This is a genomic window from Nitrospiraceae bacterium (assembly GCA_020632595.1).
Taxonomy (GTDB): domain Bacteria; phylum Nitrospirota; class Nitrospiria; order Nitrospirales; family UBA8639; genus Nitrospira_E.
Map to the genome: position 1 here is coordinate 115,344 of JACKFF010000011.1, position 42,854 is coordinate 158,197.

Genomic DNA, 42,854 nt, shown 5'->3' on the forward strand with positions numbered 1-42,854 from the left:
GCAAGTGACCGAAGGTCCCCTGCCCCGATATTTTCAACTTGGGCTGGACCTCTGCGATCGGTTCCTCGATCGATTCGGGAGGCAAATTGAAGGCACTCCCTCACATCAACACGTGGTCGCCATCCGGGAATCGTTTCAGGGCGGATTAGGCATCGAGGAAGAAGAGGATCTCATGCCGGAACATGACGAGGATGCGTTCCTGGGCGGTGATTGACCTTGAGACAACCCCTGTGCACTCACCGGTGTCTCCGGGAATGATCAAGCCTCATGGCGATTTGTCCGTTCGAGTGAATGAGCTTCGCCGGAACACACGTGGCGTCTCGCCTTTCCCCTCATCTCTCATTCATCCTTGCCTCACCAACTTCTCATTTTGTACAGTTCCCTGAAATCCATCACCCTAAAAATATACCAACGTATCGCTTCTTGCTCCACGCTTCGAATGCCCTCAACTAATCGAGCTTCGGCCCGCAAACCCAGATGGCCCGTTCCGATGGAAGTCAAACCCAGTGGCATTGAGGGCCGCGGCCTATTCACCAAAGTGCCATTGCGCCCCAGACAAAAAATCGGAGAGTATGAAGGGGAACGCATTACGCAACGGGAAGGACGCAGGCGCGCCAAAAACCAAAAGCGGATTGCCATCGTCGAAGTGAATAATGGGAAGTCGATCGATGGGGCAGCAGAGACCACAGGATTCCGGTTCATCAACCATTCCTGCACACCCAATACCTTTATGCGCATCATAGGGGAACGGGCAGAGTTTTATGCCTTGCACCCGATCAGGGCCGGCACCGAACTCACGCTCGACTATGGCGACTCGCACCATAACGGAAAACTGCCCTGTAGCTGTGGAAGTCTAACATGTCGAAGATTTCTTTAGAAAACCTCATACGCTTTCATTGCACATACCTCCCGGCTCGCTTCCTTCGACCAATGCCGTTCAACCCAAGATCTTTTCAATTCGACTTTTCGTGTTTTATCAGCCACCATCCATCCTTTTGTATCCCCATCCAGGACCACTTGCACATGTTACCTGTGCTAGAATCCAAATCCCTGGCTGGTCTTATTGCCCACTGAACGCTCATCAACCACACCGAAAACCATGGTCACTGACAATTCTTTTACGCGAGGCCTCAGTGGCCTTCTTTTTTTCACTTTCGAATGCATACTTGTCGGACTGTTGCTGTTCATGGGGATTCAGGGGAGTTGGGCGGAATCTGGTCCCCTCAAAACCGATCCTTTGCAATCCCCTTTGACCCGACTTCAAAAAATCCTGGCCGAGGGCAGTCAGAATTCTTCAGACCCGGCCATGCTCTTAACATTAGCCGGCCTGTATCTCGAAATTGGACAGGAAATCTATCAGGACGAGGGCCTGAAACGTCAGGCATTTGATGAAGGGGCCCGTCTGGCCCGACGGGCCCTTGATAGAGAGGAAGACAATGCGGAAGCGCATTATTTATACGCAGCGAACCTGGGAAGCTCCGCACAAATCGAAGGTGTCATGGCCTCGGCGTTGACAGTCAACACATTAAAGACTCATGTGCGAAGAGCCTTAGAACTCAACCCCCATCACGCACCGGCACTTCACATGATGGGGATGATGCTGGAGGAACTGCCATGGTTTCTCGGCGGTGACCCGGACATGGCCGTCACCTACCTGATTCAGGCCACGGAGGTGAAACCCGATTACACGCGAGCGAGACTGGATTTGGCTAAAATTTATATCAAACGGCAGAACTATCGTGCTGCACGGGAAGAATTGCGTCATATCATGGATGAACCTGCTCGATCGCCTGTATCGGAATCCGGACAACACCATTATCAGCAGGAAGCCAAAATCCTTCTTGACGCTCTTCCCAGCCTCCATTAAATCGAAGGTGGCTCCATGACGACCCTCCGCGGCACAATCGGGGAAGATTCTTGAGGAACGTTTATGGTTTTTTCGACAAACCTATACAGAGAACCCCCATTTTCTGATCTCCCGAGAACGTGCTCATGTTCAATATGAAAAATTTTAGTGCCTTCGATGTTTTGAAAATCACCACCCTGACTCTCCTGGCTGGATTGCTCGTCTCCCTCGGCAGCGCGAAAGGCTCAACCTCCCTATTTGCCTATGTTGCCTTATCGACGATTGTAATGCTGCAAATTATCGAAGTCTTGGCTCCACCTTTTTCGGTCTACCGACCGAACCAAAGACCCCGAATACTATTTCTCCGGTCAAGCATTGCTCTGCAGCTCCTGCTGGCGGCCCTCCTCGTCGCCGTCACGGACGGGAGCGGCAGTATCTACGAACTGGTTTTCCTGTTACCCATTATTTCGGCAGCCGCGAAATTACGAGGCAAAGATGTGATCATAGTCGTAGGATGCGCCGTCTTGTCAATGACGGGGTTTATCATCGCAGACATGAACGACCCTCCATCGCCGATCGAGACAAGGGAACTCCAGGACGCGTTAGCCGCCATTGTATATTTTACCATTGCCGGGCTGTTGACCTACTATTTTGCGAAAGGAGAACGAGATCAACGAAATCGACAGGAAATTCTGGCTAACACCCTTGAGAAAACAAATCAAGAGCTGCAAGAAACGCAACGGCAACTGATTGACCGTTTAACGGAAGTCGCCCAAATGGAAGAACGCCTCCAACGGATTACCCAGATGGCCACCCTCGGTGAAGTGGCCGGCCAAATGGCGCACGAAATTCGGAATCCCCTCGGAATCATTAAAGGCGCAGCCACGATGCTGGCGAAAAAGACCATTGATCCGTCTATCCGTCAACATGTTTCCGTTCTTCTGGAGGAGGTCACTCATTTGAACGCGGCTGTGGAGGGGGTGCTGCGACTGGGCACTCCACTTCGCATCCAATTTACAAAGATAGACTTAGGGAGACTTCTCGAAAAAGTCTGCCAGGTCTCAACGGCTTGGGCCGTTCCCTCTCAATCCGTCATCCATTTCTCTCTGCCCCCCGAACCATGCTATGTCCATGGCGACTATGACCTGTTGCACCAGGCCTTTACGAACCTGGTACGTAATGGCCTGCAAGCCATGACGAATGGCAAAGGGGGAGCCATGACGATACACATCGAAGCGTCTTCGAGCCAAAAAGAAATCATCACCACCATTACCGATAGCGGCGTCGGGCTTTCGGCACCGGACGCCAGTCGGTTGGGTGAGCCGTTCTTTACGAAGCGGCCCGGAGGCATCGGCCTGGGGTTTTCTCTTGCCAAGCGTATCATCAAAGAGCATGGGGGATCGATTGCTCTGGAAAGCGAACCAGGACAAGGCACCAGCGTATTTGTGCACCTCCCGGCTTATGGTGCTGATCCATCACAATCGGAGTCGGGGGAGACTCCGCTCTAAACACATAAAGGCCAAGAACCATGTCCACCATTTTAGTTGTTGATGATGAGAAGAATTATTTATGGATGCTCGATGAAGTCCTCCGCGAAGAGGGATATGACGTGCTCACCAGCGACAGTGCCGCCAAAGCCGTGCTCATGCTGAAAGAGGAATCGATCGACGTCCTACTCACCGATCTCCGCATGACCGGCATGGACGGTATGGCGCTCCTGTCTCAAGCCCGCGAAGTGTCCCCGACGACCAGCGCGATTCTGATGACCGCCTATGGCACCATTGAACGAGCTGTCGAGGCCATGCGCGAAGGGGCCTATGACTTTATCGTGAAACCATTTGACAACGCAGCCCTTCTTCGAACCATTCAAAAAGCCAATGAGCGAAGCACATTACTGCGGGAAAATCTTCGACTTTCTCAAGCCTTGACCGGACGATATCATTTCGATGCGGTGCCTGGAACCGGTCCCGCCATGAAGGCCGTCTACGACATCATCGCCCGCGTCACCGACTCCAAAGCCACCGTCCTCATTAGTGGTGAGAGTGGAAGCGGCAAAGAAGTGGTGGCACGGACGATTCATTTCAATGGTCCACGATGCGGGCGACCGTTTCTGGCTATCAACTGCGGTGCGCTCACCGAGACTCTCGCTGAAAGCGAACTGTTCGGACATGAACGTGGCGCGTTCACCGGAGCCAACACCAAACATGCCGGGCTGTTTGAACAAGCCAATGGAGGGACCCTTTTTTTGGACGAGATTGGCGAGTTGCCTCTCTCGCTTCAGGCCAAACTCCTGAGAGTGCTGGATTCACAGGAAATCCGTCGTGTGGGTGGAGAAAAATCGATACAGATAGACGCTCGAATTTTGGCAGCCACCAATCGTGATTTGCAAAGCGAGGTTCAACACGGACGCTTTCGTGAAGATTTGTTGTATCGACTGAGTGTCATCCGGATCGAAGTGCCCCCCTTGCGGGAACGCAGGGAAGACATCCCCTTATTGGCCAAAACCTATCTGGAGCAACTCAGACAAGAGGGAAGCACTCGGGGAAAACGGCTTTCCCCAAAGGCGCTTGACCATCTTCTTCACCATCAGTGGCGGGGGAATGTCCGCGAATTACAGAATGCCATCGCCTATGCGGCGTTAATGGCCAAGGAGGAGGACATTCAACCCGAAGACTTCCCCGTCGAACTGTCCGGGACCGGCGATTGGATCAGCACGCTGGGTCGCCTCCTCCCTCCCGATGCACCACTCGATGCCACCCTCAAAGCCATTGAGGGCTACATGATCAACCGGGCGATGACTATGGGCCATGGGGTTCAGGCCAAAGCGGCGGATGTCTTGCAGATTAGCCGCAGTCTTCTGCAGTACAAAATCAAACAACAACCTCCAGTGAGCACCGAGGATTAACCTCACTCCCCCCGTTCAATTTTTTTGATTCCCATCAAAATCCTTTTCTTGCCCGTCACCCTTTCAATCGGCTTTCAGGTCCTTTCTTTATCCTAACCATTTGAAATGATGGGCATTCTTGGGGGCAAATCCCCACTGGCACAATTCATGCTGAATTCAAGGAATAAAACGGGAGCGGAGGATACCGAAGTGTGTATCAACCATTCGGCGGTTCCTGGTTACATTGGCAAATCCCAAAGTCCCGCTTCCTATGGGATTGGCGATTTGAGTTTCATGGATGGGGAAGGCTTCCTGCACATCATCTGTCGTAAGAAAAATGTGTTGAGTACCTCTTTAAGGCGGAATATATCCCCTGAATGCCCTGAGAGCGAACCACTTCCACAGTCTGAGCGAGCACAATGTCTCGTTGTGGAGGATGGAGCTGCCTTTCCGGAAGCGTTGCTTATCCGCATCGCAAAGCAACGGAATGCCGTCACGTTGCCATAGGCGGCAGAGCGGGCTCATACGCTTGACCAGTTTATACACAGCTACGAAAGGGACCAAGGCCAGGCCTTATATCGCAATGTGGTCTTAAAGATACGAGAGGCCGGAAGCGCGAAATCATTAGCAATCCTATCATCCGCTGATTCAAATCTTGTTCAAAAAGGAATTCTATGCCAACTTTTTTTGAAAGACTGACAGATGAGACTGAATCAGAACGTCAGGAACTGAGCCGGATACCGCAAATCACCGATGCCCTGCGGGGCGCCATATCTCAAGAAACCTATCTGGCCTTTCTCGAACAGGCTTATCACCATGTCAAGTATACGGTGCCGTTGATGATGGCCGCCGGATCCAGGCTTTCGTACCAAAAAGAATACATATGCGAGGCGCTTGTGGAATATGTGAAGGAAGAAGCCGGGCACCAAGAGCGGATCCTCAATGACATTACCCAAGCAGGTGGTGATGCAGAGGCCGTCCGTCATGGTCAGCCGAATTTCGAAACGGAAATGATGGTGGCGTATGCATTTGATTATATATGCCGCATCAACCCGGTGGGCTTTTTCGGCATGGTCTTTGTTCTTGAAGGGACGAGCACGGTCCTGGCCACCAAGGCCGCCGATGCCATGCGGCAATCACTTCATCTTTCCAAGAACTGCTTTAGCTATCTCTATTCACATGGCATTTTGGATATTGAACATATGCAGTTCTTTGAACGGTTGGTCAACCGAATTCCTGAGGAAGTTGACCAGCAAGCCATTATTCATATGGGCAAACGCATGTTTAGGCTCTATGGCAATGTCTTTCGTTCGATCCCGCATAACGGCAATCAGGTGCAACATGTCGCTTAACGGTCAGCGCATGGTCGTGACCGGTGGCGCTGGAGGAATTGGTTCCCTGTTATGCCGGGAATTGCTAAAGCAGGGCGCCAAAGTCACCGTGGTTGATTGCACGGAGCCTGTATCGGTTGATGCGGCGTTCCTCCGTGGTGATCTCTCGACATTGGAAGGAATGGCAGATATTGCCGACCGGCTCAAATCGCAACGCGTGGATATTCTCGTCAACCTTGCCGGCATCCAGTATTTCGGGCCATGCGAAGAACAATCACCCCAACAGACTGCGTTGCTGTATGCCGTAAACGTACTTGCGCCCGTCATACTCACCCAGGCATTACTCCCTCAAATGAAAACACGAGGTCATGGGCAGATTGTAAATGTGGGCTCCACCTTTGGTTCAATCAACTTCGCCCATTTTGCGACCTATTCCAGTTCCAAGGCCGGCCTACGCGGCTTTTCCGAGGCATTGCGTCGAGAAGTGAGAGCGGATGGCATAACCATCACCTATATTGCCCCACGTGCAGTGAAGACCGCGCTGAATACGGAGAAAATTCTTGCATTCGGGCGTATGACCAAGATGAAGTTGGATGAGCCGGCATGGGTAGCCAAGCAGATTGCCAGGGCCATCGCCGAACGGAGGAAGGATGTGTTCCTTGGCTTCCCGGAGAAGCTCTTTGTTCGCATCAATGCCATGGCGCCACGGGTGGTAGATCAGTTGTTACTGGAAAACGACCTGAAGGCCAAAACGTTATTTCATCTACCAACGGTAATCAATCAACCACGGAGTTCATCATGAAAAGAATGTTTCTTGTATCGCTCTCGGTTGTGCTTGTTCTATCCATTGCATCGTTCATGGCCCAGGCAGAACCCACATTACAGTCGGGGACATCGGTCTCATTGGTACAGGCATCTGATGATGCCACAGCGATGACCAAGGACATTCAGTTTCTGATGAAAGCCTGGGCACATATCAAATACGAAATCCGCGATAAGGACGAACAGGAAAAACAAATGGGGGGGTTGATGTCCAAAGCGGCAACCGTTACGAAAATGTACCATGAACATGCAGAGCCCTATATCTGGCAGGCCATTATCACGAGCACACAGGCTGGCATTTCAGGTGGATTGGGAGCTTTAGGACTTGCGGAAGAAGCCAAGAAATTGTTGGAACACGCTGAAGCGATTAACCCTCAGGCCCTGGATGGCGCCATTTATACCTCTCTGGGTGCTCTCTACTATCAAGTCCCGGGTTGGCCGATAGGCTTTGGTGATGATGAAAAGGCGCGTACGTATCTAGAACGGGCACGAACCATGGATCCAAACGCTATTGACTCCAACTATTTTTATGGTGAATTCCTGATTGACCAAGGTGAGTATGCCAAAGCCATCATGGTCTTGGAGCATGCACTTGCCGCACCGGATCGTCCGAATCGTCAAACAGCTGATGCGGGACGGCGTGCGGAGATCAGGCAATCCATCGCTACGGCCAAGAAAAAACTGGGGGCGTAATCAGCACCCGTGGTCAAGATTTTCCCACTTTCAACGTGCTCTCAATCCCCTTGTCACTTCAAGGAGCGGGTCAGGGTGAGAAGGGCAAGAGCCGTTGAAAGTTCAGATCCTGGCGGTGGCAAAATATGTCTACATCCCAGCCCTTACAGGGTATGATGGTGTTTGGTGGAGAGTTGGTTTCTTCTTGGGGTGCTTTTCGGGTGTCTTCGCTTCTCCCGCTGCTTTCCCCAGGCTACGGCGTGACTGGAAGCAACGGATGTCCATCAATTGCCCCTATGGTCAATGCGTCAAGCGTAACTCCATTTTTTCAGGAATAAATTGGCTCAGGCGCCTTGTCCAGAGCACATTTCAAGCATTCCACCGAAGTGTTGCACCCACGTGTTTTGGTGAAGACGTATTTTCTTAAGCTGAATATTCGGATCTATTCAGATTGTTTATCCTAATTTCCTGGATGGATTGAAAAATTCACATGAATCATGAAGGAAGGTCAGGCATGAGTAAAAAAATGTGGTTACTCCCAACCCTAGGTGCAATGCTCTTGTCACTATTCAGCTGTGCAAGTGATCGAAACAGCAAGAAGGCCGCGCTTGAACTGGTCACGCAATGCGACAGTTGTCATCGTATTGACTCAAAAATTTCTTCCATTGCCCCTTCCTTGGATGGCATGCCGGAAAGTTATCTTGTGGAGCAGTTAGAAAACTTCAGACAATCCAGGCGCGGAACTGATCCGACTGATGCGGTGACCCGTGAAATGAGCCAGCAGGCCAAGGCTTTAAATGATGAACAAGTATCCCTGATTGGCGATTATTATTCCGGGCGTCCACGTCAACACTCAAATGAGCCGGTAACCGGGGATTTGGAAAACGGAAAACAATTATACAAGGAACAATGTGAAGGCTGCCACTCCAGCATGTTGGGCCGTTACTTCACCAAAAGTCCACGGATCACGCATCTGAGAGGACCCTATCTCCTCGCCCAGCTCAATCAGTTTTCCAAGGGGAGTAGACTGGTGATGGCCGACAGCAAGCATAAAGAAAAAATGGTGGCTGTGGCTAAAAAATTAAGCGATAGAGAACAGTCGAATATCGTCGCGTTCATGAAAGAACATTACACAGATTAAATGCCATTTTCCATGAACTATTTCCGAACCTATCAGGTCTGGTCATCGTGAGCATGCGCAGCGTATTTCATGCAGGACTATTCTGTGCCAACCGTCAGGATTTTCTGCCTTTCTTAAATCTGCACACCGGCGGGATAATAAATTCGAAGCCTTTCATCAGATGCAATTGATCCACAGGGGTGAATTTTGATTCTTCTTTCATGACCCGCTCCGGGTTTCTTCTGTAGGCTAATGGCCTATGGCATGAGATAGATGGTTTTTCTCATTCCTGTTTTGCCTTGACGTATTTTTCTTTGGGGTTGGCCGGATTTTATTGACGTGCGTATGCCGCATTTCTTGGTAAACGGGTATATGGAGTTGTTTTTTAAGATTGTCTTGTTCGGGTATTTCGTTCTTTTTTTGTTTATGGCTTTACTTTGGCGCAGCTATGTCATTTTCGCACAAACAGGGATCAATGCCCTGACGCAATCCAACCAGCATTCCTTTCTCAAGTTTCTGGCAATCGTGTTTAAGATCCATTTACTCATGGTATTGGGTTTAGTGATAGATTATGTATTCGAATTTAATGTGCTAACCGGGAACCGGTTTAGCTTTTTCCTTCCTATCCGTTTCACAGCCTCGATAGGTAGTCTTTTTCTCATTACGGGTTTCATGATAATCGTGACAGCACAGAATCAAATGAAAACGTCTTGGCGCATTGAAATAGATACGAGAAATCCAACTCCTTTAATCGAAACAGGATTATTTCACTATTCGCGTAACCCCATATTCCTTGCTCTGAGACTCAACTATTTTGCGATGTTCCTCATTGTTCCATGTCCGTATTCCCTCTTAACGTTTTTGATTGGCGACTGTGCTTTTCAAGCACAGGTTAGACAGGAAGAACAACACCTCAGCAAAACCCATGGAGCGGTGTATAGGAAATATTGCTCCCGGGTTCCGCGATGGTTGTAAAAAGAAAAGAGAAAAATTAAGAGGAGACCACAGGGGAACAGATCAACTGACGCAGTTTCCTGCAGTGCACAATCAAACAACAACCTCCAGTGAGCACGGTGGAAGAACCTCACCCTCTCCGTTCAAATTATTTGATTCCCATCAAAATCCTTTTCCTGCCCGTCGTCCTTTCAATCGGCTATCAAATCCCTCCCCGGCCTTAACTCTTTGAAATGGCGGGCCTTCTTGGGGTGAATCCCCCCTGGCACAGTTCATGCTGAATTCATGAAATGAAACGAAACGGGTTTTCTGAACCTGCTCCATCAAAAACCAGGCCGGTGTCGTGATACAGATCCTGCAATCGCTTATCAACAAGGGAAATGAGGGAGAACCTATGAACCGGTATGACCAAACCACAGGACGTTGGGCCGAATCCTGCACCGCCCTGTTCCCCTTAAACGACCCCTGTTCAAAAAGGACCAGCCTGCATCTCTATTTTCGGACTTCTCAAGGGAGACAGTCGGTGGAAAACCTTATTGCCTCCGGGTATCACAAAAAATTCGGGGCACGAATTGCCGATTTCATGCCAATTCTCTTAAGCCTCCAAACTCTGGATCGTATAGCAGCCGTTGTGGGCATCCGGTCGGCGGCCGAGTCCGCCCTGTTTCTTGAAGCATACTTGGACGGCCCATTACTCCAAACACTCACCCGTTGCGGATTCCCCGACGTTTCCCGGACAGAGGTTGTCGAAATTGGCAATTTGGTCTCTACCCGCAGTGGCAGTAGCTTCCTGCTGTTTCTGGTGTTAACAAAAATGCTATTCATCTCCGATTATAAAATCGCGGTCTTTACCGCAACCAGCGAAGTGGCCAACCTGCTGACCAAACTCCAATTGCCCATCTCGCCCATATGCAAAGCCGAACACAGCCGCCTCACTCCTTCCCTCACGAACAAACCCCAAGCGGACTGGGGAAATTACTACGCCGCCAATCCCTGGGTATTTGCCATCGATGGTCGTCTCGCGATTAACAGCCTCACCTCCCGGTCCATGCTGGCTCAGTGGGTAGCCACCTACGACACGGAAATCACGAACATGCGCTGTTATTTATGAAAGAGCCTTCATCACCACGGTCCTTTGCCGATGAGCTGCGGGAAATTGCCCAACAGGAGGAGGCACGCCCCGCCGTCATCACCCCATCGACCCCCCTCAACTACGGTCAACTGTGGCATCGGATTGACCAGGTTGGTAATTTTCTCCAGCAACAGTCCATCGGCTCTCTGGCCTTGCTGGCGGATAACTGTCTGGATTGGATCATCGTCGACCTGGCTTGCCTTGCAAAAGGGATAGTCTGCATTCCCCTGCCCCGGTTCTTTTCCTTTGATCAGATTCACCACGCCTTACACCTGAGCGAGGTGGATGCGGTGGCGCATGACCCTGCGGATCTCAACAAGCTTCGGGGAAAGGACAACAGACCTTCATGGGCACTCCCTTCCACGACTCTGACGCTGACCTTCCGCGAGCGGACACATCCGGCGTATCCACCGAACACGGCCAAAATCACTTTTACCTCAGGATCCACAGGCACTCCCAAAGGAGTGTGTTTAAGCGAAGAGAATATCCAAACAGTGGTCAAGAGTCTGAACCAAGCGATCTTTGACCTCAACCTCCACACTCATCTGAGCCTCTTACCTTATGCGACGCTATTGGAAAATCTTGCGGGTATCTATCTGCCGTTCCTAAGGGGAGGCTCCATTTATGTAGCAAAATCCGATCTCCTCGGGTTAAGAGGGAGCCGGATGGAAACCATTGGTCCATTTTTACAAATAGTGGATGACACGAAGGCCCAGAGCATAATTATCGTCCCTCAGATTTTGAAAATGCTATTGGACGCACTGGACTCCGGGTGGCGTGTCCCGGCCACTTTAAAATTTGTAGCTGTAGGTGGCGGGAAAACGCCCTCTGCCTGGATCCAACAGGCCCAACAGCACGACTTGCCTGTTTATGAGGGATACGGGCTATCGGAATGTGCCTCGGTCGTCGCGCTAAATACCCCGAGGTCTCACAAACCAGGGTCCGTTGGTCGGATCCTTTCACACTGCCGAGTGAGAATCGAGGACGGGGAAATCATTGTCAGTGGAAATCATTTTCTCGGCTACCTCAATCCAGGCTCGGTACCCTCCCCTCCCTCCATCCCCCATCATCCCTTGGGTCCCGAAACTGCAACAGGGGATCTCGGATTTGTGGATGAAGAAGGATACCTCCACATTATCGGACGCAAAAACAATATATTGGTCTCGACCTATGGTCGCAACATTTCTCCGGAATGGCCTGAAACCGAACTACTGGCAACAGGGCTCTTTCGTCAATGTCTCGTCGTAGGGGAGGCTCGGCCCTACTGCATCGCACTCTTAATCCCGGCAGCGACCCCCCTGACTGTTCCAACCATCCAAAAGGCGATCGGGAACATAAACGGCCGCCTGCCCGATTACGCACAGATTCGTCAGTGGGCTCTTCTAAAAAAGCCGTTTTCGATAGAGGATGGATTACTCACCACGAATGGGCGAGTCAAACGCAAAGCGATTGAGAATACATACGCGGGTCTCATTGCTCAACTGTATAAAGATGCATTGGCAAAAGAGGAACGCCATGGGGTTTTATCAGGAACGGTAAAAAAACCCGAACCCGGGCAGAATGTCTTGCAAAAAGAGCTCTCACACATGAGAGAGGCCATACCACCTTGAGCGACGGTTTTTTGAATACCGTCCTGACAACTTCCCTTTCACCAGACAGCGGGACAATCAGCCGAGAACCAAGTCAACAAGCCCCACAGACGATACACGTCCCCGTCTCCCGTCCTTCTCCTGGAACCGCTCCTCGCGCTTCGGACAGAATGGGCCCGGATCAAACACCGGATCATTGATGAAGATCCACAATTTGCTGAGATTCGTCCACTCGCTGAACGATCCCAAAAATTAATGTCAGCTTTCCGGTTCAAGCCGACGACCATTGAAAAAAACTCAAAAATGAGGAACAAAGAAAGTAGGGTGGAGATGCAATAGAGACACGTAGACTGCGAAAAAGAGGCAACCAAGTCACCGGCTGTTTTTGCCATTCGAACCACATCCGTCCATTACTCCGATGGAATATCCCGAGCCTACTGATTGATTCGGGAGTGACCGGTCTGTACTCACCGTCGAGGATATAAGCTTTGAATTAACTATTTAGCCTTTGACGGTATGACTGTTGACTCGGTGAGGACCTATCCAGCTTGGCATCCCTGCACCATTGGCAAAGAATCTGTGTCCAGGCAAAAGAAGGTATGGCGTGGCGGGAGCTTTCGATTTTTCAGGATGCCGACCTGCTCCCTGTGCTCATCCTTCAGCATGCATCAGACATGAGTTGTTCGATCGAATGAAAGATTTTTTCCCGTGAGAGTTGATCCAATTTTTTTAATTTTGGGGCAAATTCTTGTACTTCCTCATCGCTCTTCAAATCCCATTTCGATTCAATTACGAATCTTAAAAATTTGAAATACAAGGATTTATCAGAAATTTTTGCCAATGGCATAGTTCATGCTGATTACGGAAATTCATACAGGAATATTTTCCTGTTCCTTCTGGGCAAAAACCTCACGTGAAGGATTACGTAAGGAATGAGGAAAAATTTCAGAAGTTACAAATGACAAAGATTTCATTGAGAGAGATCAGCATTCCGTTTGTTCGCGAGGGCGGACACACTCCGCTCCGCTCTGTGCGCGAATGGCTGCGCGGCCGGAAGATGGAAATCCAGGAACGACTGTGGAACATGAGTGGGGCGGCATGAGTATGGCTCTTTATGCGAAGGGATGGCTCGCCCGCTCGATTAAAGGGAAAATCGGTCTGTCAGATACCAGGATGAATAAACAGGCAACTTATCGTTATGAAGCTTCTTTCATGCATATCCGGATTTTATAAGGATGAACATTACCAGGATCACTCGAGAATTCAATGGGTTTATGTGGATATATCGCCCCTCCTCTAGCCGCATGACTTCGACCCATTCGGCAGCGGCTTCGATCCATCGTTTCTTCCGGTGTGAGGTGTTGCGAAAGGCCAGGCTTGGAAAGCGTCTCGCAATGTTCGCTGCATTACCATTCACACCATTCGTCATCGCCGCGTTAGCAACGGTCTTCACCTCAATAAATGGACGGGCTATAAAGAAGCTGACCGGCAAGCGGATCGTCCGGCAATTCTGCGAGCAGATTGGAATCGCGGCCCGCTTTGCCATCCTGCCACCCTGGTACTACATTTTTGGATTGCATGACAATACCAAAAGACAACAGGCCGGCGAATACCTGAATCGTTTCGAAATGAAGGGTGGCAGCGGTCTCTACCACTACCTGCGTGATTATAATGGAGGCCTTTCCCTCCCTGCCGAGCGCAGCACGTCCTCTATCAGAAACAAGTGCAGCTTCATGGCCCGTTGCCATGCATGCGGGGTTGCCGCAGCGCCCGTTTTCGTGATTGTCAGCAAAGGACGGATTACGCCGATAGAGTGGCGTGAGACAGGCCTACCCGAGACAAGCCTCTTTGTAAAACCGATAAAGGGTCAGGGCGGAAAGCACACCATGTGCTGGGAGTACCTGGGCGCAGGACAATTCCGAGGCAATGCCGGGAAGATCGTGTCCGGAAGCCAATTGTTGGATCTGTTGCGTCAAGTCTCACAGTGCAGGGATTACCTGGTTCAGCCACGACTGATAAACCACCACGACATAGATGATCTCGCCAACGGCACCCTCTCCACCGTTCGTGTGATGAGCTGTCGTAATGAACAAGACACATTTGAAGTGACTGATGCCGTCTTTCGCATGACGCGAAAAAGCGGCGTGATCGTCGACAATTTCCATGCCGGGGGAATTGCGGCGAATGTCGACATTCAGACCGGCGAGCTAGGAAGAGCCGGCGACGGGGCCTGGGGAATGGTGAGAGGTGGATGGTATGAGCGACATCCCGAGACCAATGCGCCGATTCTGCATCGCAAGCTTCCATGTTGGCCCGAGTTGATCAACTTCGTGCAGAACGCTCATACCTGCCTCTTTTCCGACCAGGTGGTGATTGGGTGGGATGTCGCCATACTCGAAAACGGGCCGTGCATGATCGAGGCCAATAAAGCTCCCGACTTGGATATCATCCAACGAATCAAGGGTAGACCCCTGGGCAATGAACGGCTGGGGATGCTGCTGGCATTTAACCTGAAGCGAACCGTCGAGAGGAAATATGCGAGTTACGCCCAGGCGAGTGGTCATTCGTGACGGGTTCAAAATTCACATAACGCGACCTTCGTGGCGGAGAATAAAGCAAGATTCAATTCACGTCCGGAGGTACCCTATAAGCGGGGCAACTGTAGATCAATTAACGAAGGCGTTTTCAAGTTACCAAGTGACGGATGACGCTCTGGAGGACATCCCTCAAGGGACGTAGCGCGGGTTGGACATTGTCCTGATCGGGTGTTCAGCCGATGCGGAATGGGATTCAACTCCTGCTGGCTGCAGCCGGAAAAGTCGGTGTCGCTGGCAGATGCTGCTGCCGCACCCTATCGGCGTTTTCGTTGTTGCCGCAGGGATCATGGGGATTCGAAAGGAACACCTGGATGGCGACCCGGTGGGCCAGAGGCAAGGGAATAGGATGAACGGTGTACCTGGTTATTTTGACGATTCCATTGAAGAGGGAGGAATGATGCCCAGAACTGCCGAAACATTGGTCGCATCATGCAGGAATGGCGGTCGCTGTCGCATTGCCTTTTTCATGTACCGGATGTCGGGAGGAGGCGCCCCGCGCCGCGCCGTCGGATTGGCGAATGAATTGGTGACCCGCGGGTACGATGTGGATGTGGTCATGGTCAATGAGAAGAGCAAATACGCGGACTCACTATTGCCCGGCATCCGCCGCGTTGTGCTCAACCAGCCGCAATGGGGAAGGCTGTACGCCGTGCTCTACAGCTATCTGCCGTTCCTTTGGGTCAGGGTTTTCTTGAGCACGTTTGCGCTGGCTCGCTACCTGCAAGTGTGGTCGCCGGACATCATGGTGGCGGCCGGCAATCGAGTTCTCCTCACCGCGGTAATCGCTTGGCGGATTTCCGGAAAGCCGATGCCGTTGATATTACGTGCCACCAATTTCCTGTCTAAAAATCTCAATCTGTGGGCGCCGTTCCGCATGATCGTGAATCTCTATCTGCGTGCCCTGTCGCGTCTTGTGTACCGGTCTGCCACGCGAACCATCGCGGTTTCCGATGGCGTTGCCGAGGAAGTCGTTCGTCTGGCGGACCTGCCGCGCGAGGCCATCACCACGGTGTTCGAACCCGTCATCGACCATTCGGTGGCCGAGAAGGCAAAAGCTCCGCTGGTGCACCCCTGGCTTGAACCGGGGCAACCTCCGGTTCTCCTCGCCGTCGGTCGTCTCCGGTTTCAGAAGGATTTTCCGACGCTGATCAAGGCCTTTGCCTTGGTCCACAACAGACGCCCTGTGCGACTGGTCATACTTGGTGGCGGACCGGTGCGATACCAGTTGCAAGACATGATCACGGCGCTCGGTGTTGAATCAGACGTCTGCCTGTTGGGCTATACCGAGAACCCCTTTGCCTGGATGGCGCGGGCTTCGATGTTTGTGCTCTCTTCGGCTTGGGAAGGGTTGCCTGCTGTGCTAATCGAAGCGCTCGCCTGCGGCTGTCCCGTGGTCAGCACCAATTGCCCGAGCGGCCCGTGGGAAATACTCGACAAGGGCAAATACGGCAGGCTCGTTCCCTGTCGCGATCCCGCGGCCTTGGCCGAGGCGATCCTAGCCACCCTGGACGCACCCGTAGACCGGCAGGCGCTCCGTGACCGGGCTCGCATTTTCAACCTGGAAACGTCCATCGAGGGCTATATCGCCACTTTCGAGGAGGCTCTCGCCTGCCACGGGTCCAGGGGGTCCGTCGGTGCCGGACATTAAGCACGGGTGTTCATTTACCTCCGATGATTTTTTTAATTCGGGATAATTCGATCTTTCCACAAGTGGGAGGAATTTCAGCTTAAGCCGGCAATATCGGGATTTGTCTGATTATTTTCCCGTTTATGCCAATGACTGTTTTCAGCATGACCCTTACCGAATGGGGAACTCGGCCCCTTGTCGGTGGAGTTAACCAGTTCTTCGAGAGGCGCAATGATGTTATGGGGCCATCGAAAAACCCCTCATGTGCTGGAACTTTTTTGTATTTCTCAAATACAGCTGGGGGTAGGTCATGGAAACTAATATTTCCGTGGGCGAAGAAACCGGAACGGCGAAAATTTTGACAATCGAGCCCGGAACCGATCTAGGGGCTCCGGAGGTGCAACGCACGGCCGTCGAGACGTTGGAAGGAGGCGGGGTTATCTACCTGCCCAAAAGCGGCTTCAAGCTGTCCGAGCGAGAGCGAGAGTTGATCTCGGACACGGCCAAGATCCTGACTCGGACCCCCAACTTTGAGGACGGCCGCCCGACGATTATCTTCGATCCGGACCGTGGTCAGATCAGAAAGTATCATTACATGAAGGCGGGGAAGAGGAAGATGGTGCGGGCCCAGGTCAGAGACACGGCCCGTCCTGATCTCCATGCGATTATGGTGCGCTACGGCGATTGGGCCAAGGAGATGATCACCCAATTGTTTCCCGACTACCAAGGAGCGCTGGATTGCAACCGGGTCACCTACCGGCCTATTCCGCGCAACAAAATTCAGTCGCTCCACATCGATTCAAGCTACGGGTACCCCACTCAGGGACGGGGCATGCTGCGCATCTTCTCCAACATCCATCCCACCATTGGGCCGCGCATCTGGCAAGTCGGCGAACCCTTTGAATCTTTTGTGCGTCGCTTCCTGCCTTCCGTGCATCTCGGCTGGCAGAGCTGGATGTCCTCCATTCTCGCCCATCTCGGCATCGGCGACGGTATCAAGACAAAGTACGATCATTATATGGCGGCGATACGCGCCCGCGGTATGCACGACAGGGAGTACCAGAAGACGGCACCGCGCCAGATCATGGAATTTCCGCCCGGCTCAAGCTGGATCGCGCTCACCGATCTGGTGGTGCACGGCGCAGTGTCCGGACAGCACAGCCTCGATCAGACGTTTTACCTGCCGGTGGAGGCGATGAGCGATCCATCGCATTCGTCGCTGCGCATCCTGGAGAGGCTGACTGGCGAGGCTCTGGTTTAAGCGAGCGGTAACCCCTTGGATGGAGGGACTTGATAAGCGATGTTGGTCATAGCGCTCTTTTGCACAAACGTCTCATCGCCACTCTTTCATCAGGTACATCATGAACAAAATAACAACAGTTTGTCGGCGGTAATCCATTCAAGGGTGGTTAACGGGCATCTGTAAACGCGGAACTGGACAATGTGGAAAAACCTCACTCATTTGCCCTCCATACGCGAATGGCTGCGCGGCTGGAAGATGGAATACCAGGAGCTACGGTGGATCATGAGTGGAGCGCCGTGGCTATGGCTCTGCATGCGAAATGATGGCTCGCCGGCTCGATACATTCATCGTGCCTTTTGCTTCTATGCCTGGCGACAAAGCCGCCTGGGTTTCGTCCTGATGGGTGCTGTGTTTGTAGTTGGCATACCGGTGGTACTTGGGATGATTGTCTACTGCACGATGATCCATGGAGTGCGCGTGCGCAAGGAGGTGGGAAAGAACCCGCTACGGCAGATGGGTGAGTTGGCGGTGCTTTGGCTGACCAAGGGAATCCTGCCATTTCATTACTATACCTTCGATCTCTATCGAGCCGACATGCGCAGGCGCGCATTGGACTATTTGTACCGCCACGAAACGAAGAGAGGCCTCTACCTCATGCTTCGGAAAAACTTTCCAGAAACCGACACCCGTAATGCTCTTAGTCACAAAGCGCTTTTTGCGCAACGTTGTCAACAGTTCGGCGTGGCAGTGGTGCCTGCCCTATTCACTATCAGGCACGGTGAGATCACCCGTTTCGATTTTAAGGAACCCGGTCTTCCCGCCTGTGATCTGTTTTTAAAACCTATCAGAGGAGCGGGGGGACGCGGGGCTGAAGTTTGGAAGTACCTCGGCAATCACACCTATCGCAATGCCTCAGCCGGGATACGCAGCGAACCCGAATTGCTTGTGCATCTCATCAACCTATCGAGGCGCAAACCCTACGTCGGTCGTCCGCTCGTGTCGAATCATCCCGAGCTTGCGGCAGTGAGCAGTGGAGCGCTATGTACCATCCGGGTCTTGACTTGTCTGGACGAGAATGACCAACCCGAGGTCACCCACGCGGTCCTGAGGATGCCGCGGACACCGGGCATCATCGTCGACAACTTCCACGCCGGGGGAATTGCGGCGAAAGTCATGCTCCACAGCGGTATTGTCAATGCTGCGACCGGCCTTGGCCAGGATCGCCATACGGCATGGTATAAGACCCATCCGACGACCGGTGCCGTGATTCTCGGGCGGCAGGTGCCGATGTGGAGTCAGGTCCTCGACCTCGCGCGTCAGGTTCACGCGGTGTTCCCGGACCAGATTTTTGTCGGTTGGGACATTGCCGTGTTGGAAACGGGGCCACATCTGATCGAGGGCAATAAGGGGCCCGACCTCGACATCATTCAGAGAACAGGCGGAGAGCCTATCGGCACCTCGCGCTTTGGTGCCCTGTTAGCCTATCACCTGCGCCAAATTCTGGAAAAGGGCCACACCATTTCAATTCCCGTCCCCCAGACAAAGACCGAATACGTTCATTGAGGAGACAGCCATGGCGAGCATAACAAATCTGGATGCAAGGATGGGACCGGTCGAAATAGACAGGAGAGCCGACATGGGCTCTAGATCCGTTCGTACAGAGGCGATCGATGTGGTGGAGAGCGGACGTATCCTCCTCCTTCGCGATGTCGGCTTCGAACTCACCGCGCAGGAACGCGAATTGATTCTGGATAAAGAGGTAATCATGCCCGGTCAGACGGAGAGGGATAGCCGGACCGGGAGGCCAACACTGATTTTCGATCCGGAGCGCGGCTCGTTCGAACGTACGAAAATTCAAGGCGAGGCTCGCCGCGAGATTGAGGCTATGATGCAGCGATTCACCGCATGGGCGGACAACATCATCTCCACATTGTTTCGAAGCTATCGCCCCGCTCTGGAGCGCGAGCGCGCGACGTACCGCCCCTGCGTCCGCAACACCCCACAGGGTATGCATATCGATACCAGCTACAAGTACCCGAGTCAGGGCCGCGGGATGTTACGAATCTTTTGCAACATTAACCCCAGCGGTCAGCCACGCGTATGGCAGATCGGGGAGCCCTTTGAACCGTTCGTTTCACGGTTTCTCCCATCTACCAGTCGCCTCAGTTCATGGCGGGACTGGGTGCTGCACTGCCTGGGCGGGGCGCGTGTACGGCGAACGCGAACCCCGTACGACCGTCTCATTGCGGATATCCGGCGCCTGGCGAAAAGCGACGACCAGTATCAGAAAACCGCACCGCGTCAGCTCGTCGAATTCCCGGCAGGTTCCAGCTGGATCGCGCTCACCGATCTTGCCGTGCATGGCGCAATCTCCGGCCAACACAGTCTGGACCAGACTTTCTTCCTTCCCGTCTCTGCCATGCGGGAGCCGGAACGCTCATCGCTCCACATCCTGGAACGTATGACCGGGCGAGCCCTTGTCTAAAAGGCTGTTCAATGTTTTTGTACCGTGAAATACTCCTGGACCGATCCGAGTCGAAGGCTCTGAGTTCTCGGGCATCGGTGCGGAGTCCTGAGGTTTTGGCCGATTAAAGAAATTGGTGACCAATCATGCATCGTGATCCCCTTTCACAGCCGCAAACCAAAGCAAGTGCTACCCACGCTGACGCTGCCAGCGGGACCGTTACGGCGAAGATTGTCTTGATACCCGGAAAAGTGAAGTTTTCCGACAGGATCGGGCATCATGATTATCTGGCCGGCTGTCTGCTGCTGGCGTCTCTGCTCGAACAGACTGCCGGAGTGAAAACGGTGGTGGGTCGAGATGGTTGGCTAACGGACGGTGCGATTGTTGATGAGGCCAGCACCGCCGTCTTTTATGCCGGTGGCAGCAGCATGAAGTCCATGTTCGAATCACCGCATCGCCTGGAGCGAATACAGCATTTGGTGGATCGTGGCGGGGGCTTGGTCATGATTCATCAAGCGGTGCGCTGCCCGCCTGAGTTCCAAACTCTGGCAACGAGTTGGGCTGGTGGAATCTACGTGGAGGGACAGGCCAATCGTGGGCACTGGTCAACTCGCCACAGCGAGTTTCCCGAGCATCCGGTGACCTACGGAGTCGAGCCCTGGGAGATAACAGACGGCTGGCACAATCAACTTCGGTTCGTCCATGGAATGCGTGGGGTGACTCCGCTGCTCTGGTCAAGCAGCCGGTTTCGCGGATCGAGGGAAGGCGGCACGGCGGATGTGGTTGCGTGGACGTATGAGCGTTCCACAGGTGGACGCTCGTTTTGCTTTACCGGACTCGATGCCCATTCGGCTTGGTCATTGGGCGGAGTACGCCAACTCATGGTGAACGCCATTCTCTGGTCGGCAGGGTTGACGATTCCCATGGACGGAGCGTCCTGCGTCGTCAACCCTACGGAGCTTCAGAGCTATCTCACTCCACGCGATTCCCAGGCTGGAGGGGCGCTGAAACGCTGGCGAAGGCGACTGCTCGGCCGGTGACGCGAGGGATATGGCCACAACGGATTGAGAGCGTGGCTCCACGTTGGGAAACAGGGGTAAAGAAGTTGATTACGAATATCGTGGCGGTTTCCTAATAGGAGGTAAATACGATGCTGAAAACGCTGTTCTTACAAGCACCCGCATTCGATGGGTTTGACGGCGGCGCGGGTTCCCGCTATCAGGCCAAACGCGAGATCAAGTCATTCTGGTACCCGACCTGGCTCGCTCAACCCGCCGCCATGGTTCCCGGCAGTCGACTGCTCGATGCTCCGGCCGACGGACTGAGCGTCGAGGAATGCCTGGCGTTTGCGCAAAACTACGGCCTCGTTATCCTCCATACCAGCACACCCTCTTTTCCTACAGATGCCATGTTCGCCGAATTGCTGAAGGCGCGGAATCCACACGTGGTGATCGGCATGGTCGGCGCCAAAGTGGCGGTCGACCCGAACGGCTCTCTGAAGGCTTCACACGCGATCGATTGGGTAGCCCGCGAGGAATTCGATTACACGTGCCGGGAGGTTGCCGAAGGCAAACCCCTGGCCGAGATTCCAGGGATTAGTTACCGGAACAACGACGGCGTGGTGACTCATACCGTGCGGCGTCCCATGATCGAAGACATGGACGAACTTCCCTTTGTGTCTCCGGTTTACAAACGCGATCTGAAGATTCAAAACTACTTCATCGGGTATCTGAAGCATCCCTATGTCTCCCTCTACACCGGCCGCGGTTGCCGATCGAAATGCACCTTTTGCCTCTGGCCGCAGACAGTGGGGGGGCATAACTACCGCGTTCGTTCGCCTGAAAACGTCATCGAAGAAATCCGGTGGATTCAAAAGCACATGCCCGAGGTCCAGGAGATCATGTTCGATGACGACACTTTCACCGACCTCAGATCCCGCGCTGAGGAAATTGCGCGAGGCCTGGGAAAGCTCGGTGTGACCTGGTCCTGCAATGCCAAGGCTAACGTGCCTTACGAAACGCTGAAAATCATGAAAGAGAATGGACTCCGCCTGCTCCTGGTCGGCTATGAGACCGGCGATGATCAAATTTTGCTCAATATTAAGAAAGGCGTACGTACCGACATTGCACGCCGCTTCACCCAGGACTGCCGCAAGCTGGATATCACGATCCATGGGACATTCATTCTGGGGCTGCCGGGGGAAACCCGGGAGACCATCACGAAAACCATCCAGTTCGCAAAAGACATCAATCCACACACCATCCAGGTTTCGCTGGCCGCCCCGTATCCGGGGACCAGTCTTTATCGGGAAGCGGTCGGGAACGGGTGGCTTCAGGAAAATGACGCGGTGAATCTCGTGAACGACAAAGGCGTGCAGTTGGCGGCAATCAGTTACCCACATCTTTCCAAGGAAGAGATCTTTCACGGGGTCGAGCTGTTCTACAAGCGATTTTATTTTCGCCCGCGGAAAATCTGCGAAATCGTATCCGAAATGCTCCGGAGTTGGGAGATGATGAAACGCCGTTTGCGTGAGGGCATCGAATTTTTTCGATTCCTCAACGCGCACGGAAACTGATCGAACCGGCATTCACGATGCCAAACTTTTCGGCGCCGCGCAGGCTGATTATCACGGCAGACGACTTTGGCCTTCATGAGGCAGTCAATAAAGCCGTGGAACAGGCCCATAGAGAGGGCGTATTAACGGCTGCCAGCCTGATGGTAGGAGCTCCCGCCGCTGCTGATGCGGTTCAGCGTGCCCGTCGCATGCCAGGCTTGCATGTCGGACTTCATGTGGTGTTGGCAGACGGCGCCGCTGTGCTACCCCGCAGGGAAATACCCGATCTCGTGGACGCTGACGGTCGTTTCGGACAGAGCATGGTTTGTGACGGGTGCCGGATTTTTCTCCTTCCCCATGTCCGTCGTCAGCTCAGAGCGGAAATTACCGCACAATTCGAGGTTTTTCAGGCCTTCGGCCTGAAGCTGGATCACGTCAACGCACACAAGCATTTTCATCTTCATCCAACGGTGCTTTCTCTAATGCTGTCTGTCGGCAAGCAGTTTGGAGTTCACGCGGTGCGATTTCCCAACGAAGAGGGATCGTCAAAATTTCTGCGGCCGTGTCTCGCGACCATGCATCGACGACTCACTCGCGCAGGCATCGCCCATAACGATCGGATCGTGGGGCTGCAGCAGAGTGGCTCGATGGATGAGGCAGCCCTCCTCGCTGCCCTCAGTCGTGTGCCGGCGGGAGTCACCGAAATCTACCTGCACCCGGCCACGCGGGGTGGAATTTCTGAATCCATGCCTTCCTACCGGCATCCTGACGAATTGGCCGCCCTGATGTCGCCGCGAGTCCGTGAAGCTCTAGACAGATTCGGTATCATACGCGGCGGATTTTCAGATTTCTGGCCGGTACGGGCCTCCGAATGAGGTTCTCCACGTCTAGCTATCTTGTCGCTCTGATCGGGCTTGCCGTCATGATGGGGCTGATAGTCCACGAAGGCTATCAGTCCATTTTTCAAACCCTTGAGCATGCCGGGTGGGGACTGCTCTGGCTCATCCCATTCCACTTCCTACCCCTGATTCTCGATGCGGAAAGCTGGCGGGTGCTCTTACGCCCGTGTGATCCTGATGGGTATGCGACACGACCTTTTCTGGTTTGGATCGCCACCGTCCGTGAGGCGGTCAGCCGGCTACTGCCGCTTGCAAGCATCGGCGGCGAGATTATCGGGATACGCCTGGCGTTGCGGCGCCTGCTCGATGGGGCCGCAGTGACCGCAAGCATCATCCTCGAAGTTCTCCTAACCCTGATTAATCAGTATATATTCACTGTCATCGGGCTCGTGTTATTGATGGAGACCATACGGAATACCCCGGTTGTGGACACCATCTGGTGGGGACTGGGGGTGAGCTTACCTGTCCCCATCATGCTGGCCCTTCTGCTGCGTTATGGTTCTCCATTTTCGTCTATTGCAGGATTCACCGAACGCATATTCGGAAGCCGCCACCGGCTGGCCTCACTGCTCGGGAACGCCCAGGACCTGGACGAAGAGATTCGCAAACTTTACGGACAACACGGTCTGCTCTGGACCGCTTTGGCCTGGCAACTCGCGGGTATGCTCGTCGGTTCCTTCGAGACCTGGCTCGCACTCGAATTGTTCGGCCACCCTACCACTGTCTGGAACGCCATCATTCTGGAAAGCCTGTGGCTCGCGATTCGCCATCTGGCTTTCTTCGTGCCGGGTGCGCTGGGTGTGCAGGAAACAGGTCTGATCATAACCAGTAGTCTGATCGGCCTCCCCGCCGACGCCGCCATTGCGCTATCGCTGGCCAAACGATTTCGTGAAATCGCCATCGGGTTGCCGGCGCTGGCCTCCTGGCAGTGGGTCGAGATCCGCCACATTCGCGGGATAGCGGGGATCCCGGGGTGAGCCTCCTGTGCACCCGGTTGATTGCCAACAGGACTGAATATCCTGTTGACAGGATATACGTTGCACAACCCTCCGGAAGAAATCTTACCCCTCCCATTCCGCCATTCAATTTTTTTGATCACCGTACAAAATACTGTTCTGCGCTCTGGTATTTTCCGCCTCTGCTCCAACTCCATCAGTCCGTTAACAGGATGAAATATCTAAATTTTATCCGAAGGCTCATTCCTGGCACTGTTCGTGCGTTTTGTTGATTTTAAAAAATATCTTTCCTGTTAGTCGGGACACCACACACACGGTTCCTGGCTCACAAAAAAAGAACCGTCCGTTCATGAGGATAAAGGGTCCTTATTATTTGGACCATCATTAGAGATAGGATCTTGAGCATGTTAACCAGTGTTTTGATGATCATGCAGAAAAAGGACCTGAGCAACCCATTCCGATCCCTCAAGCGATTCACGCTTGTCCGCCTTGCTTCAATTTTTCTGGGTAATATTGGTTACGCATGCTGGCGACGTCACCACTGGGATGGTCGCTTCTCATCGTATTATGCCCATGCCAGCGCGAAGAGCCTGGAAAAAGGGAAAGTCCCTCACATCATGCACAGGAAGCGCCATGGGCCGGCCGCTATTCTCGCAGGCGGAAAAATGCTGCCACCGTCTCAACCTCAACAGCATGGACGCTATGCCTTCAAGAAAATAGTAGAACTCGGCCTTCAACCGCATGACATGTGTGTTGATTTTGGTTGCGGCCGCCTTCGCGTCGGACAGCATCTCATCGGCTATCTCCAACCCAACCGATATTGGGGCCTTGATGTGACCGACCGGTTTTTTCAACATGGACTGAATCTGCTCGAGCACGGAACCATTCAAGCCAAAACTCCTCACCTGGGTGTCATTGCGGAACCACTGCTCAAACAGCTCACACATCTGAAGCCCGATTACCTCATTTGTGTGTCGGTGATCAAGCACGTCCCGCCGCACGAGTTGAGTGCCTTCTTCGACAAATTACTGCGATTAATGGCGGCTCAGACCAGACTTCTCTTATTTTTTGACGAGGCCTCCTCGGATATCAGAACTGAATCCAAGTCCTGGGCTTACTCTGTTGCGAACCTCACCGACCACATACTCAGACGACATCCTCACGCACAGGTGTCCTGTCAGCCAGGGTCTCTCAAAGGTTGCATAGGAAAAATCGGATTTCGTCGATCTATCCTGATCATTGAGGAAGCCCAGGGGGAAAGACCGTCCTTACCGCAAAACCTCCGGCGTTCTTTCGTACCCGAAAGGATTCCCATTTGCTGAACGATCACCCATTCAAGCAGGCCAGCCTTCATGGCCATGGCTGCGCCGGCAGGACCGAGATCTTTTGTGCTTTCGACGGAACGATCACGTGTCATGATGCCACCCTTGCGGTACTCGAAACCTACGCCTTGCCTGCCTGGCGGGAGTGGGAACAACGCCGGGTGAACGGGGAGATCTCGACTCAGGAATGCCTGTCTCGCCAGGTGGAACTTATCAGTGCCGATCGCGAGACACTTATTCGCTTTGCAGCCGACCTTCCCATTGATGAAGGCATTTTTGCGCTAGAACGCCAATGCGCAGAATACGACATTCCCCTCACCATAATCAGTGACGGACTCGATTTGCTGATCGAGGCGACCTTGCGGCGACATAACCTGTTACACATCCCCATCCTTTCCAATCATCTTTGTTGGGATCCAACAGGACGCCTGGTCCTCACCTATCCTTTTTCCATGCCGGAATGCACAAGTCGTTCAGGCACCTGCAAGTGCGCGCTGGCTCAACTTATCGACAGGACGTGTTCCCACATCATCTACATCGGTGATAGCCAATCGGATCAATGCGTCTCGGAGAAGGTCCAGACGCTCTTTGCCAAGGGAACCCTTCAGGCATGGTGCCGGAACCAAATGGTTCCTTTTCGATCCTTCGATACACTGACGGACGTGGCTGAACAAATTTTTTCTAAAAAGGTCTTCTTGTCATAAGAATTTTTCCCGGTTCGGATTCGTGCAAACCAATTGCGAAAGAAACAAAATACGGCTCAGGAGAAAACACCCGACACTCCTCACGGATGCCGACATTCCCTTACGGATGTGGGGCTGGTCGGTCAATTGTGGATTTTGCAAGACGGGCTTCATTGAACATCAGCAAAGCTGAAAAGGGTCCAGGTTCGATTGGCTGTATTATCTCATTACCACATATAAGGAGGCGCGATGAAATCACACGGGGCACTCTCTCTCGATCCCTTTCACGACATGCCCGGAAGGCAGGAAACCGATTTCGTCTGTATCACGGACTCGAAGGTGTTGGTCTATCTCATCCATGGTATTACCGGTGCGCCGGTTGAGATGTCCTCCCTTTCCCGAAAGCTTTCTTGTGAAAACGGGTGGGACGTGAATGTGACGACCCTGCCGGGACACGGCACCAATCTTTCCGGCCTCGGCCGCACCACCGAACAGGATTGGCGCGCACATGTCCAGCGGCAACTCTCCTTTATACGCGATCGCTATGAATATGTCTTTGCCGTAGGACTGGGCGCTGGAGCCCTTCTGGCACTAGAGGCCTCCACCGTGGTTCGGGTAGACGGTATTGGAGCGTTGTCGCCCACGTTCATCCATAACGGATGGAATACTCCCTGGGCTCAGGTCCCGGAACGGAAGCCCTATCATGCCAGGGGCACTGTGCGTGGGCGGCCGCATGACTGGTGTGCAAGGGGAAAAGTGGCAAACGGGGCGGCAACGCCTCCTTCCTCTGCCACAACAATAGCCTATCCGGCCATTTCTTTGGGCACACTCACAGAAATCGATCGTCTCATCATGCGGGTTCTGCCCGGATTACACGATGTCACGACACCGACCGTCATTCTCCAGGCTCGTACAGACGATATGACCAACCCCCGCAATTCCTCCATTGTCTACAACGCCATCTCCTCACAAGACAGACTCCTGATTGTCTTGGACGACTGTTTTCACGTCGTTTCAGTTGGGGACCAGCAAGAAGCCGTGGCTGCCCATATGGCCCCGTTTTTCCGGTTGCACATGAAAACGGAATTCATCCCTCAGCAGATGATGGTGAACTTCTGATGAATCCTTAGCGAACAGCTGACGCCATGCACTCAATGATTTTCCTCCCTCTTGCGATCCATCATTGCCACTTCCTCGGTCAAAACATTTGACGTCTTTGAGGGGAACGAAGGTTCGTCGCAATCATCGGACCGTCCCAATCCCCCATGTTGATCCATCCTGAAAGATTTCTGCGCACCTTTTCTGCACACATCATTTCCATGATCTACATCGTTCACTGTTTCCCGCACCAGTGAAAATATCTGGAAATGCATTCAATGGTATTGAGGCCGGTACACATTTCTATCTTCACCTGGTTTTCCCTCATACTCAGGCGAGTGCCATCGCAGGTCAGCCTGAGTAACTTCCGGCCTATCAATCGGGGGGCACTCCCACGAGAGAATCTGTCTCGCACAACCGACAATCCCAAGGGCCCGGCTTTTGAACACGACTGGCACATTGGCTTTTTCTTTTTACCGGTAACAGCGTTTCCAGGCTTCAACGATTGTGTATTAGACACAACTCCCACGGCCTAAATCCGGGACTGGTCGCAGCCCACTTAAGATCCCCAATTCCATGCGATCCGGACGATCGCGATTTCAGAGTCTGCACTTATCCCAGGACACAATTTTGAAAACATCTTGACCTTCGTCAAAAATTTTTGATTTCCATACAAAACTTTCTTAACTCCTCGTTCAAATTTTCAATGTCCTTCCCGTTTTATTTTCCATAAATATTTGAATTTCTTGTCGATTCTTTCCGTTTTCAAACTGGCGTGATTTGTGCGAATCCGTTCATACCAGAAGCCATTAAATACGGACCATTTTCCTAGCCGATCGTATGCTTACGTTTTCAATCTTCACCTTGCTGTGTTTAGTTTCTGTCGTCTGTGGATCCATCTATGCGGTGCTCTGTTTGGCGAGCGTCATTCGTTTGTCCTCCAGGCCTCTTAGCACCAGTCAGCACAACTTTTGTGAATGGCCTTCCGTGAGCATTCTCAAGCCTATTTGCGGTTTGGAAAAAAATCTCCGCACGAATCTCCGTTCCACGTGCATGCAAGATTACCCGGACTTTCAGGTTGTTCTTTCGGTGCAACATCCTGGCGATCCGGCAATCCCGTTATTATATGAAATTCAAAGGGAATTCGGACGAAAACGAGTCACTGTGTCTATTGGACATTATCGCATTGGCCCAAATGGAAAAATTAACAATTTGACGGGCGGGCTGAAACATGCCCGACACGATATTCTGGTTATCAGTGACAGCGACATCCAACTCAGGCCCGATTATCTCAAAACTATCGTCCGGCCTCTTGCCGATCCCAACGTGGGGTATGTCTGCACCTTGTACAAGGCCGTCAGGGCACAAACCTGGTGGGAGAAGATGGAACTGCTAACCATCAATACCGAACTGATCCCCAATATGATGTTTGCGCTCGTCACGGGAGCGTCCCGTTTTTGCGTGGGAGCATCCACCGCGTTACGGCGCTCAACTCTCACCGCAATTGGAGGATTCGAAAATCTGGCAGATTATCTCGCAGAAGATTATGAAATGGGTCGTCGGATCTGTCACAGAGGACAACGAATGGTCATCCTTCCCTATTTGGTGGAAACCATTGTCGACCTTCAAACCCCACGCACATGGTGGAACCACTGGGTTCGCATGGATCAATCCCAACGTGCTGTTCGCCCGATGGCTCTGTTTGCCACCGTATTTATTAAACCTATCCCCTTCGCCGGTCTCTATGTCCTACTTTCCGGCGGGTCCCGGGTGGGATGGATCATCTTTGGTCTCACCATGGCCATCCGCTTCATGACGACAGGGATGATTCTGAAATACTGGCTTCATGATCGAGAGGGCCTACGAAGTTTATGGTTATTACCTATCCGGGATATTGCGGGGCTGGCACCATGGGCATTGGCTTTTGCCCAACGAACCACAAACTGGCGTCATTCAATATGCATGCTGACGGCCCATGGCCGGATAACCGCAAGGAAGCCTATTGAAGAATCTCGTGAACAAAACTTTCTCACCAAAGCCCATCTCATGGTCCAGACCCTCACAACAAAACCAAGCCATGAAAGGAGTCGAGATGCTCAACGGCAAAATTATATCTGAATGTATTTTTGCAGAATCTGTCTATATCGTGAGACGCCTCATTATCCGCCTCTCAACAGGCCGAAAGCCCGATAGCCTTCATGGTCACTTTCGTGGACGACTCCAAGCAAACAATCGCCTGGCTTCGAAACACATGAGGTATACCTATCAAGAAGGAGTGTCGGATCGGCGTGGGGATCTCTGTTGTGGCGGAATCATTCCTCATTGAGACCACCGATAGCCATCGGTGGAACGTTCGCGACAATACCCATGTCCGACCCTATTGCCCTTGGCGAACTATGAGGAAATTTGAACAGACGATGCCCGGTCTTTTGAGCATAAGGCACACCGGTCATTTTCCAGGCTTAAGCTGATGAGCGAGGGAGGACATTCTTTCCTCAAAAGTCAGTGAGCACGAGAGTCCCGGACTATCCACCCACTCATCATCCGGCAATCAATTGGAATAGGAATGATGAATCGAGTTCTTGGCCCAGAGAATCTTTTCCGGCTCTACAAGCATCCCCGATCGTTTTCTTATCTGTTGAGCTGGTGGGGAGTGGTTCTGATCGGCATTCAACAAGCCGAACGGTGGTTTCTCCTTCCTCACGTCATAGCCAGAGAGCCCCCGACAAGCAGTCTCTTGGGCAAGACTCTTCTCGTGGGAGCCCTCAGTGACGGCGTGACGGCAAGTGCGGGAATCCTTCTGGCTATGACTCTCGCCCTGTCCGGCATACCCTTTTGCTTGTTTCTGGAAAGACCTCCTGGATTCAAACGTTTGATTTCCGCCTATCAACGGACGCTTCAGTGGGCACTCATACTGATAGGTGCACTCTTCTTGATGAGTGCTATGGTGGACGTTTCCTACTATCGTCTATTTCACCATCATCTCAACTTTCCTTTCTTTGAATACGTGGATGAAGCCTTTCAAGCCAGCCGGCACCGTACGGAATCTCAAGGCTTCAACCAAACCATCGCGGAATTGGCTGAAGCCGGCAGTTGGCTGCGGTATCTCATCACATTTTTTCTTCTCCTCGCTTTGACCATCCTGACAGGAATCTGGGGAATGAACCGCCTCTGGTCTCATTCAAAATTCGTCTATGCCCAAACCACTCACTTTCAGTTCCGGGCCGTCCTGATTGCCGTTCCATTTGCTATTGGAACTGCCACCTGGAGTCCCTTGGATCTTCCACAGGCTGTTACCCTGCAAATTGAAAGCACGGCTTATCATGGTTTAGCTCAAAATCCAATCCTCGCTGCCTCACTCCCGCTTCAGGAGTACATCCGATCCCGAGAGAATTGGACCCCGGCGCCGCTTCCCCGGCCCATGAGTGCAAACGAAGCCTTAACCGCCACCCGCCAGATTATCGCTCCATCGGCACGGTGGCCATCCCCACAATTTCCCCTGATCAAAGAACTAACCTCCATCCCCTCATTCATCCTTCCCTCACGAGTGAATATCATCTTATTATTGGTAGAAGGTCTCGACCGACGTTTTCTGGGAAAAAACCTATCCCTGTCAAATCCCGCCCAGGAGGGAACGAATCTTCCCTCTAGAATTTCTCTCACTCCATTTCTTGATTCCCTGCGTCAGGACAGTGTGTATTTTGAACATTTCTTCAGCAATGGGGTGCAAACCACCCGAGGCCTCCTGGCCACGCTATGCTCAGTGTTCCCGAGGCAGGGAACGGCCGTCATCAAGACACGCAACACACATGAGTATCTCTGCTTTCCCTCCGTGCTACAGAAGGCCGGGTACCGGACGGAAATGATGATAGGCCTCGATAGCGATATCCCAGGTTCACGTATATTTTTAGCCAGAAATGGCATCGAGCAGATCTCCGGTGGTCAGGACTTTCCTGCGGGTATGGAGCGAATGGGCATTGGCCTCACGGACGGCGCATTGCTGGATGGCCTGTCCCAACGAGTCGCCGAATTGCACCAGCAGCCCGAACCCTATTTCCTTGCGGCCCTCACGACCGGCACCCACCATCCTTTCACAATTCCCTGGCGGCACACTGAGGTTCGGGCATTACACGATCAGCCTGATCCCTACCTGGCAGCTCTTCGAAATTTTGATCTCGAATTTTCCCGGGTGTTTACCCACCTCAAACATGACGGGCTGCTGGCCAACACCATACTCTTCATCCTGGGAGACCATGGCCGGCATGAACCTGTAGGTTCCACGGAAGGCGAACGCGTGGCTGGACATTTTTCGATCCCACTGTTCATCTGGATGGATGAGCCGCTCAGAACGCAACTCCGGATCGTGCCCCAAACCGTGACCACCGTTGGCAGTCAGGTAGATATCGCACCGACGATATTATCCCTCACGAATCTGACCCCGAACCGCACCCCTTTTATGGGAAAGGATTTGAGTTGCCTCCTCATCAAGCACTGTTTGTCGGATAACCGGGCGTATCTTAGCAATATGTATGATGATGCGATTGGGCTCGCCGATCATCAAGGAGTCTGGTGGTATGCGTTTGATACCGGATTGCTCAATCATACCGATCTGGATCTGCAGACACCCGTCAGGCACCCTTCCCTTGAAGAAACTGATGCGGCGCATGCCTATCGCTCCATGATTGGTCTCTATCTCACCGCCAATACTCTCATCGAACACAATCGGATCTGGTCGTGGGGGCAATTCGACTCACCATTCACCCCACCCGGAGCCTTCCGTTCTGTATCGCCAACTCACGTCTCTGCTTCGACTCCTGGAGAGACCCACCTTCTCCAATATGAATGAACATCATGACCACTTATCCGAAAACTATGAGCCATGCACCGACAATTTTCCAGGTCTTTAAACGGGATCATGACCGTCTTGATTTTTGTGGCGTGCGGATCGGGGCTTTCCCCCGACATTTCCCTGGGACAAAACGCTCCTGTTCCGGGCCAGGCCTCTCAGGGGCGGCAGGAGCGATTTAAACACGATCCGGATTTTCCGGCACAGGGCACGGAAGAACAGAGAGAGGACACGAAGCGGGAAGAAGCCAAAGAAGAAGCAATCAGATCTCTTCCGACGAAGGGCGAATTTACGGTGTTGCCAGTCCCGGCTGTCGCGTACAGCCGCAATGAAGGGGCCTTTTACGGTTTCCTCGTCCCGATGCTCCAATCGAATGCAAACGGCCATTTAGAAGACATTATTGCTCCTCAATATCTGCATAATCAGTATACCGGCGAAACATTGACCATGAACTACTACGGATATCCGTCTGATACCACGCAATATCGCGCGATCCTATCCTATTCCACGAAGGTTCAGCGTGAAATCGATCTATCTTACAAAAATGTTGGGGCAGGGGGGGGGCGCTATATCCTGGCGGGACGGGCCTCCTGGTTTAAAAATCCCTTCCAACGATTTTTTGGAATCGGGAGTCAAAGTGCTGAATCCAATGAGACCTCTTATACTTCAAACGAAATGCGGGTGGATCTCACTGCGGGCATCCATTTGGCTCAGGATATGGCCCTCATGTGGAGCGAGCGGTTCCACCAGGTCCGCATCGACGACGGCATCATCAAGACTCTTCCCCACATTCAAGAGGATTTTCCAACCGTTAACGGCATTGACGGAGCAGATATTTTGGGACATAAGCTCACATTTCGCTATGACACAAGGGACCGCCAACTCATTTCCACGCGGGGAACCTATTTGAACGTTTCCGTCGAATGGAATCAGAATGTCAAACAACATTCTGTGACGAACTGGTGGCGAACCACCGTTGATGCCCGCCATCTCGTCCCGCATTTCCATAACCGTCTGGTTTTTGTATCCCATTTGTACGCAGACACCGTCAATGGGGGAGCACCGCCCTTTTATGAACGCCCGACCTTAGGGGGAGAGGATTCTCTCCGAGCCTTTGGAAGAAGCCGATTCATTGACTCCACCGCCCTAGTGGTCAATCTGGAAGAGCGGGTGTTGATTCGACAACAAAAAATTTTCGGATATCTCCTGGATTTCCAAGTCGCGCCATTCATCGATATCGGTCGTGTCGGATCCCATTTCAGCAGCAACACCATCCTCCACCCTCAGGTCAATCCTGGGGTAGGATTCCGGTTCCTCGCCCACCCCCATATCGTAGGTCGGGTTGATGTGGCATATGGGAAGGATGGAGCCAATGTGTTTGCCGGATTGGATTATCCCTTTTAAGATAAGAAACCGTTTCTTGAAGGACCGAGCATGAAAAAACATTTAGCCACAGAAGCCATCATGAACAGATACGTCTATCGTCCTGTCTACCTGGTCATGGTCTTGATACTTACGGGATGCTCCTTTTCGTATTTTAACGCCGCCACCATCGGCGACACGGAAAAGATGTTGACTCTCCTCGATGAGGGAATTGACGTCAACACCACCTTTCCCATTGTCAGGACTCACGCGCTTATGGTGGCGGCCGCATTCGGTCATGTGGACACGGTCCGCGCACTTATTGAAAGAGGAGCTGACGTCAATGCGAAGGATTTGACAGGGTGGACTCCCCTGCATGCCGCAGCATTTAAAGGCAACATGCAAATCATTCGCCTTCTCCTTGAAAAAGGCGCGGTCGCTGAGCCATCAACCTGGTTTCTGGAAAGTCCGTGGGTCATGGCGGAGGAATTGGGATATCCGGCAATCGTTCCCATCCTGAAACAAGCTGAATGGCAAACGGTAGCAAGCCGCCATTCCCTGCCCTGCATCGCCGTGGATTTCGGCACAACTCACGCCCCCAGCCCCACCTCTTCTCAACATGTCTGTTAATCATTATGGAGGAACCAACACACAGCTTCTTTCAGATCTGATATACTGGAGAGTTTTCTCATACCCGTTCACACTGTTTATCATTTTTTAATCTAGGAGGTAGGTATGAAGCATTCACTCGAACACCAGATTGCCCCAGCCGATCAACAACCATGGCTGTGCCGACTGATGATCGCCGGATTGTTCAGCAGCGCGTTGATTCTTGGTGCCGGAGCAGCCTGGGCCGATGGAGACGGCCATGGTTACGGGCATGATCCAAAATCCCACCTGGAAAAACTTACGAAGAAGCTGGATCTTACAAAAGAACAGCAAGACAAGATTCTCCCCATCATTGAGGAAAAGCACCAAAGGATGGAGGGGCTTCACGAACAAATGAAAGAGATTCGCAAACAGGCCATGGCAAAAATCGAAGCCGAGCTGACGCCGGAACAACAAGCGAAATGGAAAGAAATGCAAGAAGAACGGGAAGAAAAGATGAAGGAATACAAAGAAAAGCATGGCAAAGATTGTGACAAAAAAGGCAAACATGGCAAGGGCGAAAAGCACGATTAGGCCGTAACTGAGAATGGGGGACGGATCTATCCACTATCAGGTGCATATCCGTCCCTCTCCCCTAACCTTTCAGCATACCCCTGCTCCCTATCCTCGCCGGCAAAAGTAACCGCAGGCCGTAATCTGTCTCCCCTACCATCGGCTCACCGATGATGCCAAGGCTTACCGGTCTGGTATCACTTCGACTATCCATCCCTACAAGACGAAGCGGGCTCAACTGGAGACACGTAAATCACCCGGGATGCCCGATAACAATCAGGCGGAAAATTACGGAGGGAAACAAGGCAAGGCCTATCTGGCAAGACAGAACAAAAAAATCCCCAATGGCTCTGCTCAATTTCCCAAGTGACGCCATTATTGTTAGGGTATGACTTTCCAAACAGGGTTTATTCGACTAAACAGGGAGATCAAGAGATGCTTGAGGTGGTAGAAATTCGGGTCAGCTATCGATATGTGAAAGAGCATGCCTGGGTGGTACAGGGCATCACGGGGTTTCTTTCTGCCTATTTCATGGAAAAACCAGGATTTACTCTGAAACGACACTTTGAAGAATTGGAAACCGGCATGCACGTCTGGTTGTGTGATGTTCCTCCCAAGATGAAAGTTCCCACGCTCCTGAGGCGGCTGAAGGATGACATTCCTCCCTGCCAATATACACAGCTCGAAACGAGTCCCCCGGCGCCACCGCGATTTCTCATCGATTCAGTGGACCCGGAATCCGCCTCTTCCTCTTAAACGAAGATTTCAAAGCGACTGAAGACGGAAGGACAATAGGGTAACAACACGGAAAGCGGCACGAGATAAACTGAGATTGACGCTCACGAGGCAGAGAAATCTAGCGGGGTTGGGTGAGATCGATGCGCAAGGCCGACCGAAGAAGATGGACCTGTTCGGTCAGCTGGTCAGCGGAAAGCCGGACAGGCTCATGCGGCACACACCACACCGGTTTCAACGGATCGGGATCGGTCTTGAGCCTTGGAATCAGATGCCAGTGGATGTGAGGCACCTGATTCCCGAGCAGTTCATAGTTGATCTTTTTCGCGTCAAATACCTGGGTCAGTGCCTGCGCCACGTGGGTGACTTCCTCCATCAACATGCCGCGCGCAACTTTGGATAAATCAAACAGTTCTGAGACATGGTCTTTCAGCACCAATACGGTCCAGCCCGCAAAAAACTGGTCCTCAAACACATACGCTCTGGTCAGACCACAATCGACAAGAAAATGATCCGTGAACGGCCATGCACCAACACAGATCTTGCAAAGTGGCTCAGTCACGGCACCAGAAAAAACGAGGAGATCAGGACTTCACCAATAGAAAGAACAGATTTCAGGGACACCATAAGAAAGCAACGAAGCCGATTGAACCCATGACACTTTCTGTTATTCTGGATCAATATACCGCACATTCCCTTCATCTTGAAAGGCGACATCCTGCATCATGTGGTATTTGAAAGTACCGTGAATATATGAAAAAATGACCGGAGAAGCGAACGGTCCATCCGCTGTCCTGAGTTGTCACCTGTTCGCCATCAGCCTTACATTTGCCATAGCTTTGCCACTTCCATATTGGGAGAAGGAATCCATATGACGAGAGACCCTCAACGCTTGTCCAGAAGAACCCTGTTGAAGCGCGGAATGGGCATCTTCGGCTTGTTGGCCGGGGGCCTCATTAGCTCCTCCAGCCTTGCAGAAATGCTCAAAGAACCCACTCCGCATCAATCCCTGGGACCCTTTTTCCCCGACGAGGGAGACCCGATAGATGAAATTCGCGAAAACCACGCCATCGGCCTACCCATTAGTCAGGCGAACGATCAGGATCTCACGTTCGTCAAAGGGCGCAGGGGAAAAGCCAAGGGGCAGGTCATTTATCTGAAAGGAAAAGTCCTGAGCGCAAAAACCGGAAAGGCCATACCGCACACGGTGATCATCATGTGGAGTGCCTCAGCCTCCGGCCGATACAACCACAAAAAGGATGACGGTATGTTGGAATTCCCCCATCCCATGACCGGAGAAATCATACACCGGACCTACGATGCGTATTTTCAATACTGGGGACGAGCAGTCTCCAATGAGCAGGGAGACTATTGGTTCAAAACCATTGTTCCCGGCTTTTATCCCATCGATCTGGAAGCCGGACTGTACCGCCCGTCCCACCTGCACTTTCAACTGTTTCCGCCCGAGCATCCGACACTGGTCACACAGCTCTATTTCCGGGGCGACCAAATCCCCAACAATGAACTGAACCAGAAATTACTCCCAAGGGATGTGGTCATTCTGGATGCGGGGCTCACAACAATCGATTTAGAGAGGGTGATCGTGGACTATGCCCCGGACGCATCGGGAGAGATGTCGGATGGCTTGGTCGGTCATTACGATTTTCTGGTGCCAACCTGAAGGAACCAGGATTTTTCTGAAAAGATTCTTTGGTGCAAGACCGCCTAGATCCGGTCGGGAAAATTCGAAATAATTCCATCGACTCCCAGCCGCTTCATCCGTGCAATATCATCAGGCTCATCAACGGTATAAACAAACACCTTGATGTCTTTCGCTTGAAGCCCCTGCACAAGCGAAGACGTCACGGTGTTCAACGCCAATCCCGCATGAGTCGCTTGAGCGTTGGTGGCAAAGGCCGTGGAATGGATAGGCGCGTCTTCGATTAACGCCAATGTGAGCGCATCTCTCATCAGCCTTCTCACGGTTAACAGTTCCTCATGAAAAAAGGAGGCGTAAATCACTGCCCCATGAAAATCAGCCTCCTGCACTTTCGCACACACGTCAGAGGCAGTTCCCCTTACCTTTAGCTCAATCATGGCACCTGCCCGCCCACTGAGACAGGCGAGAGCTTCTTCAAGGAAAGGAATCCTCTCACCTCCTCCCGCATCCAATTCCCGAAACAGGCTTAGCGACAATTCTTCAATTTTACCCTCCCCGTTTGTCGTCCGGTCGACCGAATCATCATGAAGGAGCACCAGGGTTCCATCTGCCGTTCGCCGGACATCAAACTCGACCATGTCGACACCATATGTGATCGCCAGGTCCAGAGCAGCCAGCGTATTCTCCGGCGCATGCCCCGCCGCACCCCGGTGTCCGATCCGAAGAGGATTCCGTGCCCGATTAGTCTGCATGGTCATATGAATGGAACTTTTCTGAGCTGGCAACACAATACGTAAGAGGGGGCACATTAGCCGTGAGTGAGGATAATGCCGAGAGCGACCACAACGCCGCCACCCATGGCGGCCAGACTGTAGGGGCGGTCTTCCCGCTCGGCTAAGGGCAGAAGATGCGTGGCTCCCACATACACAAACGCCCCGGCTGATACCGCCAGGAGTGCGCCCAGGACGGTCGCATTGATCTGATGGATCATGGGGATGGCCAACAATGTCCCAATCGGTGTGGTGAGCGCCGCGGCCAGAAAGGCCCAGAGCCATGACTTTTTGGGAGTGAACCCGCTGCGAAGTAACAATACATAGGTGACAATTCCTTCCGGAAACTCATGCAAGACCATACCGATACCCGCTAAGGTTCCGGTTAAGACACTGACGCTAAATGTGATGGCATACACGACCCCGTCCAATGTCGAATGCAGGCCGATACCAAGCAGAGGAATCAGTCCAATGGCGGTATCGGGAGTACGATCGCAGACATAGGCATGAATGAACCGGTTGATGAGGTGAAAGGCCAGATAGCCCGCCAGCAAATACAGGGGCGCCTGGTCGTTCATATGAAAGGCATGAGGAATGATATGGAGAAAGGCTACCGAGATCAGCACGCCTGCTGCGAAACAGGAAAAATACGTGGCATTGTATTGTCCCCATGCTCCGAACCGACGAATGACATAGAGACCTGTGGTCGTGACTCCGGCCGCGAGGAGACTGGCCAGGATGGCATAACCGTAATGTGTATTTGTCATGAAGTCGGATCACTTATGGAATGATTGTGGGAAAATACCTGTTAACAGCCGGCAGGTCTGACACATTCAGGCAAGAATTCTAGTCTTTACCCGGAAGAGAAACAATATTGATTGCAGAAATTTCCATCAATTCTCCAAACGAAAGACTTGATGGCATTTCACGCAAGCATGAATGGTTTCCTCGAGATGAGGGAGAATCTGCTTGAGGTCTTTGGTCGGGATCACTGCGCCCAGCGCTTCCGCAGCCTGATGATGTGCCATCGCCAACTCATGGTATTCCGGCGGGAAGGTAGCTCCTTGCTCACGCTGCATGGCCACATGGTGTTTGGCGAAACCCAGCTCCTCACGTGTCAGGGTAGCCGCCCCGGCAAAATCTTCTCGCCCTAATGCGCCGACAATGGCATCAATGGCTTCAAGATGCTCTCGCATAGTCAACTTCAACCCTTCTTTGGCAGGAGGAGAAAGATCCAACGTCATGCGATTCGCTCCCGACATTTTCGGCATAGCAGGCTCGCCTGTGTGTGAGGCATGATGATCCATCTCGGCGTTTGAGAAACCAACGCTCACGCCCAAAATCACCATGCTAACCATTCCCGCGCAGGCCATCCACCGCTTCACGGTTCTTTCACTTTTCATGATTTAGCACCTCCAGTGGGTCGGAACCTTTCGATTGAATGGTGTTATTGGGTCTGTTGAAATAAGCCGCCAGCGGCGTTCTCGCCATTTTCCCGTGCTCACGTACGCAGCGTATGCTCCGCGCGTAAAAACGGCTGCGGCCTTGCTGGACGGACTTTTTTGAACCGACCCAGAGCCTTTGATGAGTAATCTAATTCTGGGCAAATTTACTTGTGAACATCCTTATTATTCAACACTCCCTTATTGGGCGAGTGGCTGCTTAATGCTGACTGCCCCACGCAAGTCTCCGGCTTGATAGCCCGTGGCGGCATCAAAGGGGTAATGCTGCTTTAATATGGTCCTGATCGATTCCGGCATCGTCTCTACCGGCCCATGACAGAGCAGACACTTAGGCTGGAGGGGAATGGCCATCATGAAACGGTAGTATTGTCCTCCCGGTTCTGACACCACCTCCCCATGACTCATCCCGGCGAACGTTTCCCCCTTTGCGGCCCGCGCGGTAAATCCTTCGAGGACGTGCTGTTCCCACGCATCCGGCATGCCGAGCAATGGATTCCGCACGCGTGTTCCCACGCGAGTCACCCGCCACCCGTTTTCACGGGACAAGCGGTTGGCTATTTCCGGCGCTAACTCCGCACAGACCTTGATGGCCTCCATCGGGCCACCTTTCGTCATTTCCCGGGTCATCGCCTCACCCAACTCTTTCATGAATGCACCAGTGACCTTCACAGCAGCCTGTTCCCGTTCGCCGGTACCGGCCGTGGCGGACTCCGTGAACAATACCAAACCTGTGATCACCACACCGAGCAACAGACCACATGAATGGAAGATATCTCTGGCAATCATACCGGCCTCCTCTTGATGGGATCCTTCGGTTTATTGAGAGCATGCACATTCACACAGGATGTTTACGGTTTCAGGGAGCGGAGGTAGGCCAGGAGATCTGCAAATTGCGCTTCATCTAGGGCTCCTTCAAATCCTACCATTGCGGTGCCTGACCGACCGTTCATGATCACGGCCTTAAGATCAGCGTCAGACTGAGACTGGGTTTGTTCACTGGCCAGATTGGCGGGAGGAGGGTTTAAGTATCCACCCACTTCCCCGTCACCTTTTCCGTCTAATCCGTGACAATGGCCACAAGACTGTCGATACAAGGCTTTGCCTTTTTCGATATCGGCGGCTTCGGCAACAGCGAGTCCGGCCATCATGATTCCTATGACAACCCCTACCCACAGGATGAAACCATCCTTTTTCTGTTTTCCGGATTTCACCCGATCTACCCGTTTGATCATCTCTCACCCTCCTCGACCACCCCTGTGATGATTATTTGAATGTCATCATGTACGCCGTGATGGCATAAATATCCTTTTCCGGAAACGCAGGATTGGGAATATACGCTCCGCTCTGTGGAACAAAGTCATCGGGGTTTAGATTGAAGCGATACACCCAATCGGCCTGGAGACGATTCCCCATATTGACCAAAGACGTACTGGACGTCCCACCCGTATAGCCACGCCGGTTGTCTGCCGGCGTCCAATGGCAATTCTGACAGGCATGCTCACGATAGAGTTGCTCGCCCCGCGCGATTTCGTCCGGTGTGCCCGGTTTCATGATGCCTTCGGTGATTCTCGCATCTTTCAGCGTGCTCAAAAAATCAGCTGCCTGCTCCGCTTCACCAGATGACAGCGCAAGATGCCGCCTTTTGCGTTTGAATTTGAAATCGTAGCCGACCGGATAGAGTTTTTCTTTCGGATTTTCCAGCCAGGCCACTAACCAGGCTCGTTGATATTTATTCCCCGCCCAGATCAGGTCAGGCGCTTCCTTTGTGGAGCGCGGCATCGGCGCACCCTGAATTCGATGGCACCCCACACAGGTGGATTGTACGATCTGTTCTCCCTTACCTGGGAATTGAGCCGCTCCAGCGGGCAGAACCATTCCAAGGAATGCCCAGGTCAGAAACACCCCCCCATTGATGATTTCACATCTGGCAAGGCGATCGAATCCAAAATTTTTCAACCTTCCCCCTTTGCCTTGATTTGCAGATATTCCGTTATCCACCTTCCTGATGCCACAGGCTATTCCTGCTTTCTCAGTTCATGCCACCACCCATAGGCCCCTCACCCATATGCCCGCCTTTCATGCCTCCACTACCCATGTACCCATCTTCGGCATTTGGATCCTGATGCATTCTGCCTTTTCCATGTCGCATGGGTTTCTTACCATCTTTTATGGGTTTTTCTTCCGATGAGAGAATCGCGCCGGTTTGGTGATCCACCTTGATTTCCATAAGTTTGCCACCCTCGGTGGCAATTTCTACTTCCCAAAAAGCCTGATTCTCCTCTGCTTCAAACTCAGCTTCTAACACCGTTCCTGGCACATGGGCGTTGGCTGCGGCAATGGCCTCAGTAATCCCAATCGGAGCAGCTTTGGCTTTCGCCATCTTGTCCTGGAGCTCACCATCACCGAGTCCAGTTTGTTGGTCAGCCATGGCCATGGCTCCGGATTGGTTACCATGCCCTTCCCGGCCATTGCCTTGTTTCATCATCATCCCTTCTCCGCGGTGTCGCCCTCCACCTTCATGACCTCCGCCTCCGCCATGTGGTCCTCCGGAAAAACTTTCCTCATATTGCATCACGGTCCAAATCTCTTCATCCGAAAGCATTCCACCAAATGGAATCATCCCGGTCCCCGGCGATCCATATTTGATCACCCAAAAAATTTCCCCTTCAGACCGATGTCTCCAAAACCCATGCGACCGGAATACACGAGCCGGGGGGTTGAGAGTCGCCGCACCTGGGCCATCGCCGCGTCCACTCACTCCATGACAGTTGACGCACCCACCTTTCCCTTCATAGATCGATTTACCTTTTTCGATAATGTCCGATGAGGACGGCAACGGGCTCTGCAGCGCTCTGGCTTCAGCCAGCTTGTCCGCAGGGACCCGCGGCTTCATCATCTGTTGGTGCCCATGTTCTTGTGCCAGCACAGGGGATCCACTCACCACCAGCGCTAAGATGAGTCCACTCGCCCATTGAAATGCCTGTTTCATTGTTCCTCCTTGTGTCTTCCCTTCTATGCATCCGACAACCACACGAGGCTCATACCAACTCCATCATATGAACCC

The 42,854-nt window shown here is 52.6% G+C and carries 40 protein-coding genes (1 of these 40 only partly in view); 32 read left to right on the forward strand and 8 right to left on the reverse strand.

What is annotated here, in order from left to right:
• The 31 genes from H6750_17015 to H6750_17165 form a co-directional block, all read left to right on the forward strand.
• Nucleotides 1-214, forward strand: partial view of a hypothetical protein gene (locus H6750_17015; GenBank protein MCB9776010.1) — the 3' end only. The gene continues 221 nt to the left of window position 1, outside the view; 214 of the gene's 435 nt are visible here — the last part of the coding sequence; the start codon falls outside the window, past its left edge; it ends in the stop codon at nucleotides 212-214.
• Between the two features lie 276 nt (nucleotides 215-490).
• The gene (locus H6750_17020; protein MCB9776011.1) at nucleotides 491-877 is read left to right on the forward strand and encodes an SET domain-containing protein; all 387 of its coding nucleotides are present in this window, start codon (nucleotides 491-493) and stop codon (nucleotides 875-877) included.
• A gap of 309 nt (nucleotides 878-1,186) precedes the next feature.
• Complete coding sequence (locus H6750_17025) at nucleotides 1,187-1,867, forward strand: tetratricopeptide repeat protein (GenBank protein ID MCB9776012.1); 681 nt, start codon at nucleotides 1,187-1,189, stop codon at nucleotides 1,865-1,867.
• Between the two features lie 125 nt (nucleotides 1,868-1,992).
• Nucleotides 1,993-3,354 carry a hypothetical protein gene (locus H6750_17030; GenBank protein MCB9776013.1) on the forward strand — a complete coding sequence of 454 codons (1,362 nt, stop codon included), beginning with the start codon at nucleotides 1,993-1,995 and terminating at the stop codon, nucleotides 3,352-3,354.
• A gap of 20 nt (nucleotides 3,355-3,374) precedes the next feature.
• The gene (locus H6750_17035; protein ID MCB9776014.1) at nucleotides 3,375-4,751 is read left to right on the forward strand and encodes a sigma-54-dependent Fis family transcriptional regulator; all 1,377 of its coding nucleotides are present in this window, start codon (nucleotides 3,375-3,377) and stop codon (nucleotides 4,749-4,751) included.
• Between the two features lie 653 nt (nucleotides 4,752-5,404).
• Nucleotides 5,405-6,082: an iron-containing redox enzyme family protein gene (locus H6750_17040; protein ID MCB9776015.1), complete on the forward strand. Its 678-nt coding sequence runs from the start codon at nucleotides 5,405-5,407 to the stop codon at nucleotides 6,080-6,082.
• A complete protein-coding gene (locus H6750_17045; GenBank protein ID MCB9776016.1) occupies nucleotides 6,072-6,863 on the forward strand; it encodes an SDR family NAD(P)-dependent oxidoreductase in 792 nt (263 codons plus the stop codon). The genes H6750_17040 and H6750_17045 overlap by 11 nt, the downstream gene beginning before the upstream one ends.
• On the forward strand, nucleotides 6,860-7,576 hold the full coding sequence (locus H6750_17050) for a hypothetical protein (protein ID MCB9776017.1): 717 nt from the start codon (nucleotides 6,860-6,862) through the stop codon (nucleotides 7,574-7,576). The genes H6750_17045 and H6750_17050 overlap by 4 nt, the downstream gene beginning before the upstream one ends.
• A gap of 125 nt (nucleotides 7,577-7,701) precedes the next feature.
• Nucleotides 7,702-7,893: a hypothetical protein gene (locus H6750_17055; GenBank protein MCB9776018.1), complete on the forward strand. Its 192-nt coding sequence runs from the start codon at nucleotides 7,702-7,704 to the stop codon at nucleotides 7,891-7,893.
• A gap of 176 nt (nucleotides 7,894-8,069) precedes the next feature.
• Nucleotides 8,070-8,696, forward strand: coding sequence for a c-type cytochrome (locus H6750_17060; protein MCB9776019.1), 627 nt, complete (start codon nucleotides 8,070-8,072; stop codon nucleotides 8,694-8,696).
• 324 nt (nucleotides 8,697-9,020) lie between these two features.
• Nucleotides 9,021-9,650, forward strand: coding sequence for an isoprenylcysteine carboxylmethyltransferase family protein (locus tag H6750_17065; GenBank protein ID MCB9776020.1), 630 nt, complete (start codon nucleotides 9,021-9,023; stop codon nucleotides 9,648-9,650).
• Between the two features lie 373 nt (nucleotides 9,651-10,023).
• On the forward strand, nucleotides 10,024-10,740 hold the full coding sequence (locus H6750_17070) for a thermostable hemolysin (protein MCB9776021.1): 717 nt from the start codon (nucleotides 10,024-10,026) through the stop codon (nucleotides 10,738-10,740).
• Complete coding sequence (locus tag H6750_17075; protein ID MCB9776022.1) at nucleotides 10,737-12,371, forward strand: AMP-binding protein; 1,635 nt, start codon at nucleotides 10,737-10,739, stop codon at nucleotides 12,369-12,371. The genes H6750_17070 and H6750_17075 overlap by 4 nt, the downstream gene beginning before the upstream one ends.
• 1,214 nt (nucleotides 12,372-13,585) lie before the next feature.
• Nucleotides 13,586-14,920, forward strand: coding sequence for a hypothetical protein (locus H6750_17080; protein ID MCB9776023.1), 1,335 nt, complete (start codon nucleotides 13,586-13,588; stop codon nucleotides 14,918-14,920).
• A gap of 265 nt (nucleotides 14,921-15,185) precedes the next feature.
• Nucleotides 15,186-16,595: a glycosyltransferase gene (locus tag H6750_17085; GenBank protein ID MCB9776024.1), complete on the forward strand. Its 1,410-nt coding sequence runs from the start codon at nucleotides 15,186-15,188 to the stop codon at nucleotides 16,593-16,595.
• 289 nt (nucleotides 16,596-16,884) lie between these two features.
• Nucleotides 16,885-17,835, forward strand: coding sequence for a Kdo hydroxylase family protein (locus H6750_17090; protein MCB9776025.1), 951 nt, complete (start codon nucleotides 16,885-16,887; stop codon nucleotides 17,833-17,835).
• A 264-nt stretch (nucleotides 17,836-18,099) separates the two neighbouring features.
• Nucleotides 18,100-19,380 carry a hypothetical protein gene (locus tag H6750_17095; protein ID MCB9776026.1) on the forward strand — a complete coding sequence of 427 codons (1,281 nt, stop codon included), beginning with the start codon at nucleotides 18,100-18,102 and terminating at the stop codon, nucleotides 19,378-19,380.
• A 10-nt stretch (nucleotides 19,381-19,390) separates the two neighbouring features.
• Nucleotides 19,391-20,302, forward strand: a complete 912-nt coding sequence (locus H6750_17100; GenBank protein ID MCB9776027.1) for a Kdo hydroxylase family protein — start codon at nucleotides 19,391-19,393, stop codon at nucleotides 20,300-20,302.
• 125 nt (nucleotides 20,303-20,427) lie between these two features.
• The gene (locus tag H6750_17105) at nucleotides 20,428-21,321 is read left to right on the forward strand and encodes a ThuA domain-containing protein (GenBank protein ID MCB9776028.1); all 894 of its coding nucleotides are present in this window, start codon (nucleotides 20,428-20,430) and stop codon (nucleotides 21,319-21,321) included.
• 113 nt (nucleotides 21,322-21,434) lie between these two features.
• Nucleotides 21,435-22,856, forward strand: coding sequence for a hopanoid biosynthesis associated radical SAM protein HpnJ (gene hpnJ, locus H6750_17110; GenBank protein MCB9776029.1), 1,422 nt, complete (start codon nucleotides 21,435-21,437; stop codon nucleotides 22,854-22,856).
• Between the two features lie 17 nt (nucleotides 22,857-22,873).
• Nucleotides 22,874-23,710: a hopanoid biosynthesis-associated protein HpnK gene (gene hpnK, locus H6750_17115; GenBank protein ID MCB9776030.1), complete on the forward strand. Its 837-nt coding sequence runs from the start codon at nucleotides 22,874-22,876 to the stop codon at nucleotides 23,708-23,710.
• On the forward strand, nucleotides 23,707-24,711 hold the full coding sequence (locus H6750_17120; protein ID MCB9776031.1) for a flippase-like domain-containing protein: 1,005 nt from the start codon (nucleotides 23,707-23,709) through the stop codon (nucleotides 24,709-24,711). Before hpnK ends, H6750_17120 begins: the two co-directional genes overlap by 4 nt.
• A gap of 383 nt (nucleotides 24,712-25,094) precedes the next feature.
• Complete coding sequence (locus H6750_17125) at nucleotides 25,095-26,012, forward strand: hypothetical protein (GenBank protein MCB9776032.1); 918 nt, start codon at nucleotides 25,095-25,097, stop codon at nucleotides 26,010-26,012.
• Nucleotides 26,006-26,716 (forward strand): MtnX-like HAD-IB family phosphatase, encoded by a 711-nt coding sequence (locus tag H6750_17130; GenBank protein ID MCB9776033.1) that lies wholly within the window; start codon nucleotides 26,006-26,008, stop codon nucleotides 26,714-26,716. The genes H6750_17125 and H6750_17130 overlap by 7 nt, the downstream gene beginning before the upstream one ends.
• Before the next feature lie 228 nt (nucleotides 26,717-26,944).
• Nucleotides 26,945-27,814, forward strand: coding sequence for an alpha/beta hydrolase (locus H6750_17135; GenBank protein ID MCB9776034.1), 870 nt, complete (start codon nucleotides 26,945-26,947; stop codon nucleotides 27,812-27,814).
• An 819-nt stretch (nucleotides 27,815-28,633) separates the two neighbouring features.
• Entirely contained in the window at nucleotides 28,634-29,911 is a 1,278-nt protein-coding gene (gene hpnI / locus H6750_17140; protein MCB9776035.1) for a bacteriohopanetetrol glucosamine biosynthesis glycosyltransferase HpnI, read from the forward strand.
• Nucleotides 29,912-30,359: 448 nt separating this feature from the next.
• Nucleotides 30,360-32,639: a sulfatase-like hydrolase/transferase gene (locus H6750_17145; protein MCB9776036.1), complete on the forward strand. Its 2,280-nt coding sequence runs from the start codon at nucleotides 30,360-30,362 to the stop codon at nucleotides 32,637-32,639.
• A gap of 33 nt (nucleotides 32,640-32,672) precedes the next feature.
• Complete coding sequence (locus H6750_17150) at nucleotides 32,673-34,043, forward strand: BamA/TamA family outer membrane protein (protein ID MCB9776037.1); 1,371 nt, start codon at nucleotides 32,673-32,675, stop codon at nucleotides 34,041-34,043.
• A 30-nt stretch (nucleotides 34,044-34,073) separates the two neighbouring features.
• Nucleotides 34,074-34,631: an ankyrin repeat domain-containing protein gene (locus H6750_17155; GenBank protein MCB9776038.1), complete on the forward strand. Its 558-nt coding sequence runs from the start codon at nucleotides 34,074-34,076 to the stop codon at nucleotides 34,629-34,631.
• Nucleotides 34,632-34,736: 105 nt separating this feature from the next.
• The gene (locus tag H6750_17160) at nucleotides 34,737-35,183 is read left to right on the forward strand and encodes a Spy/CpxP family protein refolding chaperone (GenBank protein MCB9776039.1); all 447 of its coding nucleotides are present in this window, start codon (nucleotides 34,737-34,739) and stop codon (nucleotides 35,181-35,183) included.
• A gap of 414 nt (nucleotides 35,184-35,597) precedes the next feature.
• Nucleotides 35,598-35,918, forward strand: coding sequence for a hypothetical protein (locus H6750_17165; protein MCB9776040.1), 321 nt, complete (start codon nucleotides 35,598-35,600; stop codon nucleotides 35,916-35,918).
• A 100-nt stretch (nucleotides 35,919-36,018) separates the two neighbouring features.
• On the opposite strand, the gene H6750_17170 is transcribed toward H6750_17165, so the two are convergent.
• A complete protein-coding gene (locus tag H6750_17170) occupies nucleotides 36,019-36,459 on the reverse strand; it encodes an HIT family protein (GenBank protein MCB9776041.1) in 441 nt (146 codons plus the stop codon).
• 309 nt (nucleotides 36,460-36,768) lie between these two features.
• Between H6750_17170 and H6750_17175 the strand changes: the two genes are divergently transcribed.
• Nucleotides 36,769-37,578: a hypothetical protein gene (locus H6750_17175; protein ID MCB9776042.1), complete on the forward strand. Its 810-nt coding sequence runs from the start codon at nucleotides 36,769-36,771 to the stop codon at nucleotides 37,576-37,578.
• A 44-nt stretch (nucleotides 37,579-37,622) separates the two neighbouring features.
• Here the strand turns inward: H6750_17175 and H6750_17180 are convergent, their stop codons facing one another.
• The 7 genes from H6750_17180 to H6750_17210 form a co-directional block, all read right to left on the reverse strand.
• Entirely contained in the window at nucleotides 37,623-38,315 is a 693-nt protein-coding gene (locus tag H6750_17180; GenBank protein MCB9776043.1) for a glycerophosphoryl diester phosphodiesterase, read from the reverse strand.
• 50 nt (nucleotides 38,316-38,365) lie between these two features.
• The gene (locus tag H6750_17185; GenBank protein MCB9776044.1) at nucleotides 38,366-39,094 is read right to left on the reverse strand and encodes a ZIP family metal transporter; all 729 of its coding nucleotides are present in this window, start codon (nucleotides 39,092-39,094) and stop codon (nucleotides 38,366-38,368) included.
• 126 nt (nucleotides 39,095-39,220) lie between these two features.
• On the reverse strand, nucleotides 39,221-39,730 hold the full coding sequence (locus H6750_17190; protein MCB9776045.1) for a cytochrome c: 510 nt from the start codon (nucleotides 39,728-39,730) through the stop codon (nucleotides 39,221-39,223).
• A 240-nt stretch (nucleotides 39,731-39,970) separates the two neighbouring features.
• Nucleotides 39,971-40,576 carry a DUF3365 domain-containing protein gene (locus tag H6750_17195; protein MCB9776046.1) on the reverse strand — a complete coding sequence of 202 codons (606 nt, stop codon included), beginning with the start codon at nucleotides 40,574-40,576 and terminating at the stop codon, nucleotides 39,971-39,973.
• A 62-nt stretch (nucleotides 40,577-40,638) separates the two neighbouring features.
• Nucleotides 40,639-41,022 carry a cytochrome c gene (locus tag H6750_17200; GenBank protein MCB9776047.1) on the reverse strand — a complete coding sequence of 128 codons (384 nt, stop codon included), beginning with the start codon at nucleotides 41,020-41,022 and terminating at the stop codon, nucleotides 40,639-40,641.
• Between the two features lie 31 nt (nucleotides 41,023-41,053).
• A complete protein-coding gene (locus H6750_17205) occupies nucleotides 41,054-41,746 on the reverse strand; it encodes a c-type cytochrome (GenBank protein ID MCB9776048.1) in 693 nt (230 codons plus the stop codon).
• A gap of 73 nt (nucleotides 41,747-41,819) precedes the next feature.
• Nucleotides 41,820-42,779 carry a c-type cytochrome gene (locus H6750_17210; GenBank protein MCB9776049.1) on the reverse strand — a complete coding sequence of 320 codons (960 nt, stop codon included), beginning with the start codon at nucleotides 42,777-42,779 and terminating at the stop codon, nucleotides 41,820-41,822.
• Nucleotides 42,780-42,854 lie beyond the last annotated feature (75 nt).

What these genes read in the sequence shown, in the direction of transcription:
- H6750_17020 (MCB9776011.1), top strand. Translation starts at nt 491, where the DNA reads ATGGAAGTCAAACCCAGTGGCATTGAGGGCCGCGGCCTATTCACCAAA.
- H6750_17025 (MCB9776012.1), top strand. Translation starts at nt 1,187, where the DNA reads ATGGGGATTCAGGGGAGTTGGGCGGAATCTGGTCCCCTCAAAACCGAT.
- H6750_17030 (MCB9776013.1), top strand. Translation starts at nt 1,993, where the DNA reads ATGTTCAATATGAAAAATTTTAGTGCCTTCGATGTTTTGAAAATCACC.
- H6750_17035 (MCB9776014.1), top strand. Translation starts at nt 3,375, where the DNA reads ATGTCCACCATTTTAGTTGTTGATGATGAGAAGAATTATTTATGGATG.
- H6750_17040 (MCB9776015.1), top strand. Translation starts at nt 5,405, where the DNA reads ATGCCAACTTTTTTTGAAAGACTGACAGATGAGACTGAATCAGAACGT.
- H6750_17045 (MCB9776016.1), top strand. Translation starts at nt 6,072, where the DNA reads ATGTCGCTTAACGGTCAGCGCATGGTCGTGACCGGTGGCGCTGGAGGA.
- H6750_17050 (MCB9776017.1), top strand. Translation starts at nt 6,860, where the DNA reads ATGAAAAGAATGTTTCTTGTATCGCTCTCGGTTGTGCTTGTTCTATCC.
- H6750_17055 (MCB9776018.1), top strand. Translation starts at nt 7,702, where the DNA reads ATGTCTACATCCCAGCCCTTACAGGGTATGATGGTGTTTGGTGGAGAG.
- H6750_17060 (MCB9776019.1), top strand. Translation starts at nt 8,070, where the DNA reads ATGAGTAAAAAAATGTGGTTACTCCCAACCCTAGGTGCAATGCTCTTG.
- H6750_17065 (MCB9776020.1), top strand. Translation starts at nt 9,021, where the DNA reads ATGCCGCATTTCTTGGTAAACGGGTATATGGAGTTGTTTTTTAAGATT.
- H6750_17070 (MCB9776021.1), top strand. Translation starts at nt 10,024, where the DNA reads ATGAACCGGTATGACCAAACCACAGGACGTTGGGCCGAATCCTGCACC.
- H6750_17075 (MCB9776022.1), top strand. Translation starts at nt 10,737, where the DNA reads ATGAAAGAGCCTTCATCACCACGGTCCTTTGCCGATGAGCTGCGGGAA.
- H6750_17080 (MCB9776023.1), top strand. Translation starts at nt 13,586, where the DNA reads ATGAACATTACCAGGATCACTCGAGAATTCAATGGGTTTATGTGGATA.
- H6750_17085 (MCB9776024.1), top strand. Translation starts at nt 15,186, where the DNA reads ATGCTGCTGCCGCACCCTATCGGCGTTTTCGTTGTTGCCGCAGGGATC.
- H6750_17090 (MCB9776025.1), top strand. Translation starts at nt 16,885, where the DNA reads ATGGAAACTAATATTTCCGTGGGCGAAGAAACCGGAACGGCGAAAATT.
- H6750_17095 (MCB9776026.1), top strand. Translation starts at nt 18,100, where the DNA reads ATGAGTGGAGCGCCGTGGCTATGGCTCTGCATGCGAAATGATGGCTCG.
- H6750_17100 (MCB9776027.1), top strand. Translation starts at nt 19,391, where the DNA reads ATGGCGAGCATAACAAATCTGGATGCAAGGATGGGACCGGTCGAAATA.
- H6750_17105 (MCB9776028.1), top strand. Translation starts at nt 20,428, where the DNA reads ATGCATCGTGATCCCCTTTCACAGCCGCAAACCAAAGCAAGTGCTACC.
- hpnK (MCB9776030.1), top strand. Translation starts at nt 22,874, where the DNA reads ATGCCAAACTTTTCGGCGCCGCGCAGGCTGATTATCACGGCAGACGAC.
- H6750_17120 (MCB9776031.1), top strand. Translation starts at nt 23,707, where the DNA reads ATGAGGTTCTCCACGTCTAGCTATCTTGTCGCTCTGATCGGGCTTGCC.
- H6750_17125 (MCB9776032.1), top strand. Translation starts at nt 25,095, where the DNA reads ATGTTAACCAGTGTTTTGATGATCATGCAGAAAAAGGACCTGAGCAAC.
- H6750_17135 (MCB9776034.1), top strand. Translation starts at nt 26,945, where the DNA reads ATGAAATCACACGGGGCACTCTCTCTCGATCCCTTTCACGACATGCCC.
- hpnI (MCB9776035.1), top strand. Translation starts at nt 28,634, where the DNA reads ATGCTTACGTTTTCAATCTTCACCTTGCTGTGTTTAGTTTCTGTCGTC.
- H6750_17145 (MCB9776036.1), top strand. Translation starts at nt 30,360, where the DNA reads ATGATGAATCGAGTTCTTGGCCCAGAGAATCTTTTCCGGCTCTACAAG.
- H6750_17150 (MCB9776037.1), top strand. Translation starts at nt 32,673, where the DNA reads ATGCACCGACAATTTTCCAGGTCTTTAAACGGGATCATGACCGTCTTG.
- H6750_17155 (MCB9776038.1), top strand. Translation starts at nt 34,074, where the DNA reads ATGAAAAAACATTTAGCCACAGAAGCCATCATGAACAGATACGTCTAT.
- H6750_17160 (MCB9776039.1), top strand. Translation starts at nt 34,737, where the DNA reads ATGAAGCATTCACTCGAACACCAGATTGCCCCAGCCGATCAACAACCA.
- H6750_17165 (MCB9776040.1), top strand. Translation starts at nt 35,598, where the DNA reads ATGCTTGAGGTGGTAGAAATTCGGGTCAGCTATCGATATGTGAAAGAG.
- H6750_17175 (MCB9776042.1), top strand. Translation starts at nt 36,769, where the DNA reads ATGACGAGAGACCCTCAACGCTTGTCCAGAAGAACCCTGTTGAAGCGC.
- H6750_17180 (MCB9776043.1), bottom strand. Translation starts at nt 38,315, where the DNA reads ATGACCATGCAGACTAATCGGGCACGGAATCCTCTTCGGATCGGACAC.
- H6750_17185 (MCB9776044.1), bottom strand. Translation starts at nt 39,094, where the DNA reads ATGACAAATACACATTACGGTTATGCCATCCTGGCCAGTCTCCTCGCG.
- H6750_17190 (MCB9776045.1), bottom strand. Translation starts at nt 39,730, where the DNA reads ATGAAAAGTGAAAGAACCGTGAAGCGGTGGATGGCCTGCGCGGGAATG.
- H6750_17195 (MCB9776046.1), bottom strand. Translation starts at nt 40,576, where the DNA reads ATGATTGCCAGAGATATCTTCCATTCATGTGGTCTGTTGCTCGGTGTG.
- H6750_17200 (MCB9776047.1), bottom strand. Translation starts at nt 41,022, where the DNA reads ATGATCAAACGGGTAGATCGGGTGAAATCCGGAAAACAGAAAAAGGAT.
- H6750_17210 (MCB9776049.1), bottom strand. Translation starts at nt 42,779, where the DNA reads ATGAAACAGGCATTTCAATGGGCGAGTGGACTCATCTTAGCGCTGGTG.